The sequence below is a fragment of the Aeromonas sp. 601039 genome (assembly GCF_049174415.1).
Classification (GTDB): domain Bacteria; phylum Pseudomonadota; class Gammaproteobacteria; order Enterobacterales; family Aeromonadaceae; genus Aeromonas; species Aeromonas veronii_A.
The window spans coordinates 1-57,671 of sequence record NZ_JAAKTL010000007.1 but is presented as its reverse complement, the minus strand read 5'-3'; the positions used below and the strand labels follow the sequence as shown (position 1 = coordinate 57,671).

The following is a 57,671-nucleotide window of genomic DNA, read 5'->3' as shown; positions in this document are numbered from 1 at the left end:
TCTCAACCTGATGCCCTGTGTGTTGCCGGTGCTGGCCCTCAAGCTGGGATCAGTACTGCAGTTGGAGACCCGTGAGCGTCGCCCGGTTCGCTTGCAGTTCCTGGCGGCAAGCGCTGGTATCCTGGTCTCCTTTTGGGCGCTGGCACTGATGAGCACCCTGCTGCGCGCCACCCAGGGGGCCGTCGGCTGGGGTATCCAGTTCCAGAACGTCTGGTTTATCGGCTTCATGGTCGTGGTGACCTTGCTGTTCTGTGCCAACCTGCTGGGGCTGTTCGAGATCAGGTTATCCAGCAATGTCAACACCCGCCTGGCAACCGCGGGTGGCAACGGCATGTCCGGTCACTTTCTGCAGGGCTGCTTTGCCACTCTGCTGGCAACCCCCTGCTCCGCCCCTTTCCTTGGTACCGCAGTCGCCTTTGCGCTCGGGGCACCATCCGGTCAACTCTGGCTTGTCTTTACCGCACTGGGGATTGGCATGAGCCTGCCATGGCTGCTCATCGCCGCCCTGCCCCGTCTCGCGCTCTGGCTGCCAAAACCGGGACGCTGGATGGGGCGCCTGCGCATCCTGCTCGGCCTGATGATGCTGGGCTCCAGCTTCTGGCTGCTCAGCCTGCTTGGCAACCATATCGGCCATAACGGGGTGGTGATCCTGATGACTCTGATACTGGCAGCCCTGCTGCTGGCGGTCGTATGGCGCCACGGTATTCGCGGTGTAACCCTGGGGCTGGCGCTGGGCTGCTTGCTGGCCGCAGCCCTGCTGCTCGGCGGCGCCTTCACCATGGAGGGCAAACCACCACAGGATAGCGTCAACTGGCAGCCTCTCTCGGAGCTGGCCATCCAGGACGCACTGGCACAACACAAGCGGGTCTTCGTCGATGTGACCGCCGACTGGTGCATCACCTGCAAAGCCAACAAATTCAACGTGCTGCTGCGCGATGATGTGCAACGAGCCCTGAGTGCCCCCGATGTGGTGGCCTTGCGCGGGGATTGGAGCCGCCCCTCCGACAGCATCGCCGGCTTCTTGCGCCAACGCGGCAGTGTGGCCATTCCTTTCAACCAAATCTATGGCCCCGGGCTACCGGGTGGCGAGATCCTCTCTCCCCTGCTGGACCGTGCAACTCTGCTGGCCACTCTGGAGCACGCTGCGAACGCCCCTGTTCAAGGAGAAACAAGATGAGATATATCCTGCTCATACAGACCCTGCCGGGAGAGCGGGGCATACCCGCAGCGCAAGGGGGAAATTATCGGCAATCGGCTGATCTCCCTCATATAGCGCTCGGGGGCAACGTCAAAAACGCACTGGTCATCAAGGGGCAATCATGACAGCAACATCATCCCGGATCCTCAGTCTGCGCCGCTGGAGCAAGGAGGCCCTCTGGCTGCTGCTGTTGGCGGTGATTATCTCGACAGCGCTGGACGTCTGGCGCAGTCCGGCGCTGCCAGAGGAAAGCCCGCTGCCTCAACTGCTGCTGCAAGATGGCACTCTGGCCGACCTGCAGACAATGAGTCGGGACAGACCACTGCTGATCTATTACTGGGCCAGCTGGTGCGCAGTCTGCCGTGTTACCACACCGACAGTGGAGCAGCTATGGCGAGACGGCGAAAACGTGCTGACAGTGGCGCTGCGCTCCGGCGACCAAGCCAGGTTGCAGCAGGGGATGGCCAGGAAGGGGCTGACCTTCCCGACCCACAATGATGAGCATGGCGACCTTGCCGCCCGCTGGCAGGTGAGCGTCACCCCCAGCTTCCTCATCATCAAGCAGGGTAAAGTGGTGAGCTCCACCACTGGCTGGAGCTCGGGCCCGGGACTGAAACTGCGGTTGGCCTGGGCCAGCCTCGGCTAACTCGGCCCGCCTGGGAACACGATTGCGGCCCCTCTTCCCGCTGAAGAGGGGCTGCGATCGTATCGTTCTGACCTCGATTCAGAAAAAGGCCGGAGCCCGCAGCTACGCTGTTTAGCTTTTCCTCGCCGGTGATGGCATCTTGCCAAACCAGTGCTCTGAAAGTTTCTGCGCCTGTTTGACTTCCGGCCTGGTCATCGCTGCTTCCAGCTCGTCACGAGCCTGCACCGCCTCCGGCATCCCTTCTGTTGCCGCCAATGACAGCCAGGCATAGGCATGTACCCGGTTACGCGGAGCCCCCAGTCCCTCTTCACGCATGGTTCCCATCCGGTATTGTGCCATACGATCACCCTGTTGGGCCGCCAGCCGATACTGCTTGAGTGCCAACGCGTAATCTTCTTTGCCCCCTTGCCCCAAACGCAGCATTTCACCGTAGGCATAGAGTGCAGCCCTATTCCCTTGCCGGGCGGCCTTGGCATAGCTGGCTCTGGCCTGCTCCAGTTCACCTTGCTCCTGCTGCAGTGCTGCCAGATCTAACCATGCCCTGGTCACACCACCGTCAGCAGCACGCATTAACCAGTGGATCTGCTGCTCCCGGTCTACCTGCTGCAAACTCAATTGATATTCGGCCTCATGGGAACCGTGTGCAGCGGCCAGCTCCAGCCAGTAACGGCCCAAAGCAGGGTCTGCTGATACCAGCTCCCCGGCCAGATAAGCCTGGCCAAGCCAGAGCTCGGCTTCAGCAGAACCGGCATTGGCCGCCCGTTGATAGGCAGCGAACCCATGGATGGGGGCGGCCTGTCTGGCTTGCTTTAGCAAAGCGTCCGGTTGCTGCTGGGCTGCTGCCTTGTCGTGCCAGCGCTGCGCAAGATCCGGCCGTTTGGCGACCCCTTTACCTTGCGCATAGCGCTCGCCCAGCAGGTACTGGGCATCACGGTTGCCAAGCTCTGCAGAACGCTCAAGCCACTTGACGGCGTCCCTATCTGCCCCCGGTTGTGTGCTGTACCACCGTGCCAACACCAACTGAGCGTCGGCATGATCCCGTCTGGCGGCTTTCTCGAACCAGTCGAAGCATTCACTGACCAACTTGCCCTGATGCTGCTCCTGACACATCAGGCCCAGCTGATAGCTGGCATTGCTGTTGCCAAGGCGAGCAGAGCGCTGCCACCACTGGGTAGTGAGCGTCGGGTTTTTGGGCTCCCCGAGCCCGGCCTGATACCAGTCACCCACTTGCCAAGCAGCATTGGCGCGGATCTGTTTATCGGCGGCCAAGAGGCCAGACTGCTCGGCCGCTTGCTGCATCCAGTGCATGGCATTGGGGTAATCGGGTTGGGTTGCAAGCCGTCTGGCCAGTTCATACTGGGCGCGGCCATCCCCCTGCTTTGCGGCTTGGGATAGCTCGGCATCAGTGCGTGGCGCAGTGGCAGAGCAGGCGGTTAAGATGCTGGCAGTCAGTGCCAGCCATAGGACTCGATGGGTCATGAGAAATTCTTCGCAGAGTGAAAAAGGGGCGAATAAAACAGGGCCGGTTACAGGTAGTGCCATTATTGGTCAATCAAGGGGCAGAAAAGCTGAATTACAGCCTCTCTGCCCCATGGCTTAATGTTTATTGACCAGCAGATCGAAGCGAGCCAGCTCGTCCTCCGCCATTCAATATCTAAATAACAAGCCTAGATTAATTTACATATCGACTCTGTGCTTGTTATCAGTGAATAACTTTACGTGACAGGATGGCCCTTTATATATTTTATTTCGACGCATCTAATCTGCGATTTAATAAGTTCAACGACCCATCCAAAATCCTCAGATTTACAATATATGTTATCGCTATGTGCTGATTTAAAGGGCGTGGATTCAAATCTCAGGGCTTTTTTCCTATTGGAAATAAAAAGCGTGTAGGGCCACTCTTTTTTAAACATGGTTTCATGCTCTGTCACTTCACTTTTAAAGTCAGTAAAAAATACTGCCAAAAGCGCCATACCACCGGCACCCACCAGGGCCAATGGCCCCAGCAGGGCAACCGCGAGCACACATACCACCACACCAAACCACGCCAAGCCACGGACTATGGTATAGGCCACTTCGGGTATCGCATCCTGATAAGTGACGATGACACCCTCAGTGGTTACCCGGTAGTGGTAATCCTTATCTGCCATAACCAAATAGCGAAAATAAGGTGTCATTGCCATAGCGACACAGAATGCTAGATAAGCAAACCCCCAATCACCATCACCAGCAAGCAATACGCAACCCACAGCGAACAACGTCATAATTGTTGTAACTGTTAGAATCATTAGCCAAGCGAATGGTGTAGGAACCCTGATATCCCATTCATGGAGAGTCGGGGCTTCGCGCACCCTTTTTTGGTTGGCATCGATAATGCGCTGTTGCTCCTCCTGCGGTAGCAGATGAAAAGGGGTCTCCTGCTCATTAGCCCCAATGACTTCGTTTGCATTGTCCATTATCTGTTCCCTTGCTTGCCGACCATCAACGCGGGCATGGTACCCAAGCCGCCGGAGCTTGTCGCCAATGTGATTGGGCCGCTACTGCTACTGCTGCCCTTGAAGATAAATTCTTGCTGCACCATGCCCCCGAGATAACCCAGCTCCAGCTTGATGGCGGTATTGATATCGCCCCCCAGCGGCAGGGTATAGACCAGATCATCCCAACGTCCGCGCTGTGTCTCCAGGGTTTTGGGCTGCTTATTTGATGAACCATCTCTGTTTTTTTGGCTCGACATTAGCCTGAAAAACGTTCGATATCTCGCCCTGCCAATACAGCTCATTATTTATCAAAATTTCTTTTAAGGCCGACATCAAGGACGCCTAAAGGGGATCTGCGAAGGGAAAATTCGGTATTGAACTCCCTATACTCTTTACAATCAAGTTCTGACATAAGCAGCTTAAGGATGAAGATGAAATCCTTATGTTCACAGTGTAAATCTGAAAATGCACCATCTTCGAAAGGAACCGTTTCAAATCTAATCAAAGATTTTTTTTTCACAACCTTACACACATAAGTACAGTTTTTATTGAAACCAAGATATAGAGTCGTTACCTCTTTCTGGAAACCAGTGAAAAATATAGCGAAAAGCGCCATGCCACCGGCACCCACCAGGGCCAATGGCCCCAGTAGGGCGACCGCGAGCACACATACCACCACGCCAAACCACGCCAAGCCACGGACTATGGTATAGGCTGCTTCGGGTATCGCATCCTGATAAGTAACGATGACACCTTCAGTGGTTAACCGGTAGTGGTAATCCTTATCTGCCATAACCAAATAGCGAAAATAAGGTGTCATTACAGCAGAGACGCTCAACATAATATATACCCCGCTCCAATCCTCACCCGCGGTCAATAACAGCCCTCCCCCCCCGAGAAATAGTGTCGAGAAGAGGCACATTATTATGATGATAATCCAGGCTAATGGCGTGGGAACCCTGATATCCCATTCATGGAGGGTTGGCGCTTCACGCACCCTTTTTTGATTGGCATCGAGAATGCGCTGTTGCTCCTCCTGCGGTAGCAGATGAAAAGGGGTCTCCTGCTCGCTCACCTCAATGACTTCGTTTGCGTTGTCCATTATCTGTTCCCTTGCTTGCCAACCAACAGCGCGGGCATGGTACCCAAGCCGCCGGAGCTTGTCGCCAATGTGATTGGGCCGCTACTGCTACTGCTGCCCTTGAAGATAAATTCTTGCTGCACCATGCCCCCGAGATAACCCAGCTCCAGCTTGATGGCGCTATTGATATCGACCCCCAGCGGCAAGGTATAGACCAGCTCATCCCAACGTCCGCGCTGTGTCTCCAGGGTTTTGGGCTGCATGGCGACCTGATAGCGTGCCACATCCTCTTTAGTGCGGGCAGGTATCATCTGGCCAGCCTTGGCGAGCGGTTGGCTAATGACCTTCAGCCCGATGGTCTGCCCGCGCAAATGCGCAGGCAGCGAGAGCTGCAATTGCCATTGGGCGCGGCCGCTGTCCATCCACCCCTGGGGGGGCGTGCGTACCACACTCAGGCTGGCCCCCGGTTTATTGACTAGCAGCTCGAAGCGGGCCAGCTCCTCTTCGGCAGACCAGCCAGCAGGGTTATTGCCCCAAGTGGATTGCAATAACCACTTTTCCAGATCCGAAGTTTTAAAGATATTGAGCAGTACAGTCACGACCAGATAGGCGGCTCCCAGCACAAAGAAGCCAATGCCCATCCAGCTTGCACAGATGGCTGCGATGGATGAATAGCCCAGCAAGCCATTGATGCCTAATTGCGCAAACTGTGCCAAAAAAATTAAGAATTGTCCGCCCAATACGCCCACTTTCATCTGCAAGAGCGTCTTCTCCATGCCGCTTATCAAGGGGTCCTTACTAGCCTGCAAAGTATCCCAAAACTCAGCCCCGGCCGCCGCCATGCCCAGGCCAGAGAAGGCCAGCATACGCAGCGAGAAGGTTTTCACCAGCGCGGCATGCTCACCGACACCAGCTTCTTTCAAGGACATCCTAAGTAATGGCTCGCCATTTCTTGACAATGGCTTCAACTGCTCCCAAACCACCCCCTGATAGAGCGCGGCGATGGCATTGCCGGTCCAAGCGAAGGCCGAGCCCAGCTGTATATTGGCTCGCAACCGGCCAACCGACTGGGCATTTTGCGCCGTTCCGGCCATGACCACCGTCAGGTTCCAGAGGTTAAGCAGGGCCACCAAGCCGCCAAAGGTAGTCAGATTGGGGACTCTCTCGTTCATGGCGGTGATGCGCTGATTTACGCCGCTGCGCACACTTGCCAGATAGTCGCCGATATATTGCCTGGCCTGCTGCTGGTAGAGATCGCCTTTGAGTTTCACCAGCATGGGCATCTCACGGGCGATCAAGGTATCCAGCTTTTGCTGCATACTGCGCAGTTCGCCGTTGATAGCCTGCACTGTGGTGTTGTGGCCTGGCGGTGGTGAGCTGATGGATGCCATCTGTTTGGTAATGGACCAGATCTTCTGCTGGAAGCTGTTGGAGAGCAGGCGATAGCCGCTGTTGACCTGCAGCGGCTGATCACCGAGCAGTGATTCCAGCAGCACCAGCCTCAGATTACCTGCCAGGCTGTTCTTCCAAGCGTGGGGCAAGATGGCCGCCATGATCTGGGCATGTGCCCCCTTGGCCAATGACGTTGCTGCCGCCTTCATGGCGTCAATCACGGCTTCGGCAGCCTGGAACCAGGGTTTCTGCTTGAGCCCGTCATCACCCAGTAGCGCCTCCAGGTCGGCCGTTCTACCGAAGAGTGCCGTCATATCGCCAGAGGAGGTGCTGAGCCAGACATTGTCGACCGTCTGTTCACTCAGTCCTTTGTGCAGCGCCGCATCAAAACCATAGGGGGCCAGCGCCAGCAAGTTGTCATTGACCTTCTCGCCGAGCAGTTTTTCCAGCGTCTTTTTGTTGCCCTCTGTGCTGCAACTGAGGGAGAGAGCCTGCCCCGCCTCGGCGAACAGGGTTTGCAGGTAGGCTTGCCCTTCGGCCGTGCAGTTGTCGAGCCCCAAGGGCAGCGGATCGGCTTTGAGGCGGGTCAGGCCATTGCGCAAGTCCTCATGGGCACGGCCCACAGCCAGATCCAGTTCATTGAGTGGCCCCTGATACTGCTTGATAAAGGCATTGAGGCCACTCCAATTGACCTCGTCCTGGAACGCTGCGCGCTCTTTCCACTGACTTACCTGCTTGTGGGATGGATTGAAACCATATTGTTCCCGCAGGACCTTCAACTTGGCCTCGGCCTGTTTTTCCAGAGGAGAATCCAGCCTTATTACACCCGGCTCTGCCGTCATGTTCTCCATATCGGCTAGATAGCGATTCCCAAGATAATCATCCAGCGCCTCTTCAAAGGCATGAACCTTGGCCACATTCCCCCTGACGGAGGCGGGCAACTCTTTCTCATCGAGGCGCACTCGGGCCAGATTGCGCGTCACCTCGGCCATCATCAACTTGTGCGTGTTTGCCTTGCGCAGTTTCTCATCCTTGCCCATCAAAGCTTCGCGCTTGGCCAGCAGTTGATTGACCTTCATGGAAAGGTCTGCCAGATCGGCCAACGGATCCTCCAGAGCCACTACCATAGCGCTTTGGGGATCCGGCATTCCCGCCTTGTAGGCGGCTGGTGAAGCCGCGGGCTTGTGTACCAACAGTTTGATACCTTGCTTATCCTCTTCGGCTGGCTTGGCCAGTGGAGTGCAAGAGAGCACAAAGCCGTTATTTGGCATACCGAGATCCGCAACCTTATCTAGAGCATCAGGCAAACCACAATGTGCGGCCTTCATGGTGCTTGCAAAACTGCCCAGCTTGACCTGCCGCATCCAGGCACTGCGCAAGCCGTTGTTCTTCTCCATCTCTTTCTTGATACGCCCGGTCCAACGCTGGGGAGAGTAAATGAGGGACAACGAATGAGTCGCCGGGTAGAGCAGATGGCCCTTGCTCCCCTTGCTCTGACTGATGAACATGGCATCTTTCACTTCATATTCATCCAACACCTTGGCTTTTTCGTCATAGACATAGAGCCAGCCATCGCGCAGCTGGCGCAGGGCATAACAACTCTCCTTGAACTTGAGCGGTGAAACAAAACCCGCTCCGGCGGGCAATGGATGCTGCTGCTTCTGAGGAGGTGCGAAAGGCTCATCAAGGGCATAGCGCACCGGTACCAGGGCAATCTCTTTATTTTTAAAGGGGCAGGTGCCAACCGGGCTCTTGCAATCCTTGTTGCCGGCAGCTCCAGCTGCTTGGTTCGGGGTGCTCATGACGTTATTTCCTGTGCAATGGCGTGTTGCTCTGCCCAGTTGGCTGCCTGTTCAACACGCTGTGACGGGGTCTGTGCCGAGGGGGTAGTCAACAACCTGCTCACGATCGGGTAGGCATCACCCTGCCACCATGACTCGCCCAGGAAGCCCAGCACATTGAAAAACAGCAGCAAGTCGCGTTCGGTCTGAAATCCCAGTTGATAAGCCTGTTGGGCCCAGCGGGCAATCCAACACTTTGGATCGGTCTGCTGCGCCAACCGGGCGGGAAACCACGCCTGCATGTGGCGATAAACCGCATCCAGCTGGTTTTGCCAACTCACTTCGCCCAAGCGGGCCCATTGCACATCGGTGAGTCTGCATGTGTCGCCCATCGGCTCGGCAAGCGTCTCTTTGACCTGCCAATGGCGCCAACCGGTGCGGGTTGGCAGCCAGACTTGTGCAATTTTCCGCCACAGCCAGGGGTCTGCATCCACCATCAGACATGCCATGGTTTCCGGGGCGGCCAGTTTGAGCAAGATGCGGCTGCCGTAAGGGCTTTCGACCTCGATAAGCTGGCGCAACTGATCCGCCAGCGGCAAGAGAGGCAAAGCGGAGGCGAGCAACCATCCGGTATTGGCTGACAGGCTCTTGAACCAGCCGAGCAAGGGCTCGCTGGCCTCCACCAGACAGGGAGAGACCTCCCGCAGGCTATCCCAGGGGGCGTAGAGATAGAGCGGCTGGTAAGCCGGGCAGTCGCTGACCTCAAATAGTTGGCGTTCGAGCTCAGGGATCTGCCCGCCATCGAGCAACAGATAAAGACGTTCACCTTCTGCCAAGGTGAGCGCTGGCAATACCATTAGTTGCCCTCCTTGGCCAGCTGTTCACATATCTCGCAGACCGGCTCGGCCGATTTCAGAGTCGCAATCTGGCGAACCGTGTCGACCGGGGGCGGCGGGGGCACCGCCTCGACATCATCAGGCAGGATAGGCATCTGCCCAGCCCAACCGGAGCCAGAACCGGGACTACCGCCAGAGTTCATCTTGATGGAGCCACCACTTATCGTCACGCCATCAGCATCGACCTTGACGAAGCTGCCACCCACTTTAAGTGTCAGCTCGACACCGGCCTCCAACACGATCTTCATGCCTGCCTTGTAGTGTACCTCCTGGCCGGCATCAATCAGCAGCGATTGCCCCAGCTTCTGATGCATGGAGGCATCCACCGTCAGCGAGTAGTCCGCCTTGATCTGGTCGCGCTTTTCGCCTTCGACTGTCAGGTAGTCGTTGGCCTTGATGCGAGTGACCCGCTCGTTGTCGATATCCCGATGCTCGTCGTGTTTGATATGCCAGACGACATCGTTCTGGATGAGCACGTTCAGATCTTTCTGACCGTGGAGATAGATCTCTTCCTGACCAGCCTGGTCTTCAAAGCGCAGCTCGTTGAAGCCTTCGCCCTGATGGGTTTCGGTGCGCAGCACGGTGCGGGTCTTGTTGAGTGGCAACTCGTAAGGTGGCCGGTTGGTAGCGTGATAGGTGCGGCCAGTCACTATGGGCTGATCGGGGTCCCCTTCCAGAAATGAGACGATAACCTCGTGGCCAATGCGCGGCATGGCCATCATGCCGTACTGACCACCGGCCCAGCCCTGGCTCACCCGCACCCAGCAGGAGCTCTGGTCGTTGGAATTGCCGTAGCGGTCCCACGGAAATTGCAGTTTGACCCGGCCGTGCTCGTCGCAGTAAATCTCTTCCCCTTCGGGACCAACCACCATGGCAATTTGCGGGCCATCCACCATGGGCTTGTTTGGCGCCTCTGGGCTGCCGATACGCGCCCGCCAGGTAGTGCTCGCCTTCACCACGCCAAATTCGTTGTGATAAACGGTCGGGCCACTGCCGCCCTCCTCCTCCAGCGCTTGCGGCTGTTCGCCGGTGTGGCGGATATGGACGACTTGCCAGTCGGTATTGAGGCTATCGTTGGGGTGCTCGGTCAGTGAGAAGAACAGCCCCGGCATAAGGGCTGCGCTATTCGATTTGCCGCTGCCCGCCACTGCATCGTTGCGTAGGGCATCGAGCCGGTGCTGGGCAAAGGCCTTGCCGCTGCCGTCCTGCTTGTAGCGACCCGGGTAGTCAAAATGCTGATAGGTATCGCGCTGATGCTCGAGCTCTGCGCCCTGCTTTTTGTGGGAGAGGCCATAAGCCGGCGTCTTGAAGCTGTAGTCCTTGAGCTCTACATCGCTTGGCCGTACCGCCTCACGGTAGTGGAACTGGCGCACGTAAGGACCTTGTTTCAGCGAGCGGTTGCCAAGGTTGAAAAAGAGCTCGGGGCCAGCAGTCAGGGCTGCGGCATCGTCAGCAAAGACGATGCGATGTTTGCCTGCTTCAAACTCGTGGAAGTAGAAGAGCCCCTCTTCTGCGGCAAGGCGATTGAGGAAGTCGAGGTCAGTTTCGCGATACTGAACGCAGTATTCCCGCTGGGCATGTTCATTTTTCAGGGCAAAGGCGTAGTCGGTGATACCGTGTTCTTGCAGCAGAATGGAAAGAATTTCCTCGGGCTTCTGTGTCTGAAAGATGCGGGAGTTTTGGCGCAATCCCAACCGCCACATGGCCGGTTTGACTTGCAACTGATAGCGGGTGCGACGAAAACCGCTGTCCCCTTGGGCAAACTCGCTCACTACCCCGCAGACCCGGCGTTGCAGCTCGCCGTTGTACCACACCAGCAGCTCGCACGGCTGGTCCAGCACGGCACCAAAGTCGATATCGGGTTGGCTGCTTGCCAGCTCCAGCGTCAGAACAAACGGTCCGCTGAGCCTCTCATGCAAATCAAAGGCAGCGACAACGAAGGTGGTTTCTGGCAACGCCCCCACCTTGGCGGTGAATTGTAATCCTGTGCTATTGGCCATCTTGTGCCTTCTCCATAGCTACCGCACGCCCGCGGCGCGCTACTTGGTGGTTCGATGATGAGATAAAGCCATCATTGACGGCCTTACCTCATAACCGAGCCAAACTGTGGCCATTCTCTCTAACCGGCCTGTCCGCTGCCCGAACCAATCACCACGCCACCACAATCCACTGCCGTGCCGGTGACGGCGATGGGTTTGCCATTCACCAGCACAGAGCCAACACCACCGGCAATGGCCCGTGGGTGCGGCGGGTTGTTGGGCTTGTCATGGGGCGCCAGTGGATCACCTTGACGAGCCACAGGCTTGCCATCTAGGAACACGTCGGGACTGGCAGCTATCACCGGGGTCGGTGGGAAGCCATCGTGGTCGGTGCCGATGTCACCGAGCAGTGCGATAGCGGGGCACATAGTCATTCTCCATATGAGCGGGTAGACGCACAGACATCATCCCTCTGCCCCTGTGCCCGATGGAACGCACCAGGCACAGGCGATTTTGATAAACAGCGGATAAACAGAACAGGCCACAGCACAGGCTATGCCATTTAGCACTGGCGAAATTAGCCAAATAAAATCAAATGGTTAACCTCTTTCGATAGATGACAGGGTTATCCATTCGCAAGGGATTGCGCAAACTGGGCAATCCCCCTGCAAAATATTGCATCTGCAGTGCAACCATCTGTAGTATGCGCAACTGGTTGCGCATAACAGAGCAATCAGCTACCGGATAGCCCTTGTTGCAGTTGGTAAAGCCGGATGTTGAGTGCTTTCAAGTCACTCTCTATCCCTTTCAGCTCGGCAGCCGTAATAGGCTCCTGCGACGCTTTTCGCCCCTCCAGTTCGCTCAGACGTAAACTGAACGGGACCTCCTGCATCAGGTTCTTCTGTACCTCGTAGAGCTGAGACTTGAGGTAGGAAATCGTGACCGTCTTGCGCTGACGCTCCAGCTCCAGCAGCTGATCGATCAGGGCATCGACCCCGGCGCGCGCCTCCAGATAGGTCGGCACCCGGTTGAGATCCCCTTGCTGGCCGGCCAGCGCGGTCTGCCACTGCTTGTCCAGCGCCTTGACCGCCAGCGAGTCGGGATAGAGCATCTGCAGCGAATTGCGCAGCCCCTCGCCATAACGGTACCAGTAGAGGGGAGAGGTCTGCTCCAGCCGATCCAGTTGGGCCTGATAACGCGATACAAGCTCGCTCTCCATCCCCTGCAAGGTCTGCTCCCCCAACACGATGCGCGCTTGGCGAATGTCGTCATAACTCAGGGCCTGCGGTAACGCTGCAGCGGGTTGTTGCAACCGTTGCGCCGCGATGACCTTCTCCTGCTGCTGATGTTGCCAACCAAGCCATCCCATCATAGGCAAGGCGCAGGTGAGCAGGCCACAGCCAAACCAGAACCAGGCCGGCCGCTGTTTGCGGTGCTGCTCAATCTTGAGCACGGTCGGCTTCATCTGCCCCTTCTCGCGCCCCACCAGAATGCTGCCCTGCGGCAGAGCGGGGGCAACCGATGCCATCGGCGTTCCGTGATCGTGGTCCATGTCCGATTTGAAGAAGACCATCGGCGGGATCTGCAGCTCATCCTTGAGGCCCGGCTCATCGGAGACGATGACAATCTCGGTCTCGTCAAACAGATGGGTGTACCCCTCGATAAAGTGCACCAGATTCTCGACCCGGGGGATGCGGCTCAAACCGGTGTTGTGCAACTTCTCGCTGATGAGTTGCAGTGCCCGCTCGCAGCGGTAGATCAACCGCTTGTCCTCGTGGCTGATCTGGTACTGGCGGATCACGTCGCTGATGCGGGCAATAAACCAGTCGAGCATCTCGATGCGGGCCCGCTCCTGATGCACCGGTGGCCAGAAACTCTCCCACTGGGTGACGATCAGGTTGGCGAGAAACTCGCACCCTTCGGTAAAGCCGCTCAGCCCCTGAATGCGGGAGCGCGCCAGAGTGAAGTAGATGGCGGTCTGCAGATCCACCCCGTGCTTTTCAAAGATTTGATTGGCAAGCTGATGAATCCTGACCCAATCCACCTCGGGGCGGGAGGCGTGGCTAAGCTTGTTGATCTCGGCGCGCAGCGCCTCGTACTCCGGCAACATTCTGGGGTCACGCCCCACTTTCAATGCCTGCTGGCCTTGTTGATTCTGTGACATATCGGATTCCAAAATGCGGGGGGGCATGACGCCCCCCAACATGATCAATAGAGGGATTCAGGCAAGCTGAACTGGCTGAACAGGCCGCCGGTGAAGGGGTTCTGGGCGCTGTCGGTATAGACCCGATAGGTCATGGCACCCTGATCCACCGGGAAGCGCACATCAAAGGTGGCCTCGTTGACCTGAGTCAGCTCCCCCTTGTCCATCAGGCGGAACATGGCCCAGGGACCGACAAAGCCCTCGCTGCGCGGTGAACGTTCGCGGGCAGCCGGTACCAGGGTGATCTTGCTCTCGGCCCCGTCGCGCATGGTGTTTGGCCACACCAGCGGGATCTTGTTGCGACGGCCGTGGGCATACTCCAGCAACTGGCCATCCAGGTTGAGCACACTACGCCGCTTGTTGGCGGTGAGTTCGATGGGCTCGAGGGCAAATTGCACCTCCAGATTGCCCTGCTGGCTGAAGAAGATCTGGCGGATCCGCGCAGCGCGATCCAGCTGTTTGATCAGCTCCGCCTGAATAGGTGAGCTCAGTTCTCCCTCCATCAAGCCCCCCTCCACCATGGGTTTCAGGTTGACCTGATAGAAGCTGTCCAGGGTGCCACCGGGGGCAAAGAAGCGCTCCATCTCGGAGAGCGGCACATCCTTGGCAGAACCCGGATTGAACGGATAGCGATCCGCCAGTTGGCTGTTGAACGGTGCCAGCACCTTCGCCTGCCACTCCTGATTGAGGGATGACATGGCCAGATCGACCACCAGTTGCGAGCTTTGATCCGCCAGCTGCCCCACCCAGCGATTGAGTGGTTCTGGCAGGCCACGGGCATACTGCTGCAGAGCAAAGACCGGGTCGGCATACTTGTTGGTCAGACGCAACTGCACCGCCTTGAGGGCAGACTGTCCCGGCTCGGTGGCATTGACGATCAGCTCCATATAATGCTGCAGCTCAATCAGCTTCTGATTCACTTCCGAAATGAGCGGCCCCTGTTCCCCACGGCCAGTCAAGACGCCATTGGTGGCCATAAAGGGGCGACCGATCCGGGCAGTGATCGCCTGCGCCGGATCTCCTTCCGCATCGGAGATCTTGCGAATACGGGTATTGTCATCCAGCGCAGCGAGCACCCGCAGGAATGGCTGGTCGTTGCCGGTGATGGCAGAGAGCACATCGAGCGCCTGCTCGGGGCTGGCAAGGGTCTGCACATCCAGATTGGTCAGCAATTTTTGCCACTGGTTGACGTAATCGGTGACATAGCGATCGTTGACCTGACGAGTGATCTCCTTGCGATCCGCCTCGCTCAACTGGCTCAGCTTGCGCTGGCCCAGCACCCAGGCATCCATGGCGGTGAGATCGATCAGCGCCTTGTCCTGCTTGAGGAAGAAATCGCTGAAACCGGGCCAGGTCAGCAGACGCGGCACCTGACCGGCACTCTCGTTGCGCAGGGCAAAGACGGTATCAAAGGCGGGGCCCACCTCGTCACGCACGTTGAGAGCAGGCGGCAGCACATCGCCCGCCTTCACCACCAGATTCTGATAGACCCGCTGATACATGGGCAGCTTGCCGAGCTCCCGCTGGGCGCCATACACCGGCTCCTTGAACGGCAAAAATGCCGTGATGGCGGCCTGATCACGAGCGGCACGAGCGCCATGCCAGTCGGTATGATCGAGGGCATAGTCAAGATGCCCCATCAGCTGCTCCTGCACTGCCCCCTGCCCCGGGAACGCTTTTTGCCAGCGGTTGGCCATGTACTGCTCCACCAGCTCCTTGTTGCGACCAGAGGCATCATCCAGCATCCGCATCACCCGCAGAATGGCGAGCTTCTCCTCGCTACCAGCCGGCGCCTGGTCGAGATCGTCCAGCAGCCCCTGCATCTGGGCCGGCAGAAAGCTCAGACTCAGCAGTTGCAGATAGGATCCCTCCACATAGGGGCCAATTTCGTCCCCCTGATAGAGGCCGAGATCCGCCACCAGCGGCATGCGTTCCCGGTAGTTGCCAAAAGAGAGGGTCGCCTCGCGAATAAGGTTGAGACGCGGCAACTGGCTCACCCCGAAGGCGTGGGCATCGGCCACCTCATTCGTCTCCATAAAGGCCTGCGCCTTGGTCAGTACATTGCGACCCGCCTCCTCGTTGACCCGGTAAAAGTAGTGCCAGCCACCGATCAGGGCGGCAGAGAAGAGCGACAAACAGCCGAGACCAATGGTCATCCGGCGGCGGCGATAGAGGGTATGCAGCCGGTTTTCTCCGGCCAGATGGGCCTCCGGGAAGATGATCGAGGAGAAGAGCTTGCGCACGAAATAGGTGTTGGACTCCCCGCGCAGGGCGGAGTGGATCGGCTCGGGCAAGCTGTAACGCCGGGAAGCGGCCTGGGCAAAGGCATCGAACGGGACACCTTGCTGATAAACGGAGCTGATATAGACGCCGCGCACCAGCAGTGGCTTGCTCTCTTCAATGGTCAGGGTTTCATCGAGCAGGCTGGTCACATAATCCTTGAGACCCGCCAATTGACGGACAAACGAGAAGAGGGCGTTGCGCTGGGCGGCATCGAGCCGGGCCAGCATCATCTCGGGCAGATTGCGGTTGAGGTTGTCGACCCACTGATCCCAGAACAGCGCCAGATCCTGCTGCCAGGATTTGCCCTGACTGCTGCCGAGGTTGAAGGTCACCCCCAGCACGGCGTCACGGGCCTCTTTATCCAGCTGTTCATAGACCACATCAAAGCCGCGCAGCATGTCGAGCTTGGTGAAGGTGACATAGAGCGGCAGCCGGGGATTCATGGTGGCCGACACCTCTTGCAACCGGGCACGCATCAGCTGGGCATAGGCCTTGCGCTCGGCCACACTGGCCGCGGACAACCACGCCAAATCAACAGTCAATACCAGACCATTGAGGGGCTGGCGACGACGATGCTCGTTGAGCCAGTTCAGCAGATGCAGCCAGAGCCGCTCATATTTGCGAGACTCCGGCTCCTGCTCGGTCTGGGACAACAGCACACCGGCCGGATCCAGCATCACCGCTTGCTCCCCCAGCCAGCAATCGACCAGCTGGCCTTGCGCCACGTCCCGCAGTTCGGTATCGAGCCTGGGATTGAGTTTGTTGGCCGGGTTGGCACGGTGGATCAGGCTGCTCTTGCCGCTGCCGGGCAGCCCCAACACCAGATACCATGGCATGGCGTAGAGCGCCCCCTTGCCAAGGTGTTCATTCAGAGCTTGCAACCAGCGATCGAGGAACAGCGCCTGTTTGTCGATGAGCCCTTTGACCGGATCCTGCTCCAGCAGCACCTCATGCCGGCGCTCGGCCTTGAGCTGTTTCATCTTGCGCCATACCCGCCAGGAGAGTACCCCCAACAGCAACCAGAGCCAGAGCAGGGTGAATACCACCCGCCCCCACAAGGCCTCGAATGGCCTGGCATCACGGATCTCGATGCGAGGCCCCAGCCACCACACCAGGATCAGGGCGACAACCCACAGCACAGCACCGAGCAGGGGCCAGGAGGGTTTCAGTTTCGGCAGCTGTTGCCTCGACAAGGTAAAAATGGTTTTGAACATAAAATGTGATCCAACTCCGACTCAATGACTCATTTCGGCACTTAGTTCGGCAAATGAGCGGCATAGGGGGCCAGGCGGCTGACCAACCCGGGCTCCCACTGCGACAACCCGAGGCGATTCGCCTCTTGCCACAAGTGTTGATATTGCTGGCGCGCAAGCGCCTCCATGCCTTCCTGCTCCAACAACTCCGCCTGCACCAGCAAGGCATGGAAGCGGGCTCTTGGCTCTTTCATCTGTGCCATCCGCTCATCAAGCAGGGCGAGCGCGGCGGCAATCCCCTGCTCCCCATGACGCAAGGCCACCTCCTCGGCCAACTCGACCTGTCCGCTGCCGCCTCCACCACTCTTGGCAGGCTGCAACCAGCGACTGCACTCGGAGGAGAGAAACGGGGAACCATCGCTGAAGGTGAGATCCCGCAGCGCGGGAAGACGCAGCAAAAACGCATCCAGCTCCGCCATGATGGCCTGCGCCACCGCGCCATATCCCAGCTTCTGGGCCACCTCGGCCGAGAGCCTGTGCCCCTCGAACCAGTAAGGGGCCAGCGTCAGGCTCTGCTCGATGCGCTGCCAGAGCGCCAGATCTGGCGTGCCCATGGCGGCGCGATACTCATCCACCATGTCCACCGACATGGAGGCCAGCTGGGTTTTGTTCCCCTGAGCCGTCATCGGCGGGGTGGTGATGCCGGCCCAGATGGCGTGACGACGCAGCCGATAACCGATCGCAGCCTCCGGCTGGCGCTCAATCAGCAGCTCCGCCACCTTGAGCTGGGTCTGTCGCCATGCCCGATCGTTGGAGCTGTCAATCTCGATGCCGGAGCCCTTGCTGCTGCCACTGAGCACCATAGCGCTCGCCATGCTGCTCGCGCTGGCGGTGGCTGCAACAGCGCTGCTTGCAGGTTGAGTTCCGGCATCAGCATCAGCCTGGACAACCTGTTGTCGCTGCGCCCGCTTCAACCCCATCATCAGGGGATCCAGCAGTTCTCCCTTGTCAGGGCACTGAGCCAGCCAGACGGCCTCCAGCTGTTCTGCCTGCGCCAGCAACTGAACCAGCTCGGCTGCCGAGGCGCTCTCGCTCACCCTCGGCAGGGCACCCTCGAAGCGCTTGATGATCTGCACCATCAATCGCTGCTTCTGGGTCGCATTCCCGGGCCAGGCCAACAGCCAGTAAGCCTTGATCCAGGCTTCCAGCAAGCTCAGCGCAGCGCCCATCGGGGTCGCCTTGGCGGGATGCTGCAGGCAGCGCAGCAGTTGGGCCAGCACCCGCATATCCTTGGTGCGGCTCTCCAGCAACCCCAGACAGGCTTCGGCGACCGCATTGAGATCGACCTGGCTGTGGGCAAGGGAGCCCAACTTGACCAGCTCGGTCTCCACATAGTCCCAGCGAGGCTCATCGGCCAGCACGGCCCCTTTGATCTGTTCATCCGGCAAGCTGGTGAGCAGACGGCTACACCAGGGGTGTTGATAGCTCATCTTCCCCCCTACCAGCGACACTGTTGGCGCACCGGTATCAGCGCCTCTTTCAGGCCGCTGAGATCGACCCGCAGCAAGGCGCCGTTGGCCGCCTGAACCTGCAATTCACGATGACCGATCCAGCGTTTTAGCTCCTCGATGGCGGGCAGACCGCGGCCATATTCGAGTAGCCATCCCTGATCCCGGATAAACCAGCTCTGACTGCTGCGAGTTGCTTGTCCATCCAGCGCGACTTCGACACTCTCCCCGCGCCACGGCGCATCCAGCCGCAAGCGAATATGGGTGATGCTGTTGACACAACCGATCGCCAGGGTGGCACCGCGCAGGGCCGGACGGGTCAATACCGCCGTGCCGCTCTCCTCATCCTGTCGCAACAGGAAGGGTGAGCTATCCGGCACTCGGGCCAACTCCTGCTCCGCTATCGCCAGCCAGGCCGGAGACTTGGTGCTCTCCTTGTTGCCTGATTGCGTCGCCTCATTGCCAAGGGCGTCATAGCAGGCGAGCCGTATCAGAGGGGATGGCTCGCGACGACACGCTTGCCACGCCGCCATATCGAGGGGAGGCACCGCATTGCCGGTCGCCAGCAGCAGGGGCAACAAACCCATGATGCTCATCAGTTCACCTCCAGTTTCTGGCACTTGTGATCCAGGGTGCGCTTGGGAATATTGAGGCTCTCGGCCACCAGCATGCGATTCCCCTGAAAGTAGCGCAGGCGCGCTTCAATCACCGATGCCTCGTACTGCTGCATGGCCCGGCGCAGATCGCGGATATGGTTGTAATCGTCCAGCGCATCGGGCAGCTCGGCACAGACCCGATCCCGCAGCTCCGGCGGCAAGGCGCCAAGCCCCACCTCTTCACCATGACGGGTGTGGGCACAGGCCACCTCCAGCAGATTGCGCAGCTCGCGCACATTGCCGGGGAAATCGTAACTTTGCAGTTGCTTGAGGAACTTGCGCTGCAAACCAGCCAGTCCCTTGTCATCCTGCGCGGCAAACTGGGCCATGAAGTGCTGGCAGAGCAGCGGCACATCCTCGATATGCTCGCGCAAGGGGGCGATCAGCAGCAGACACTGGCAGAGACGGTGGTAGAGGTCGGCACGGAACCGCCCCTCCTCCACATGGCGGGTCAGCGGCTGATGAGTGGCCGCGATGAGGCGAAAATCGGAGTGATACTCCTGCTCTGCCCCAAGCGGCCGGTAGCTGCGGGTTTCCAGCACCCGTAGCAGCTTGGCCTGCATGGCGGCGGGCATATCGCCCACTTCGTCTAGAAACAGGGTGCCACCATTGGCCTGCGCCACCAGCCCGGTCTTGTTGGAGAGGGCGCCGGAGAAGGCCCCCTTCTGATAACCGAACAGCTCGCTCTCAATGAGATTCTCGGGGATGGCGGCGCAGTTGATGGCGACGAACGGCTTGGCGGCACGCTCGGAGCACTGATGCACCAAGCGGGCGACCACCTCCTTGCCACTGCCGGTCTCTCCCTGAATAAGCACGGTCAGCTTGTGCTGGCCCGCCTGGGCGATCTGCTCGCGCAAGCCTCGGATCACCGCCGACTGGCCAACCAGCTGATCCCCCAGCAACTTCTCGTGCTGGCGCTGGCGCTCCCCCTCCCCCTTGATCTGACGCAGGGAGTCGCGCAGCACGTTCTGATCCCGGCGGCTACGCCCCAGATCGCGGATCAGGGTGAGCTGGTTGCAAAAGACCTGCGCCAGACTGGCCAGCTCGGGGCGAGCCGCCCACTCCTGCAACACATCGCCACTGTCCATCATCGCCAGCACGGCAAACGGCTTGCCGTTGCCATCATTGAGCGGAAAGGCGTGCAGGCCGCACTGCTGGCCAAGGTTGGCCAGCAGTGAGCGAAAACCGGCGTGCTCAATGCGGGCACCGCCATGGAGGGAATCCCAGGTGCGGGATTGCGCCTTGTGCAGCACATAGGCGAGTGGATGAGAGAAATCATCCACCGCCAGCGCCAGCGCAACCTCCTGCCCCTTGACCCACCCTTTGCACTCCAGCTGGCGGCCGCTCACGTCCAGCATGCCAAGCAGCAGTCCTTTGGGCTGGAAGCTGGCATTGAGGGTCGAGCTCCACCAGTGGCAGAGATGTTGTTCATCCCGTTGCGAGGTGAGCGCTAGGGCGAATGCGAGGGCTTGCTCCATGGTCAGCCCTCCACCTCGGCCACGAACTGGTGATCGGCCACCGAGAAGCGCACCCGGTTGATGGGCTCACCGGCCGAGAGGCGCTGCAACAGTTGCAGGGAGACCGGCGGCAACAGGGCTCCATCGATGACGGATTCGAGCATCCGCGCGCCGTTCTCGCTGCGGTTGGCCCGCAGCAGGATCTCCTCGGCCACCTCGCTCTCCAGCACCACCTCCGCACCGAAACGCTCCTTGAGCAGCTTGACCAGCCGGTTGAGTTTGCCACCGACGATCTGCACTAGCGTGTCGTGACCGAGCGGCAGGTAGGGGATCACCTCCATCCGCGCCAGCAGGGCCGGTTTGAAGAAGGCGGCGAGCTCCGGATAGAGGGCATCCAGCAGCACATCGGGCTGCTCGGCATGCTCGACGATGGTCTGGAAACCGAGGTTGGAGGTGAGGAAGAAGACCACGTTCTTGCAGTCGATGATCCGCCCTTCCCCATCCGCCAGCTCGCCCTTGTCGAACGCCTGATAGAAGAGGTTGAGCACGTCCGGATGGGCCTTCTCCACCTCGTCCAGCAGCACCACGGAATAAGGCTTCTGACGGATCGCTTCGGTCAACACGCCCCCCTCGCCAAAACCGACATAGCCGGGCGGCGAGCCGATCAGGCGCGAGACAGTGTGCTTCTCCTGATATTCGGACATGTTGATGGTGGTGAGATACTGGCGACCGCCAAACATCAGCTCGGCAATCTGCAGCACGGTTTCGGTCTTGCCGACCCCACTTGGCCCCACCAGCAGGAAGGCCCCCAGCGGACGGCCTGGACGACGAAGATCGGCGCGGGCGGTCAGCAGGTGTTTATGCAGGTGGGCCACCGCCACATCCTGCCCCTTGATGAGCTCGCCAAGGTACTCCGGCAGACGGGTCACCACATCGAGCTCCCCTTGGGAGATGCGATTAAGCGGCACCCCGGTCCACTCGGCGATCACCGCTGCGATCTGGGTCTTGTCGACATGGGCAGAGACCAGCACCTCACCCTGTTGCAGCTCGGCCAGCTCGCGCTCGAGCCCGGCAAGCTGCCCGGCGGCCGCTTGCGGATCGAGCGGCGCATCGGCGAGATCCAGCGCCTCTCTGGCCAGCATCTCATCCTGCTGATCCGCCAGCAGGGCGGCACGCAGTTCGACAATCCGATGCACCAGCCCCTGCTGTTGCTGCCATCGGGCTTCCTGCTCACGCAGGTTGTCACGACAGGTCTGCTGGGCCGCTTGCAGCTCGGCGAGGCGCTCATCGTTGTCACCCAGACCAATCAGGCTCTGGCGCTCCAGCTGACGGATCTCCAGCTCGCGCTGGCGCAGTTCGTTTTGCAGGTGACTGACCGCGCGTGGCGGCGTGGTCAGGTTGATGGCCACCCGGGCACAGGCGGTATCGAGTACGTCGATCGCCTTGTCCGGCAGCTGACGGCCGGAGATGTAGCGGGCGGAGAGCTGAGCGGCAGCTTGCAGCGCCTCCTCGTCAATCAGCACCCCATGGGCCTTCTCGTAGATGCTGCGCAGGCCGCGCAGGATCACGGTGGCTTCACCTGCATTGGGTTCACCCACTTTCACCAGCTGGAAGCGGCGCGACAGGGCGGCATCTTTTTCAACGTACTTCTTGTATTCGCTCCAGGTGGTGGCAGCGATGGTGCGCAGCTCGCCCCGGGCCAGCGCGGGCTTGATGAGGTTGGAGACATCCATGCCGCCCGCCTGGTTGCCGGCACCAATCAGGGTGTGAGCCTCATCGATAAAGAGGATGACAGGTCGCACGGCATCCTTGACCTCCTGCATCACCCCCTTGAAACGCTTCTCGAACTCCCCCTTGACCGAGGCGCCCGCCTGCATGGCGCCGAGATCCAGGGTCATCAGTTCGACCCCGCGCAGCTTTTCGGGTACCTGACCCGCCACGATGCGCAGCGCCAGCCCCTCGATCAGGGCGCTTTTACCGACGCCGGCCTCCCCCACCACGATGGGGTTGTTTTTGCGGCGACGGGAGAGAATGTCGATCATCAGATCGATCTCGTGATCCCGGCAGAGCACCGGATCCAGGGTTCCCTGACGGGCCTGTTCGGTGACGTTGACAGTAAAGCGGGCCAGCAGGCTGGCATCGGCGGGCAGCGCGGCCTGAGTCGAAGTGCCGTTGGCAGAAACAGTCACTTGGGTCTCGGCAGACTCTTTCACCCACTCGTCGAACTGCTGGCGCAGCAGCTCGCGATTGACGTTGGCCAGCAAACGGGTCACCGAGCCCGGCAGATAGCGCTGCGGGGTCATCAACAGCACCAGCAGCATGACGCCGCTGCGCAGCTGGCCGTGTTGCATCTCGGCGGAGGCGAGCAGCCAGCTGTCTTGCAGCCACTCCACCAATAGCGGCGAGAAGGAGGGATAACCCTGGCCATAGCCGTTGTCGGCAGCTGCCGGTTGCAGCAGGGTTTTGAGCTCCTCCACTTCCACGTCGGCGCGTTTGAAGATGAGACGCACATCGCTGAGGGGGGTCTCCAGCATCTTCAGCAGCAGGTGCTCGATGCGGATCTCGGCGCCCTGATGATTGACACAGAGGGCCGCTGCCTCCTCCAGCATGTGACGGCAGATGGGGTTGAGTCTTTCCACCAGTACCGGTAGCTCTATACGAATCAAGGCGTGCTCTCCTTAAGTATTTATTTTAATAATTCGCCCAGTTGACGCAGTACGTCCTGGGTCTGGTTATTGAGTTGGTGGTGATAGAGGCCAAAGATGATGGCCAGGATCAGCGCCCCTCCCATAAACAGGGTGCGCAGGGAGACTTGCTTGCGCAGCTGGTAGCGAGATGCCTGCTGACCGAGGTCGAGATGAAACACGCTGGGTGCCTCACCGCCACGTTCGAGTGACAGCTGCTTGTGCAGTTGCTTGACGATCCGTTCAAACTCGTCACGGCCCTGGCTCATCACCTTGTAGCGCCCCTCAAAACCGAGGCACAGGCAGAGATAGATGAACTCCAGGATGTCGCGATAGCGCACCGGATCTTCCTGCAGACGGGTCAGCAGGACGAACACCTTCTCGCCCCCCCAGGTCTCGTTGTGGAAACGGGTCAACAGCGAATGTTCCGACCACTCGCTCTGGCTGCCCCAGTCGCGCCCCATCACGGCCTCATCGATGAAGGTGCAGAGGATGTAGCGAAACGAGAGGACGACGCCATTCTCGTAACCCTGAGCCATCAGCTCCTGCTCGATGGCCTGGATCTCGGTCACCACCCGCTGATAGAGCTCGGGCACCCGATCGTAACGGGACAGCAGGCGCACCCGCTGCACCAGCCCCAGCAGGGGGGTCACCGCATCGATCATCGGGTTGATGCTCTGGCCACGCAGGCGGAACCAGTAGTCCGAATCCATGTCCAGCTGCTCGGCATGATCGAACAGCAGGTCGCTCAGTTGCTCGTTCTTGATAATGTCCGTGGTCATCTCTGCATGTTTCCTTGGTGCGATCACTGGCTACGAATGGCCCAGAGCTGCATGTCGAGCTCGGGGAAATCGCCGGCAATGTGGAAGGCGAGGGTGTTGCTGACCGCCAGCATCTGCCAGGCCGGGCTCTGCCGGTCGAGCTGGAAGTAGCTGTAACCGGCGTGGTAGGGCAGCTGGCGCGGCGCCACCGGCAGCGGCAGCAGCGGAATACCCGGCAGCTGCAGGCTGATGAGCTCGCGGATCTTGTCGCTGGAGGCCACCTTGGTCTGCTGCAGCAGCTGTTTGCGCAGCTGCTCCTGCGGCATGCGGGCACGCACTGCCAGCACGAAATCGGCGCTCTGCATCAGCTCGCTCTCGCTCACCATGGCCACCATGATGCCGTACTGGTGCTTGCGCAGCTGGATGGAGACGGCGCGGGGCGACAGCACGGTACTGAGTGCCTGACGCAGGGCCAGCATCACCGGTTCGAAGCTCACCTGCTGATCGTCGTGACGATAGGCGGGGAACTCGGGGGGCAGGCGGGACTCGTCGGTAAAGGTCATCAGCTCGCCGCACAGCTGCACCAGCGCCTCATGCAGCCGCTCGGGGTGCAGGGTGCCAAGGCGCGCCAGATGGGAGAGCTGGGGCTGGGCGCGGTTGAGTAGCTGCAGCATCATGAACTCGGCCACATCGGCAACCCCCTGCTGACCCGGCGACGCGATGCGCTGGGAGAGGCTGCGAGCCCGCTCGGCCACAAGGCCAGCCGACTCGCCGAGGAAGCGCTTGAGAGTCGGGATGGCGGATACGCTGATGCTGCAGGGCATGAAGTTGGGATCAAGCACCAGACCGCCGTCCGGACGTTTGTCCAGAATGCGAGCAATGGCGAGGGACGCATAGGCACTGCGATCTTCCCGCTCCAGCATCAGGCGCAGGCTGACCCGCCCCACTTCGAGGGAGACCACGTCGCCCCCTTCGCTGTGGAGATCCCGCACATCGTGGCGATGAGCCTGCAGCCGGGTTGCTACCTGACCGCCCTGATTGACCTCGTTGACCCCGCTCACCGAGAGCGGCAGCGCCAGATAGACCTTCTGGTTGGCCACCGAGGCATCGGTGATCTCCAGCGGGGTCGGCAGCACATCATCGTTCGGAATGTTGAAGACGGTGCCGTCCGGCATGATACCGGTGGCCCCCACCAGCGCGATGCGGCCAAAGCCGAGGTAATCCTCGTTGATGGCAAGCGACTGCAACCCGTAGAAATAGTCGGACAGCGCGCTCAAACGCGCGTGCAGCGCGTAATCTGAATGTCTCTGTTGTTGCTGGAAGTGCTGGGGCTTGATAAAGAGCCCTTCACGCCAGATAACCCGATTTCGACTCGACATGATTATTCTTCTTCTTTTTGTAGTTCCACTTCATCCAGGCGCAGGTGCACCAGAATTTGATAGGCCGTTCCCTTGCCCTTGACCTTGATGACCTTGCGCCACTCGGCGCTGTCCGGATCGGCGTACCGAGCAATCACGCCGATGTAACGGGTCTTCTCGTCAAGCTTGACGGGGGGCAGGTATTTGAACTGGCCGGGTAGCAGGGTGTAGTCCTGATGATCCAGGTAGTTCTTGCCAAGGGCCTTCTCTACATCTGCCGTCACCTGGTCGTAGTCGGTGGCGAGCAGCCTGGAATCTTCCGCCAGCAGCACCACCTGAAACTCGATGGGTGCCGCCTCCCCGCTCTCGTTGGGGTTGACGTCAGGCTCCGCCAGCAGGCTGAGCCCCAGGGTGGAGGGCTGGTCATCGTTGCTCCCCACCTGGACATCCGGGTTCATGACCACATCGGCCATCTTGCCCATGGTGGTACAACCGGCCAGGGCCAGCAGACAGGCCCCAAACCACAGTGCACGTATCATCAAATCAGTCCCTGTTGCTGACGCACGGCCTGGTCATAGGCCTGGGCGTAGACCTGATGGAACAGCTTGTCGAACCCCTGCTGACGGGCAGAGGTGAGCTCACGGTAGTAGTGCTGATACATGTTCCAGGCCCACCCCTCATCAGCCATACCCGGCGCGCCGCTGCGGCGGTATTGCTCGAAACGGCCGAGCAAGGCTTCCGGTGAGAAGGCCTGCAGGATGCTGTCGAGCGCCGCACTGATGGCCTGCTGGTTTGCCACGTGGTGGATGCGCACGTTGTGCAGGCTCTCGGCCACCGCGGCCGGTGCGCTCAGGTGCACCGGGCTCTTCTGCTCGGCAAACATCACCGCCAGGGTCTCGTCATAATCGAGGCCAAGGCGCAGAGGGTTGTCCTCGATGGGGCGCAGGTGCTTGTCTGCCAGCGCCGCCTGATCGCTTTGCAGTTGCAGCAACCCCTCCACCATGGCCCGCACTGTCTTGCCCATCTCTTCGAGCATGTCGTGGGCCTGTCGGGTGTCCTGCAACTGCAACGGCTGACCCAGCCCGCGCATCAGCGGGGTCAGGGCGACGTGATCAACGTCCTCCAGCGGCTGGAAGTCGGGGTGGTTCTCGATGGCGGGCATATCCAGAAATTCTTGGTTCATGGTGTTCTCGACGGCAGAAAATGGAGCGAGGGATACGGTGTCCATATCCGGTTGAAAATGCGGTTGAGCCTGCGGCTGGGTATCCATCAGCGGGCCAGGAGCCGCACGCTCCTGCTGCAATGCCAGCAGGGGATCGACTGCCAGGGCCCGAGGATCATCCAGGGTCTGGGTGTGGTGGGGATCGCTGGCCAGCCACTCGTCAAGCTGTTCGGTTGGACGGTTGCCCAGCACCTGCTGCAGGCTCTGCTCGGGGGAAATGGCACCGAGATAGGCGCGCAGCCGGAACGGGCCGACCACCAGCTCGTCTCCCTGCTCCAGATGCACCTTGCGAGCCCGCCCGATGGGCGAGGTAGCACCATTGATGTAGGTCTGGCCGCTGAGATCGCACAGGCAGAAACGACCGTCATTGAGCTCGACCCGGGCATGGGCCGGCATCACCGCCCCCAACCTGTCTCGCAGTTGCCAGTCATCCTGTTCGGAGGAGCCCAGGGTGCCTCCCATCTCGTCGAAGCGATATTGCACCTGCTGGCTGCCGTCGAGCTGCTCGCTGTTAAGCACCACCAGAGATAGTTGCTGGTTAAAGTCGTCCACATTCACTCCTGCACGTATTCCTACACTGAATTTCTGTGCTTATTCCTGTACACAGATCGTCACGAACGGGTCACTCGGCGGTTGGCCGAGAAAGGTACTCCACCCCAGACGGGCACTCTGCTCCTCCCCCAATCTCAGCCCCTTGGCCTGCTCCTGACCGAAGCCAAGCCGCAGATCCCAGGCCAGCTGATCGCGCAAGATGAAGGAGACAAAGGTCACCAAGGCGTGGAAATGCTCCCCGTTCGGGAGAAATCCGAGAAACTGGCTAAAACTCAGATCATTGATTTTCAATAAAAACTTGCCGGCACAATCATTGACCTTGTCACCGATGACGAAGTCATGCCCCAGAGTGGCGCAAGCACCGCCCAGGCGGTTTTGCTGCTCCGGATGGATCGGCACATTGCGCCACTGCCAGGCGCTCACCTCTACATCCGCCAGATCGAAGCAGTGGGCCACCAGACCGGCGACCACCTCGGGCGAGCGGCTGGGGCTGGCCAGCATGCCCGCATAGGAGAGCATCTTGGCGCGGTTGACCGGCAGGCTCTGGCAGACGGCGTCGTTGCCAAGCCCCACCAGCGCAAACATCAGGCGGGAGAACCCATCCTCACCGTCGTCCTGAAAACGGACGTGGTAGCGATACTTGCGCCAGATCCGGTGCAGCAGGGTCAGCAGACGGTGGTGGAAGAAATCCAGAAACAGGCCGAGCTTCTGCTCACCCTGGGCGTACTCCCACGCCAATGAGTCGAGGTAATACCCCGGCATCGGCGACTGGCTGCCGTGCAGACCCAGAAAGGCCACTTCCAGCTCGTGGCGCCCCTTCTCGTCACGGCCAATCTGCAGCACGTCACTGGTGGGAAACCCCAGCGATGCGGTCGCCTTGAAACGAATATTCTCGTCACTTGGCAGGTGGTCGAGACCACGCTCCTGATCGGCGCCATCGAGCCGGTTGAGCAGCTCAACCAGCTGGAAGAAATTGAAACGGGGCGCCTCGTTGGCGGCGCTCACATCAGGGAGTGCTGACCGATCTGGACTGGCCACTGATAGCGCTCCTTGTTATCGAGATTGACCACCTCAAGCAGGTGGAAAGCGTTGACGCTGGCATAGAGCGAGAAGAAGTGGGCCAGCACGGTGCTGAAGAGATAGAGCTCCCCTTCGCTGCCAAAGGCGGACTGGCGGATGGAGAGCACCGACTTGAGCCCCCGCACCGGCATGCCGCGCACCAGCCTGTCCACCGGCTTGGTCTCGATCTCCTCGATCCCCGCCAGCCGCTTGCGCGACGCCTGCTCTGCTTGCTTGTCGTGCAAAGCGGGAAAGTCGTAGGTACGCAGCACCTGCACCAGGGCATCGCGGCGCAGCAGAGAGACATAGTTGAGCGACAGGTTGGAAATCAGGGTCCAGTGCAGGCTGCCATCCAGTGCCGGGCGCAGTGGCCGGGTCGGCCGGATCAGGTTGCGGAAGGTGGCAAACGACGGCGAGCTGCCGGTCGGCACGCAGATGCTGCCGACCTTGAGGCGGGCGGCGCGGGAGCGGTTGGTACAGGTAAGCGTCACCGAGATGGATTCATCGAGGTCGACCGTGGTGGTTTCATCGCCCCGCACAAACGAGAGGCTGTGCTCGAAACCATCACCACTCACCGACTCCCTGACCCGCACCCGGTAGTAGAGTGCCAGCCGCTGCTTGGCCCGCTCTATCTGGTGCTGAAAACTTTCGAATGGCTGATAGATGCGCGGCGTGCCCCGAGAGCGCCCCAGATTGCCCTCGACCCAACCTTCAACCTGATCCACCGAGAAAATTTCGAAACTGTCGGCATAGCGATAGCTCGCCTTGAGCGGGTATTCCGCCTGACGGCCGTTGAGATTGACCGGCTCGCTGTCGTGCTGGAACAGGTTGATGGCCGGCACGCAGTTGAGCATGAAGGAGTCGGGACGGATCTTGAGTTCCGCCGGCAAGGGCCGGTCGAAACAGAAATGAATTTTGAATTCACTCACCGGCAGCGGCTGTTTGGGCCACTCGCCACCGGAGAGTTCGAAGAAGAGGAAGCTCTCCGGAAAGCAGAAATACTCCTGCAGGATCCGGTAGCCGGAATAGACGTTGTTCGGATAGGGCAAGAGCGCATCGTCGCGCTCGAAGCCGACCGATTCGAGGGCCCTGGCCTCCTGACGAAAGCGCTTGCCGTCTATCTCCAGCTCGATATGGGAGAGCTGGTTGGCGAGCCAGAAGTAGAGTTCATAAGCGGTGTAGCTGTCGCCCCCCAGGAAAAAGCGCAGCTTGTCCAGCTGCAACTCACTGAGCAGCAAGGGGGCATGCAGCACAATATCGAGCGAGATGGTTGAGAGATCGTTGCCACTTTGCGCCGTCACCTCGCGCATCTCGGCCGGATAGACCCAGGCATCGTGGCAGGTTTGAAAATGACAGGTCACATCGTCAATAGGCAGACTGTCGAGTTGGCAGCCCTGCTTCACCAGCGCGGGCTGGGCGATGGCCCCCGGAATAACCGAAAACTGCATGATAGTCATGCTGGGGACGGGACGCAGGTAGTTTGGCCAGAGCATATTGAGCAGACCGTGGGTCAGCTCGGGAAACTCGTCTTCAATTTTTGCGCGCAGGTTGCCCGTGAGAAACGCAAAGCCTTCCAGCAGGCGTTCCACATCCGGGTCGGTATTCTGCTCCGACAAAAAACGGGTGAGTTCGGGATAGCTATCGGCAAATTCGCGCCCTTGCAGGCGCAAAAATGCCAACTCATCCCTGAAGTAATGTTCCAGCGACATTGATCAGACCATGCGGTAGTGGCGGTGACTGTCCATATGGACGTTGAACGAGGTAACTTGCTCGATATGCTCCAGCCTCACGTGGGCCGTCACCTGAAACGACATCTCGAGCGGACTCGCCTGATAGTCGGGTGAACGGACATCCACATGCACAATCCGCGGTTCATAACGACGGATGCATTGCCGGATCGCTTCGCGGATCCGCCCCTTGATATCCGCACTGCCCTGAGTGGCGTCATTGAGATCGATGACACCAAGCTCGGGAGCACTGCGGCAATTGCCGGGACGGGTGTTGAGGATCTGTTCGAGCTGCCGCTTGACAGAATCAACCAACTCCTCAACCTCCGAACGGGGAGAAGGGCTCAGCCCCTCCCCCCGTATGCGATCGAACAGGCTGGCCGCATTTCCTCTATCCCAGGAAGAGAGATACGGCATCGGGCCTTATTCCTTGTCCAGTCGACCTACCAGAGAGAGCTCGAAGCTCGCCCCCATGTACTTGAAGTGCGGGCGCACTGACATGGCGACCTGATACCAGCCCGGCTCCCCTTCCACATCTAGCACCTTGATCTGGGCGGCGCGCAGCGGACGACGGCTGCGGACCTCTGCCGGCGGATTCTCCTGATCGGCCACAAACTGCCGGATCCAGCTGTTCAACTCCCGTTCCAGATCCTGACGCTCCTTCCAGGAGCCGATCTGCTCGCGCTGCAGCACTTTGATGTAGTGCGCCAGTCGGTTGATGATGAACATGTAGGGCAGCTGGGTGCCCAGCTTGTAGTTGGTTTCGGCCTCGCGTCCTTCCTTGGTGTTCGGGAACACCTTGGGCTTTTGCACCGAGTTGGCGGAGAAGAAGGCGGCGTTGTCGCTGTCTTTACGCATGGTCAGGGTGATGAAACCCTCTTCCGACAGCTCGTATTCACGACGATCAGTGATCAGCACCTCGGTCGGGATCTTCGCCTGCAGCTGACCCATGGCTTCATAGACATGCACCGGCAGATCATGGATCGCACCACCGCTCTGCGGACCTATGATGTTCGGGCACCAGCGGTACTTGGCGAAACTGTCAGTCAGGGAGGTGCCCATCAGATAGGCGGTGTTGCCCCACAGATAGTGATTGTGATCCGAGCTGATATCTTCCTGATAGTTGAAGCCCTTGATGGGGTTTTCGGTCGGGTCATACGGCAGACGGGCCAGGAAGCGCGGTGCGGTCAGTCCCAGATAACGGGCATCTTCCGATTCACGCAAGGCGCGCCACTTGGTGTAGGCCGGCCCTTCGAATACCGATTTCAGATCCTTGATGGAGGGCAGCTCGGTAAAGCTGTCTACACCAAAAAAGGTCGGTGCAACGGAAGAGATGAAGGGGGCATGAGCCATGGCGCCGACGGCGCTGACATACTGCATCAGCTTGATATCGGGTCCGCTGTGGGTGAAGGCGTAATCACCGATCACGGCCCCCACCGGCTGACCACCAAACTGACCATAACCGCTGGAGTAGACATGCTTGTAGAGACCGGACTGGGTGATTTCGGGTGAGAATTCGAAATCTTCCAGCAGCTCTTCCTTGGTGGCGTGCAGCACCTGGATCTTGATGTTCTCGCGAAAATCGGTGCGATCCACCAACAACTTCAGGGAGCGCCAGGAGGACTCCATCTCCTGCAACGGCTTGGCATGGAGGATGACGTCCATCTGCTTGCCGAGCTTCTTGTCGAGCTCGACAATCATGCTGTCCACCAGTGCCTTGTTGACCGGACTGCTGGCAGTACCGCTATCCAGAATGTTGGCGATCAGGGCTGCGACCCCCTGCTTGGCGACGCTGTAACCCTCATCAACCGGCGTGATGCGCGCTTGTGCCATGATTTCGTCCAGCAAAGAGGACGAGGAGACGGCATTCGCCCCCGCTTGAACCTGTTCTTCGACCAAAGACATGTTTGTTCCTTCTCGTTCAGTCAATACAACCCGCCGATCACTCGACTGGCTTGATCAAATCCAGCTCTTTGAGCAGTTGCTCACGAGCCTCATCACTGGACAGCAGATCCTGCAAACGATTGCGGAAAGCAGGGATATTGCCGAGCGGCCCCTTCAGGGCAACCAGCGCCTCACGCAGCTCCAGCAGCTTGCGCAGTTCGGGCACTTGCTGGGCCACGTTGTCAGGGGTGAAATCTTCCAGAGACTGGATTTTGATTGACACCGGCAGCTCGTCCTGGCTGTTCTCTTCCAGACGATTTGGAACGGTGAAGTTCAGTTCCAATGCCGATTCTTTCATGACAGATGAGAAATTATTCTTGTCGATGGAGACAGTCTGACGCTCCTCGATGGGGGTATCTTCGGTGCGTCCTTTCATGTTGCCGACCACCATCATGGTCAGGGGAAGTTCTACTTCTCCCTGTTGACCACCAGTCGACGGTACATACTTGATATTTATACGCTCTTTGGGCGCGACAGTAGCGCCATCAATTCCTTTTCCCATGCTCTAGTACCCGATTTTGAGGTTTTATCAAGAAGGGCAGAGCTTATAGCCAATAGTACTAGCAACAACTGTAATAAATTACAGTTGAAGCAAATCCGATATTAAAAAGGGATAATCCAGAGTAATAACTTTAATGTTTGACGACATATCAATAAGCCGCCACAGCACGACCCGCACGGCCCCCCCCCTCTCAAGGCTATATTTATTTCTTTTGAGACCGGTAAAGCACACGCGTTACTCCGCATCATCAAAAACAAAACAAAAAAAAACAAATAAAATCAATGACATGGCGATTTTCAATAAAGATTTTCAGCGCCAGAAGCTTTAGTGGTGCCTTGTCAGGTACATTATCGTTCTCGGCACATTCATATACGACAAATTCTGACATATATGAATCAAGAGTATGTGACCCTGGTAGATGGCATGGTCTTGAACAAAATTGTAACCGGAAATTACAGCCTCATAATCAGAATAATCTAACATGAAACAAGAGGCCAAAAATGGCAGAGACAGATAAGTAAAAATTACGCTATTAACAAACAGTAATTAGCGTTACATCCCTTATTTAATATATCTGAGAGCAAGCCACAACACCGTCACCACAGATGACATCAGTCAATGTGAGCACTCCCTGCTAACGCTGGAGTCAAGCTGGATTGGCTGTGAAAATCAGCCCAAGCACCCTCGTCTGTTTTGACGCTGCCCCCGGTGAGCAGAGGCAGAGGAATGTCACCATCATTCACCAAGCGCATGGTATGGCACCGGGAATAAATATGAGCCTTGACCAGAGAACCGATCCGTTCGCTCAAGCCACCAGAGCAGGGCTCCCTCACCGGGGAGATGGGACGTAATGAGAGGCACAACCAGATCCCGCTCTTTGCTACATAGAGAAGTGCACATAACTCCACAAGAGGTGTCGTTCAGTGCGCCAAAAAGCACGGGGGCCTGATGGCCCCCGCAAACACACCGGATGAGAAAATGCCTTACTTGGCGGCGCTATCCTTCACGCACTTCTGGATAAAGCTGTTCTTGGCCGCGCCAGCCAGCTTCTTGTCGGCCGCCGCCTTCTCGCACTTGGCCGCCGGATCCATCGCCGCGCCCGTTTTCACGCACTTCTGGATAAAGCTGTTCTTGGCCGCACCGGCCAGCTTCTTGTCGGCGGCCGCCTTCTCGCACTCGCCGGTCGCGGCGCCAGCGGCATCTTTCACGCACTTGCCGACAAAGCTGGTCTTGGCGGCGCCGTTAAGCTTTTTGGCCGCGGCTTGCGCCTCGCACTGCAACTGGGCTGTGTCGTTGGCAAAGACAGGATTGGCCAGCAGCACGCTGCCGCAGAGCAGGCCGAACAGGATGGTACGCTTCATGGGAGATATCCTCTCTATCTGGTGATGTGTTTGCATGGTCATATTTGCATGACGATGTGTTGCAAATGGCTGTGATTGCAACAGCTGATTGTTGCCGCAGCTCCCCCGCCTCGCCAGCTTGGGAGCGGAGCAGAGGGCAACCATCGCCCGCACTATAGCGCTAATTGGCAGAGCGGGATTTCCCCCGCCAGCCCTTCCTCAGCGGCAAGCCTGCCACTCTCTTCCCCACCACACCCATTAACCCCAATAAAATCAAGGGCCATGGGAACCCAGCCTCCGGTCACTGTCTTTTATTGAGCCAGCGCAAAAAATCAGTCATTACTGACACTTACGTCACTTTTTGACTGGTGAGCACAGATTCGATTGGCTTAACATAGCCATCCGGTGCCTATTGCTGCGATGGGTTGCCGCCCTCGCTGGTTATGGAGCATTTTGGAAGCTGTAATCCACGGGCGGTAGCGTTGGCTTTGGTGGGCTAACTCCTTGCTGAAAAATTTGGGCGTCCCAGATTAACTACCAATGAGCGATAACTTTCGATTTGAACATTAGTGATCACTTTGTTCAGCCACGATATATTAATTATCTTTTATTCAAAGTGAACATATTAAAGTGGAATTATATAAATTAATTTAAGGATAAAAAATGAAAACTAGCGGTAATTGGAAGACCCTATCAGAACTCAAAGAGCCATTCAATGATGCGGTAAATTATAAGAGCAAAGATGAAAAACAATTTTTCTCTGGCATTTTTTTAAAAACCAACGAACTACAGAGATGCCTATCTCCTTCAACATATTACTTGATGGGAGAAAAAGGTACGGGCAAAACCGCTTACGCAGTATTTTTGGAAAATAACAATATCGGTGACAACTTATGTCAACTGACCACAATGACAGAAACACAATACAAACGTTTCATAGCCTTAAAAAGGGAGGGGAAAATTGCCTTTAGTGACTATGCTAACATTTGGCGTTCAATTTTACTTCTTATCACTAGCCAAATGATAATTCATAGGTCGAAAAATATTTTTACAACAGTCACGAGAAAATTCAGCCATATTGAAAAGGCCATTGAGAAATGGAATAAGGATGCTTTGAATCCTGAAATAGAGTCAGCATTTGAGTTGCTTAATAGTACTGACATCTCAGCAAATATCACGGCAAAAGATTTTGGTGATGCAGGAGTAAAATCTCAGACTCAAACTGCCGAAAAAACTGTTAAAATTAAGCATCATCTATTAGAAACAGAAAGATTATTAAAAGATGCGATAAAAAGTCTAAAACTATCCAAAAACCACATACTGTTTATTGATGGTATTGATTACAGACCTGAAGGCGTATCTTATACTGAGTATATAGAATGTATAAAAGGATTATCTGAGGCAGCATGGCAATTAAACTCTGAATTTTTCAATTCAATAAAGGACTCTAAAGGCCGCTTGAAAATAATGTTATTAATCAGGCCTGATGTATTTCACAAGTTAAATCTATATAACTCTAACTCGAGGCTACAAGACAATTGTGTCTTTTTAAATTGGTCCACAACAGAAAAAGATTTTGAAAAATCTAAACTTTTCGAAGCAAGCGGAAAATTTTTCTCCAATCAACAGAGGTTCCCAGTACATCCACATGAAGCATGGATACACTACCACAATGGGAGTGTTGAAGGGAGCTCGGCATTTCGAAAACTATTGAAGAGCTCATTTCAAAAGCCACGTGACATTCTTACCTATATCAAAATCATCAGGCGACATTACTTAGAAACAGGTAAAGGTGAAAGCGCTTTTATCGGTAAAAATGCGCTTTCAGACCCTAGTGTAAATAGAGAGTATGCAGACTATTTACTTGGTGAGGTAAGGAACTATGCTTCATTTTACATGAAACTATCAGACTTTGGCATATATATAAAATTCTTCCAATATCTAGATGGGAAAGCGAATTTCACAGCTAAAGAATTCTCTTTGGCTTTTGATAAATTTAAAGCATGGGCATCTGGCGAAACAGTCTACGCAAAAGAATTTTTACATGACCCAGAAACGCTTTTACAATTTTTTTATGATGTTAATATTATTGGATACAAAGAAAAACTAATTTCAAACGGGGATAGTTTTTACCATTGGGCTTATAAAGAAAGAACCCTAAACAACATATCACCCAAAATAAAGGATGCTGCACAACTAATTTTAAATCCTAGCATTGCAAAAGCTTTAGATATAGGAAAGGAAACCAAGACATATACAGAGGAAGTAAAACCCAAAAGTAGGAAGAAGAAACCCAATAATAGATGGCGGCGAACTAGAGGTAACTCACAACCGACCATGGCTGAGTGAGATAAATCATACACATTTCAATCCCAAGGTGCCCAGATGGGCTGGCCTGCGCCAGCAGGAAACCAAATGTTGGTCGCCATATTTTGCCCAATGCAAAAATAAAAATCCCCCATTACAGGGGGATTTTAATTTCTATCGATAATCTCACCGAGGCAGTTCAAGCCAACAGAAAGGCCCTTAACCGGGCAAACTCCGCAGGCAAATTAACAGAGAGCAGCGGCAGCTCGGCATGCTTGGCGAGCGGGCCGGGCAGCGGTACATCGAGATGCAGGATCTCGTCCACCGACTCCTTGAACTTGGCGGGATGGGCGGTGCACAGGAACACCCCCACTTCGTCCTCGGCCAGCTGTTCCCCCAGCAGATCCCAGGCAATGGCGCCGTGGGGTTCACAGAGGTAATCCAGCTGGTGCAGCCGTTTCAGCGCATCGCGGGTTTGGGCATCGTCACGCATACCTGACCCCAGGGTCTCCAGCGCCCAGCCCTTGCGACGGCACAGCTCTTCTACCCGCGGCCAGTTGTTGGGGCGGCTCACATCCATGGCGTTCGACAGAGTGGCCACTGTCTGGTGCGGCTCCCACTGACCGGTTTTCAGGTAGCGCGGCACGGTATCGTTGGCGTTGGTGGCGGCGATAAAGCGCTTCACCGGCAGCCCCAGCGCCTTGGCGATCAGCCCCGCGGTGAGGTTGCCAAAGTTGCCGGACGGCACGCTGATCACCGCCTTGGCGCGATCGGCCTTGGGCAACTGGGCCACCGCCTCGAAGTAGTAACAAACCTGCGCCAGCAGACGGCTGATATTGATGGAGTTGGCGGAGTTGAGGCCAATGGCCTTTTTCAGTGCCTCGTCGTCAAAGGCCTGTTTTACCAGCGCCTGACAGGCATCGAAGTCGCCGTCGATGGCGATGGTGCGGATATTGCCGCCGAGGGTGCAGAAGAGCTTCTCCTGCAAGGGGCTGATCTTGCCCTTGGGATAGAGGATCACCACCTCGATCCCCTCCAGCCCGTAGAAGGCGTGGGCCACGGCGGCGCCGGTGTCGCCGGAGGTGGCGGTGAGGATAGTAATCTTGTCGTTGGTTCTGAACGCCGCGAGGCAGTGGGCCATAAAGCGGCCGCCGAAGTCCTTGAACGCCAGGGTCGGGCCGTGGAACAGCTCGAGGGCATAGGTGCCATCTTTGAGTTTCACCAGCGGCGCCGGGAAGGTGAAGGCGGCATTGATCAGCTCGCTCACCTTGGCGGCGGGCACTTCGTCCCCCAGCAGGTGGCTCAGGATGCGGGCGGAGCGTTCGGCCAGCGGCAGATCGAGCAGGGCATCCACATCGGCGAGCGGTTCGAGTTGTTCGGGGAAGAAGAGCCCCTGTTCGCGACCCAAGCCCTGACGCACCGCCTGCGCGAAGCTCACCTGTTCGCTGTTGTCCTTGATGTTGTAGAGATTCATAGCTCGCTTCCTGTTACCCGTGCCCCGGCCATGTCCAGTTTGCAGACCCGGGCAAATCCATCTTCGTTCTGCACGAAATGTGCTTCCATCCAATCCTTCATCCGCTCGGCCTGCGCCAGCTCCTTCATCACCACAAACACGGTGGGGCCGGAGCCGGAGATGCCGGTGGCCAGCGCCCCGTTCTGGGCCGCCTGCGCCCGCACCTCGGCAAAGCCTTCGATCAGCGCCGCGCGGTAGGGCTCGGCAATCACGTCTTTCAAGACGCTCGCGGCCAGCGGCTCCTGCCCGGTGTAGCTGGCGTGAACAAAGGCAGCCAGGCGGCGGCCATAGGTGAGGCAATCCTGACGGCGATATTGGGCCGGCAGAATGGCGCGGGCGGCGGCGGTGGAGACCACAGTGCCCGGGTAGCAGACCACCCAGTACCACTCGTCAAACACCGGAATGCCCTGGCTGATAACCCCCGCCTCCTCCACCACCAGCTGCATGCCGCCGAGATAACAGGGGGCCACGTTGTCGTAGTGGACGGAGCCGGAGATGCGCCCCTCCATCTCCCCCATCAGCAGCAGCAGGGCGTGCTCGTCGAGAGGCTCGCCGTGAAAGGCGTTGAGCCCCTCCAGCGCCGCCACCACGCTGCAGGCGCTGGACCCCAGACCCGAGCCCACCGGCAGGTTCTTCTCCAGCACCATCTCGAGCGGCTTGAGACCGAGGCCGCGCTTCTCCAGCGCCTCGCCATAGGCCACCCAACAGTCGAACAGGATATTCTTTTTCGGATCGTCCGGCAGCTTGTGGGCGTAGCGGCCCACTGCGGAGAGGGCGAACGGCACGTCAGCCCCTTTCACCTGCACCCGATCGCCGAGCAGAGAGCCATCCACGGGGGCGAGCGCCGCCCCCAGTACATCGAATCCCACGCTCAGGTTGGCGCTGGAGGCGGGCGCGTAGGCGACTACGCTGCCACCTTCAGTCATATAAGAGGGGTACATGTCTGAACTCATGCTTATAGCTCCTGCTTCCAGTTCTGGGTGCGCAGCACGTCGGCAAAGACGCCCGCCGCAGTCACTTCGGTACCGGCGCCATAGCCGCGCAGCACCAGCGGGATCGGCTGGTAGTAGGTGGAGAAGAAGGCGAGCGCGTTCTCCCCGTCTTTGACCTTGAACAGCGGCTCGTCGCCACCGACCGCCTTGATGGCGACCTTGCACTTGCCACCCTCGATGGAACCTACATAGCGCAGCACCTTGCCTTCACGCTGGGCCGCGGCGAACTGGTCGCGGAACCAGCCGTCAGCTTCGGGCAGACGGGCCATAAAGGCTTCCACGTCGCCGCTCACATCAAAGCCGGGTGGCAGCGCCTGCTCGACTTCCACATCGGAGAGCTCCAGCGCCATGCCGGCTTCGCGAGCCAGAATGAGCAGCTTGCGCGCCACATCCATGCCGTTGAGATCGTCGCGGGGATCCGGCTCGGTAAAGCCGTTGCCGCGGGCGATCTTGGTCGCCTCGGAGAAGGCCATCCCCTCGTCCAGCTTGCCGAAGATAAAGGAGAGGGAGCCGGAGAGAATGCCGTCGAAGGCGCGCAGCTTGTCACCGGCCTTGATAAGGTTCTGCAGGTTCTCGATAACCGGCAGACCGGCGCCGACGTTGGTCTCGTACAGGAACTTGCGGCGAGTCTGGCGGGCAGTGCGGCGCAGCGCCTTGTAGTAATCGAGCGAACCGGTGTTGGCCTTCTTGTTCGGGGTAACCACATGGAAACCGGCGGCGAGGAAGTCGGCATACTGGACGGCCACCGCCTCGGAGGAGGTGCAGTCGACGATCACCGGGTTGATGATGTGGCTATCTTCCACCAGCTTTTTCACCCCTTCCAGCGAGAAGCTGTCACGGGCTTCCGCCAACTGTTCACGCCAGTTGGCAAGATTCAGGCCATCCTTGTTGACCGCCATCTGGCGGCTGTTGGCGATGCCGACCACGCGAAGGCCAGTGCCCTGCTCGGCCAGTACCGGTTGCTGGCGGGCAATCTGATCCACCAGCGCGGCACCGACGCCACCGACCCCGACCACAAAGAGATCGATAAACTGCTGGCTGCCAAAGAAGTTCTGGTGGCACGCCTTGATCGCTTCCGCCACCTTGCGATCCCGCACCACCGCCGAGATGGAGCGCTCGCTGGAGCCCTGCGCGATAGCGACGATATTGATGGAGGCTTGTGCCAGCGAGGTGAAGAAGCGGGCCGCCATCCCCTTGCTGGTGCGCATGCCGTCACCGATCAGGGAGATGATCGCCAGATCGCTGATGATATCCAGCGGTTCCAGCAGCTGGTTTTTGAACTCCAGCTCGAACTCGCGCTCCAGCACCTTGCGAGTCTTCTCGCTGTCGTAGCTGTGGATACAGAAGCTGACGCTGTACTCGGAAGATGACTGGGTGATCAGCACGATACTGACCCCGGCGCGGGAGACGGCTGAGAAGATGCGACCGGCCATGCCGACCATCCCCTTCATGCCGGGACCAGAGACGTTGAACATGCACATGCCGGAGAGATCCGAGATGGCCTTCACTTTCAGGTCATCGTCGCCGCTCTCGGGGCCGATCAGGGTGCCCGGCCCCTGCGGGTTGAAGCTGTTCTTGATGAGGCAGGGAATATGGAACTGGGCCACCGGCGCGATGGTTTTCGGGTGCAACACCTTGGCACCGAAGTAGGAGAGCTCCATCGCCTCCTTGTAGGAGAGGGTTTTCAGCAGATAGGCATCCGGCACCAGACGGGGGTCGCAGCTGTAGCAGCCCTCGACGTCAGTCCAGATCTCGCAGCACTCGGCATCGACGCAGGCGGCCAATACGGCTGCGGAGTAGTCGGAACCGTTGCGACCCAGCAGCACTGTCTCGCCCTTGTCGCTGCCGCCGGTAAAGCCCGGCATCAGGTAGAGGCAATCGCTACGCAGCCCCTTGGAGGCAAAGCGCAGGCGGGAGGCTTCGATATCGACATGGGCTTCCAGATAACCGCCGTCGGTAACCAGCAGCTCTTCCGGTACGATCAGCTCCAGATCCAGACCGCGCACCCGCAGCAGCTCGTGCATAAAGGCGATGGAGAGGTTCTCGCCACGGCTCAGAATGCGCGCCTGCACGTTGTCCGGGCAGAGGCCCAGCAGACGGATGCCCTGCATCAGGCGCTCCACCTGATCCAGCTCGGCGGTGAGGCGGGCCAGCAGCGCCTTGTCATCGAGCGCCGGATAGGCCGCCTTCAACCCGGCCAGCAGGCGGGAGAATATGCCGTTCACTTCAAACAGGGTGGAACTGGCATCCATGCCGCGACTGGTCTGTTCCACCAGCGCCACCAGATGATTGGTCACCTTGGCAGGTGCAGAGAGCACCAGGGCTACCTGAGATTGGCCGTGGGTGTTGACCGCAATATCGGCCACCCGTAAAAAACGTTCTGCATCGGCCAGTGAAGACCCGCCAAATTTCAACACTCTCATCGCTTTCTCTCCCTGTAAATCTATGAAATTCAATCTAAAAACCAATCCAACAAAAAGGCCCGTACTGGGTGGGTACGGGCCTTTTTTGATTTCTGTGCTTGTTCGTCAGCGCATCAACCGGCCCCAGTGCCACCTGTGGTGGTACCGGTAATAATGGTGGTGGTGATGACGTTGGTGAATAACTGCATGACGAACACTCGTTGACGAAGCTGGCTTTTAGCAATACCGCGGCGGGCGATGGGCTGTCAACTTAAACCTCTTTGCCAAGTTTGCGGGCAAGGTCCTTGCAGAGCAGGTGGAGCATGTTCAAATCCCGTTGCGGCAGCATGGGCACCCGGTCCATCACCCATTGATGCAGTTTTTCATCCTGCGAAACTCCGAGTTCACCCAGCAATTCTGCTGTTTTGCTTTTCAGCACCCGAACCTGCCCGGCGTTATCAAAATTTTCTGCTACCGCAGCGGCGCCGTCGGCGTTCAGCTCATCCATCAACTGACTCATCTCGTAGGCGTAGAGCATGATCGCCTGCCCCAGATTGAGGGAGGGGTAGCTCACCTTGAGGGGCAGATAGCTGATGAGATCGACCTCGGCCAGCTGCTCGTTGGAGAGCCCCGACTCCTCGCAGCCAAAGACGATGGCGACCTTGCCGAGGGAAGGCTTGCTGCGGATCTGCTCGCGGATCTCCCCCGGGGTGAGGTAGTGCTGGTAGCGACCGCGCTCACGGGCGGTGGTGGCGATCACCAGATCCATGTCGGCCAGCGCCTCGGGCAGGGTATCGAACGCTTCGGCCTGAGTCAGGATCTCCTGGGCGCCGTGGGCCACCCAGCTCGCTTCATCCTCTTCGTGTACCCGGCTCGCCACCAGTCGCATGGCATCAAAGCCCATGGTTTTCATGGCGCGGGCGGCGGCGCCGACGTTGGCGGGGCGGGCTGGTGCCACCAGGACAAAATAGAGCTTCATCGGGTTTCCTCACAGGCCGGACGGCCTCTCAAACAGACAGCAAACAGTCGCTAAACCATCACCAAAACAGGGGCGCAATCTACCGTTTATCCCCGAAAATTGCCACTTGAACAGACGTTTGAATGTTGCGATAGTGGCCTGACGTGTGAACAAATTACACCCAATCCTTCGCGCTATCGGCCCGACAGATCACAAGGAAGAGAGAGATGCAGCAGCCATTGGAACAGGCCGTCGCCGAGACTATCTTGCAACGCTTCGAGTCGTTTTACAGCCGGTTTCTCGAGATAACCCAGGGCAGCAAGAGCCGCTTCGAGAACAGTGACTGGCTGGGGGTGCAGCTCGCCGGGCGCGAGCGAATTCGCCTCTATGACCACCATGTGGGGGCCACCGCCAGCTCCATCCGCCAGATGATGGGGGAGCACCACGCCACCCAGGAGCTGCTCAAGCGGGTCAAAAGCGCCTTCAGCGATCTACTGCCCCGTTGTGACAACTTCGAGGTGGCGGAGTCCTTCTTCAACTCCGTCTATCGCCGGATCTTTCGCCATCGCAATATCCGCGACGAGAACCTCTATATCCACCCCTTTGTCAGCCGTGGCGAAAAACCGGACCTGAGCGCCCTGCTGCGGATCTATCGCACCGATCTGGCCCATCTGCCGCAGACCTTGAGCCAGCTTTTGGGGGATTACAGCTTCACCCTCCCCTACGAGGACAAGCAGCGGGATATTGTCGACATCCACCGCCATCTTGCGGAGAACGGCCCGCAAATCCTCCATGACGAGCCGTTTGCCATCGAGCTCCTCAAAGAGGTGTTCTACCGCAACAAAGGGGCCTATCTGGTGGGGCTGATCCGGGCCCGGGATCAGGTGTTCCCCTTTATCCTGCCCCTGCTCAGCACCGGCCACAGCATCTATGTGGATACAGTTATCTTCGAGCCGGACCTCGCCTCCATCGTGTTTGGTTTCGCCCGCGCCTATTTCATGGTCTATGCCCGCGAACCGGCGCTGTTTGTCGCCTTCCTGCGCCAGATCATGCCCCACAAGCCCGATTACGAGATCTACAACGCCATTGGCTGCCAAAAACATGGCAAGACCGAGCTCTATCGCCACTACCGTCACCATCTGGCCCAGAGTCGGGATCAGTTCATCATCGCTCCCGGCATCAAGGGGATGGTGATGAGCGTGTTCACCCTCCCCTCCTACGATGTGGTGTTCAAGGTGATAAAAGACGAGTTCACCCCGCCCAAGGATGTGAGCCACGAGCAGGTGAAGGCAAAATACCGGCTGGTTAAACAGCACGACCGGGTTGGCCGGATGGCCGATACCCAGGAGTTCACCAACTTCGAGTTTCCGCTGGATCGCATCTCGCCCGAACTCCTTGCCGAGCTCAAGGCGGTGGCACCGTCAGCCCTCACCATCAGCGACGACAAGCTGGTGATCAAGCACCTCTACACCGAGCGCAAGATGATCCCGCTCAACCTCTATCTGGACAAGGCGGACGAGCAGCAGACCCGGCTCGCGCTGGAGGAGTACGGCAACGCCATCAAGCAGCTGGCGGCGGCCAACATCTTCCCGGGGGACATGCTGTTCAAGAACTTTGGCGTCACCCGTCACGGCCGGGTGGTCTTCTACGACTACGACGAGATCTGCTACATGACGGAGTGCAACTTCCGCCAGATCCCGCCGCCGCGCTACCCCGAGGATGAGTGGAGCGCCGAGCCCTGGTACTCAGTGGCCCCCAACGACATCTTCCCCGAGGAGTTCGCCACCTTCCTGCTGCAAAAGCCGCAGGTGCGTGAGATCATGTTGCAGCTGCACAAGGAGATGTTCGACGCCAACTACTGGAAGATGCTGCAGAGCAATATCAAGGTGGGGGTGTTCGAGGATGTCTATCCCTACCGGCGCAAGAAGCGCTTCAAGTACCAGCGCGGCGGCTGATCCCGCAGCGCCCGCGCACATCGCAGCAACGAAAACGGGGTGGCCCAAGCCACCCCGTTTTGCTATCCGCTTTGCCCCTTAACTGCCGCGACGACGGATCACCCCCTCCTGCATGGTGCTCGCCACCAGCATGCCGTCACGGGTGAAGAACTGGCCGCGCACCAGACCGCGACCGCTGCTGGCGCTCGGGCTGTCTACCACGTAGAGCAGCCAGTCGTCGAAGCGGAAATCCCGGTGGAACCACATGGAGTGATCAATGGTGGCCACCTGCATATCCGGCTCCCAGTAGGACACCCCGTGCGGCTGCAGCGAGGTGAGCAGGAAGTTGAAGTCGGAGGCGTAGGCCAGCAGGTATTTGTGCACCCGCAGATCGTCCGGCATCTGGCCGTTGGCCTTGAACCAGACGTGGCGCACCGGGTCCTGCACCGTCGGCCGAATAGGGTCGACCAGCGTCACCGGACGCATCTCGATGGGCTGCTCGCAGAGGATCTTGTCGCGCAGGGAGGCCGGGATCAGGTTCTCGTAGGGGCGCACCAGCTCCAGCTCGCTCTTGAGCTCCTCCGGCGGGGTGATGCCGGTGGGCATCTGCGCCTGATGCTCGAAGCCATCGGCCGGCACCTGAAACGAGGCGTTGAGATAGAAGATGGGCTTGCCGCCCTGAATCGCCTTGACTCGGCGGGTGGAGACGGTCTGGCCGTCACGGATATTCTCCACGTCATAGACGATGGGACGGGTCACATCCCCCGGACGCAGGAAGTAGGAGTGAAAACTGTGAACCTGACGGCCGGTCTCGACCGTCTGCTTGGCGGCTGACAAGGCCTGCCCCATTACCTGTCCGCCAAACACGGCCCGCAGACCGAGATCCTGGCTCTGGCCCCGAAACAGGCCCTCCTCGATTTTTTCCAGCGCCAGCAACGCCAGCAGCTCATCAAGTACCTTGCTCATCGTTCACTCCTCTATCAGAGCCGCACAGGCTAACAAGCTCACCGGAGCAGAGCAACCGCCACAACCCCTTCCGCCCGCCAAAGGGAACTTCAAGGGCCATACGCCGCAACCAACAGCATTTATCGAGTCTGTTTTTTCCCTGCCAGAACCGCTACGCTGTCAGCAATCGATAGAGGTGAGGTCACCCGCCATGCACATCCGTTATCCGGTCACGCCCTCTGCCACTTATCGCCTCCGCTCGTCCCTTCGCTTTCTTGCCACCCTGTTTGCTCTCTCGCTGCTCCCGGCCGCCACGGTGCAGAGCGCGGTGATTATCACCGGCGAATTGCCCCCCTACTCTTCAGCGATGCTGGCCAATGGCGGCGAGCTGGCAAGCAAGGTGCTCACCACTCTCAAAGCGGCAGGCCACCCGGATCTGAGGGTCTCCTACCAGCCCTGGCCGAGAGGACTTAAAAACATCGAGCTGGGCAACGCTATCGCCGCCTTCCCCTTTACCTGGACCAACGAGCGCAGCAACACCCTGTTGTTCAGTACCCCCATCGCCTTTGATATCCAGTCCTGGTACACCACGCCCGACAAGAAGGGACTGGAATCCCCGCCCTGGCAGCAGAAAACCGCCTGCGTGCCCAAGGGGTGGTTCTCCGATGCTATCGAGCGGGTGACCATCGAGCAGAAGCTGATCGTCAGAACCACCAACCGCCTCAACCAGTGTGTCGAACTGCTGAAAAAGGGCAAAGTCGATCTGGTGCCCATCAACGACACCTCGAAAAAGAACCTCTCGGAGGAGGACAACGCCGCCCTCTACCGCCTCTCGCTGTTTCGCCAGAACGTCACCTTCTATCTGGTCACCGCCCGCAATGAAGAGGGAGAGATGTTTATCCGCGACTTCAACAAAGAGTGGATGACACCGGCCAACTGAGGAGTGTGAGAGCAATCATTGCCATATGACCGGAGCCAGCCGGCAGCTGGAGGTCACCCGCTAGAGATAAAAAAGCCCGCACCTGTTGGTGCGGGCCTTTGCTTGGCCGACTGCGCGCTCTTTGACGGCACACAGTTCGCAACGGGTTGTCAGCTTACTTGCTGCCGGTACCGGAGTTGCGGGTAGAGGCTTGCGGCTTGCGACGGGCGGTGGTGGCGCGAGCGCGCGGCTCTTTGCCCTGCATCTCTTTGTGACGCTGCACGGCGCGACGGATCTGGGCTGCCTGCTTGTGACGGCTGGTTTTGCCATCCTGCTGCAGGTCGACCTTGGATTCGGTCTCCGGCGGCAGGTTGACCAGACCGCGCAGGTAGTTCACTTCCGGCAGTTTCAGCTCTTGCCAGCCGCCGCGCGGGATGCCACGGTCCAGCTTGACGTCACCGTAGCGGATACGCATCAGGCGGCTCACCTGCACTTCCTGGGATTCCCACAGGCGGCGCACTTCACGGTTGCGTCCTTCGGTCAGGGTGACGTTGAACCACTGGTTCAGACCCTCACCGCCAGCCGGTTTGATCTTGTTGAACTTGGCGGTGCCATCTTCCAGCTGCACGCCCTTGCGCAGACGCTGCAGCATGGCTTCGGTGATTTCGCCAAAGACACGTACCGCGTATTCCCGCTCCACTTCGTGGCTCGGGTGCATCAGACGGTTGGCCAGCTCACCATCGGTGGTGAACAGCAGCAGACCTGAGGTGTTGACGTCGAGGCGGCCGACCGCGATCCAGCGGGCACCTTCCATCTTGGGCAGACGATCAAACACGGTGGGACGACCTTCCGGATCGTGACGGGTACACATCTCCCCTTCCGGCTTGTGGTAAGCCAGTACGCGGCAGATCACTTCCTCTGCGGCACGGGTCTTGACCTGGTGACCATCCACCCGGATCACGGCGTTCACTTCGACGCGATCCCCCAGTGTGGCGACCTTGCCATCCACACTGACCCGACCTGCGGTGATCAGGGCCTCCATCTCACGACGGGAGCCGTGACCCGCGCGGGCCAACACTTTTTGCAGTTTTTCACTCATCGGGGTTACCTGATTGTTGATCGCTGCCCACTGGTAAAAGGGGCAACGGGGTTAACTGTAACAAACGCCGGTTGGAGCTCTCGCCACAGTTGAAAAATGTATATCTCGGTGAAATCGGCACACTTGGGCACCATTCACCGGGCATCGCTCTCCCCGTCCACCGCAGAGGGCAACAGGGGTTGCAGTTCCGGATCCAGCTCGGGGAGCTGCTCCAGACTCTGCAGATTAAAGTAATCCAGAAACTCTCTGGTGGTGGCGAGCAGCTCGGGGCGACCCGCCACCTCTTTGTGGCCTATGCTGCGCACCCAGCCACGCTCTTTCAGGGTATTCACTATCTGGCTCGACACCGCCACCCCGCGGATCGCTTCGATCTCGGCCCGGGTGATGGGTTGGCGATAGGCGATCAGGGTCAGCGTCTCCATCACGGCGCGCGAATAGCGCGGCGCCCGCTCGCTCCAGAGCCGCGAGAGCTCTTCGGCATACTCCTGACGCGCCTGAAAGCGCCAGCCGGAGGCGACCTCTTTGAGCTCGACGCCTCGCGAGCTGTAATCTTGCCTGATCTCGGCCAACAGCAGCTGAACATAACGACTGGTCACCGGATAATCGGCCAGCACGCTGCTTTTCAGCTCGCTGACATTGAGCGGACGACCGGCCACAAACAGCGCCGCTTCGATCAGAGTCTTGAGTCGTTCAGTGGGCAGCGCCACGGTTGCCCTCCTCGCTCTGCTCGGCCAATGCGAAATGGATTGGGCCCAGCGGTTCTGCCTGCAGGATCCAGATCAGTTGCTCCTTGCACAGCTCCAGCAGGGCCAGAAACGTCACCAGTACCCCCATGCGCCCCTCTTCGGCGCGCAGCACCTGCTCCAAGCGCAGGGTCTGCCCCAGCGTGAGCATGGAGAGGATCTCCGCCATGCGCACCCTGGTCGGGATCTGTTCGCGGCGGATCTGGTGATGTTCGAAATGAGTCGCGCGTTTTACCACACTTTGCATGTAAAGGGCGAGCTCAACCAGCGAAACATCGGGCGCCAGTGGCTTGAGGGCGCCAAAATCGGGGGGCAAGGCGGCTGCGATATAAATCTCCCGCTCCACCCGAGGCAGCTCATTGACCTTCTCCGCCCCTACCTTGTAGCGCTCGTACTCCTGCAGGCGGCGGATCAGGGTCACCCGCGGGTCTTCTCCCTCCTCTTCATCCTCCAGCTCCGGCGCCTTGGGCAGCAGCAGGCGGGATTTGATCTCCGCCAGCCAGGCCGCCATCAGCAGATATTCGGCTGCCAGCTCAAGGTTGAGCCCCTGCATCAGCTCCACGTACTCCATGTACTGGGCGGTGATCTGCAGGATCGGCAGGTTGAGGATATCGAGCTGCTGGCGCCGGATAAGGTAGAGCAGCAGATCGAGCGGCCCCTCGAAGGTATCGAGGAACACCTCCAGCGCATCGGGCGGGATGAACAGGTCCTGGGGCAGCTCGTGATAGGGCTGCCCCAGGACTTTCGCGATGGGTAGTGCGGCGCCAGTCCCCGTTTCGGCGGAAGGGACTGTCACCGGTTCAGCGACATCACTCAAACGGGGTCGGGTCTCCGGCGCCGCGACGACGCAATACCGGCTCGTCGTCAGAGAAATCGACCACTGTGGTGGGCTGCTCGCCCAGATAGCCGCCGTTGACCACCAGATCGATCTGCTTGCCCAGCTTGTCGAAGATCTCTTCCGGGTCGAACTCGGCCATCTCGGAGTCCGGCAGGATCAATGTGGTGGAGAGCAGCGGCTCGCCGAGGGCTTCCAAGAGCGCTTGGGCAATCTTGTTGTCCGGCACCCGGATACCGATGCTCTTCTTCTTCTCGTTCATCAGGCGGCGAGGCACCTCTTTGGTCGCCTTGAAGATGAAGGTGTAGGCGCCCGGGGTGTTGTTCTTGATCAGGCGAAACGCGCTGTTGTCGACCTTGGCGTAGGTGGAGATCTCGGAGAGATCGCGGCACACCAGGGTGAAGTCGTGGTTGGCATCGAGGCGACGGATGCGGCAGATGCGCTCCAGCGCGCCCTTGTCACCCATTTGGCAACCCAGCGCATAACCGGAGTCGGTCGGATAGACGATGACGCCGCCGTTCTGGATGATCTGTACCGCCTGACCGATCAGACGGGCCTGGGGGTTTTCAGGATGTACGTAAAAATGCTGACTCATAGCTTGTTCTCGCAATGGGGGCAGCAATACCTGCCCGCTCGTATGGTCACGGGTCAAAGACCCATGACACTACCTTAACCTGTTTGTGGCCGCTTCGCTGGCGCCGTTACCGGCTCGCCAGCAGCTCGGCATGCTGTTCGGTGGTGAGCCCAAAGTGACCGGGATAGGCCAACCAGACGGGCATTCCCTCTTTGGGCAGCCAGAGGTGGCGGCCCAGCTCGGTCCAGTTGGAGGGGAAGTGAAAATCCGATCCCACCGAGATATAGAGGTCGTGCTCCTTGGCCCACTGGCCCAGATTGGCCCGCTCCTGCGGGCTCTGCTGGGGCAATGAGACCTCCATGGCATCGCCACCGGCCGCCTTGAAGGCCACCAGCAGCCGCTTGATCCACTTGGCGGTGAGATCGTAACGGCTGGGGTGGGCCAGCACAGCCAGCCCACCAGCGGCGTGAATGGCGGTGATGGCTTCACTCATCTCGGGCCACTCGGCCGGGGCATACCCTTTATTGCCACGGCTCAGGTACTTTTTGAATACCTTCTGCATGTTGTCGGCCACCCCGCGTGCCACCAGCACCCGGGCAAAGTGGGCACGGGTCACGGCGGCGTCACCGGCGAGCGCCTTGGCCTCTTCATAGGTGCTGGGGATGAGGCACTTCTCCAGACGACGCCCGATTTCCAGCGCACGCGCCTCACGACGTGCCAGCTGACCGGCCAGAAAGTCGGTCAGCTGCGGATTTTTTTCATCCACCCCCAGCGCCACTATATGGATCTCGTGATGCTCCCAGCCGGTGGAGATCTCGACCCCGCTCACCAGTCGCAGCGGCAGTTGCTCGGCTTCGATGGTGCGGCGTACCTCATCAAGCCCGGCAAGGGTATCGTGGTCAGTAACTGCTAACACCTCGACCTGTTTCTCGGCGGCGCGGCGCACCAGTTCGGCTGGGCTCAGCACCCCGTCGGAGGCAGTGGTATGGCAGTGAAGATCGAATCTCATCAGGTTATTCCGCTCTCGTGGTCAGGTCACCATTCATGGCAAATCGGTGAAAGAAGGCTAAAAAGCGACTTGACTTGGCCGCGGCTTTATCGTTTTCTGTAGGCACTTCATTGCAAACATCTTTTTACAGGACTTTATCATGCAAACGACTTCCATCCTGACCATCTGGTGGTGGCACACTCCCTGACATGCGGGCGTGTGGTCGTTGCTGTACCTGTAATCTGACAGCAAATTAAGAACCCAAAGAAAAAGCCCGCTGACCCCAGCGGGCTTTTTTATTATCCGGCAAATGGACCTGTGATGAAACCGAGAATTCAGACAAGCAAGCTGACCTGGCGATGGCGCCCCTGAACCAGCCACCCCGGACCAATTAAATTTTCAAGGAATTCAACGTCATGAACATCGGTAACACGCATCACACGCAAGGGAACGCACTATGACAGCCACACATCGCCTTCCTCTGGGTGAATTCGATACCCTCAAACTCAACGCCCCCTATGTGGCCGACCCGCTGGCGCTCTATACCCGCCTCTGTCAGGGTCGCCCCAACAACCTGCTGCTGGAATCGGTGGAGATCGACTCCAAGGCGGGTAAACAGAGCCTGTTGCTGGTGGATGCCTGCCTGCGCATCGAGTGCCGTAGTCGCACCGTGCGGGTTCGCAGCCTGAACGACAACGGCGCCCAGTTGCAAAGCCTGCTGACCGAGCGGCTGCCTGCGGTGGTGGCTCGCTCGCTGGTAGATGGCGAATTGCAACTCGACTTCCCGGCCTCCGATCGGGAGCTGGACGAAGATTCCCGCCTCAAGGGGAGCAGCGTGCTGGACGTGCTGCGCACCCTGCAGCGGGAGCTTGATTGCCAGCTCGGCAAAGAAGCGCTCTTTATGGCAGGCAGCTTTGCCTACGACCTCATCGCCTCATTTGAAGATCTGCCTGAAGTGCCGGAGGGGAGCAACAGCTGCCCCGACTACTGCTTCTACGTGGCCGAAACCCTGATCACCATCGACCATATCGAACGCACCACTCAACTGCTGGCCTGTATCTTTGGCGGCGATAGCGACGAGAGCCAGGTGGAAGACAGATACACCCGCCTGACCGAACGGCTCACCGACTTCAAACAGATTTGCCAGCAACCCCTCTGCGCCGAGCTGACCACCCAGCCCCTGACAGGTGGCATGAGCGTGGACAAGAGCGACAAGCAGTTCTGCGCCGAGGTGGAGAAGCTCAAGGGCTTTATCCGCCGTGGCGACATCTTCCAGGTGGTGCCATCCCGCTGCTTCTCCCTGCCCTGCCCGAGCCCCCTGGCCGCCTATCGCCGCCTCAAGCAGACCAACCCCAGCCCCTACATGTTTTACGTGCAGGATGAGGGCTTCACCCTGTTTGGCGCCTCCCCCGAGAGCGCGGTGAAATTCTGCGCCGCCAGCCGCGATGTGGAGATGTACCCCATCGCCGGTACCCGCCGCCGCGGTTTCAACCCCGATGGCAGCATCAACCGGGATCTCGACGGCCGTATCGAGCTGGAGCTGCGTCAGGATGAGAAAGAGGTGGCCGAACACCTGATGCTGGTGGATCTGGGCCGCAACGACATCGCTCGCATTTCGGAGCCGGGTACCCGCTACGTCAAGGAGCTGCTGAAAGTGGATCGCTACAGCCACGTGATGCATCTGGTCTCCAAGGTGGTCGGCACCCTGCGCGCCGACCTTGACGCCCTGCACGCCTATCAGGCCTGCATGAACATGGGCACCCTCACCGGCGCCCCCAAGATCCGCGCCAGCGAGCTTATTCGCATGGTGGAAGGCAAGCGCCGCGGCAGCTACGGCGGCGCGGTCGGCTACATCAACGGTGCCGGCGAGATGGATACCTGCATCGTCATCCGCTCCGCCTTTGTGAAAGATGGCGTGGCCCACGTACAGGCCGGTGCCGGGGTGGTCTATGACTCCAAGCCCCAGGCCGAAGCGGACGAGACCCGCGCCAAGGCGGCCGCCGTGCTGGCCGCCATCGCTGCCAGCCATGGCACCTCTCTGCAAGCCCTGAGCGCCCAGCAGGAGCAACATAAGGACGTGAGCCAATGAGTACCGGATCAACAGCCACTAACATCTTCCTGCTCGACAACTTCGACTCCTTTACCTACAACCTCGTCGACCAGTTCCGCTCCCTCGGTTATCCGGTGCGGATCTACCGCAACAGCCTGCCGGCCAGCCGCATCATGAGCGAGATCGCCGCCTGCGAAGGGGACGCCGTGCTGGTGCTCTCGCCGGGGCCGGGCGCCCCCCACGAGGCGGGCTGCCTGATTGATCTGATCAAGCTGGCCCGTGGCCAGGTGCCCATCCTCGGTATCTGCCTCGGTCATCAGGCCCTGTGCGAAGCCTACGGCGGCACCGTCGGCGCGGCGGGTGAAATCGTCCACGGCAAGCGTTCGCTGATTGAGCACAACGGCCACGGCGCCTTCGCCGGCCTGCCGAGCCCGCTGCCGGTGGCCCGCTACCACTCGCTGGTCGCCACCTATGTACCGGAAGAGCTGACGGTGATTGCCCACTATCAGGGGATGCCCATGGCCATCGAGCAGCAGGATGAGCGGGTACTGGGCTTCCAGTTCCACCCGGAATCCATCATGACCTCGGAAGGGGCCCGTCTGCTGACTCAGGCGCTCGCCCATATCACCCGTCCAGAAAGCAGCGTGCGTTAAGGTAAGGAGACCAACATGCATCAACATCTCAACACCCTCTATCAGGGTCAGTCTCTGAGCCGTGAAAGTACCCGTGACGCCTTCGGCCAAGTGGTACGTGGCGAAGTGGACCCCATCGTGCTCGCAAGCCTGCTGACTGCCCTCAAAATCAAGGGGGAGACCCCGGAGGAGATCGCTGGCGCCGCCGAGGCGCTCTTGGCCGAAGCGCGCGACTTCCCGCGTCCGGATTACGAGTTTTGCGACATCGTCGGCACCGGTGGCGATGGCCTCAACACCATCAACGTCTCCACCACCTCGGCGCTGGTCGCCGCCGCCTGCGGCCTGAAAGTGGCCAAGCACGGCAACCGCTCGGTTTCGAGCAAGTCGGGTTCGAGCGATCTGCTGGACAAAATGGGCATCAAGCTCGACATGAGCCCGGCGCAGGCGCGCCGCTGCCTCGATGAGCTCGGCATCTGCTTCCTGTTCGCCCCCCAGTACCACGCCGGGGTGCGCCACGCCATGCCGGTGCGTCAGGCCCTCAAGACCCGCACTCTGTTCAACGTGCTGGGGCCGCTTATCAACCCCGCTCGTCCCACCTATCAGCTGATGGGGGTCTATGCCCCCGAGCTGGTGCGTCCCATCGCAGAAACCCTGCTGGCACTGGGGCTGAAAACCGGTATGGTGGTTCACGGCGCCGGGCTCGACGAGATTGCCATCCACGGCCCGACCCAGGTGGCCCAGATCCGTGACGGCGAGATCCGCGAATTTCTGCTCACCCCGGCTGACTTTGGCCTCGAGACCTACCCGGTCAGTGCCATTCAGGGTGGTGAGCCTGAAGAGAACCGCGCCATCACCGCCGCCATTCTGGAAGGGCGTGGCACCCCGGCCCACAACGCCGCCATTGCCGCCAATGTGGCGCCGCTGCTGCTGATGGCGGGCAAGGCGACCGATCTCAAGAGCGCGGCGGCCGAGGTGCTGGCGGTGCTGGCGAGCGGCAAGGCTGCTGAGCTCGCCGCCCGGCTCGCCACTTTAAGCCATCAGGAAGCGGGTCATCAGGAGGCATGATGTCAGCCACCACATTGCACAGCAGTCATTCAGAACGCCCGCAGGGCAAGAGCCAGTTTCGCAAGGATAACGAGATGTCAGACCTTATTGCCCCCCATGCTTTTCTGAACATGGCCTCCATCAGCCAGACCATTCTCGGCAAAATCGTGGCGGCCAAGCAGGAGTGGGTCGCCGCCCGCAAGCTGGCCCAGCCGCTGGAGAGCTTCCAGAGCGCGCTGACCCCCAGCGATCGGGATTTCGTAGGCGCCCTCAAGGCGGGCTCCACCCGCTTTATTCTGGAGTGCAAGAAGGCTTCCCCCTCCAAGGGCTTGATCCGCGATGACTTCAGCCCGGAGGCCATCGCCGACATCTATGGCAAATACGCCACCGCCATCTCTGTGCTGACCGACGAGAAGTTCTTTCAGGGGGATTTTGCCTTTTTGCCGCGGGTGCGCAGCCGCGTCAGCCAGCCGGTGCTCTGCAAGGATTTCATGATTGACCCCTATCAGGTCTATCTGGCCCGCCACTATCAGGCGGACGCCATCCTCTTGATGCTCTCGGTACTCACCGACGAGGGCTATCGCGCCCTGTTCGCGGTGGCCAAGGAGCTGGGTCTTGGCGTACTCACCGAGGTGAGCAACGAGGAGGAGCTGACCCGCGCCATCGCGTTGGGGGCGCCGGTCATTGGCATCAACAACCGGGATCTGCGCGATTTGAGCGTCGATCTCAACCGCACCAAACAGCTGGCCAAAGATATTCCGAGCGATCGGGTGGTGATCAGCGAGTCCGGCATCAATCACCGCGCTCAGGTAGCGGATCTGCGCCACCACGCCAAGGGCTTTCTGGTGGGCTCGTCATTGATGGCCGAGCCGGATCTGGAAGCCGCAGTGCGCAAGCTGGTACTGGGCCAGAACAAGGTGTGCGGCCTGACCCGCGCCGAGGATGCCGCCGCAGCCCATCAGGCGGGTGCGGTATTTGGGGGTCTTATCTTTGTGGCGAAAAGCCCGCGCTATGTAGACATCCCCGCCGCCCGCGCCGTGATGGCGGGCGCACCGCTCTCCTACGTCGGGGTATTTCGCAACGCCCAGCCCGCCACCATCGCCAAGACGGTGGATGCGCTGGGACTCGCCGCCGTGCAACTGCACGGGGATGAAGATGCCGCCTATATCGAGGAACTGCGTCCGCTGCTGCCCGCTGGCTGCCAGATCTGGAAGGCCGTAGGCGTCTCTCTTGGCAAGGAAAGCGGCGAGCCGCTGCCCGACCTCGACTCCCCGGCGGATCGCCTGCTGCTGGATACGAAAGTCGGCAGCCAGAGCGGTGGCACCGGTCAGGCGTTCGACTGGGCCCTGCTGGCCACGCTCGACAAGAGCAAACTGATGCTGGCGGGCGGCCTCAATCCCGACAACGCCCTGCAGGCGGCACAAGTGGGCTGCCTCGGCCTTGATTTCAACTCAGGGGTGGAGAGTGCCCCGGGCCAGAAGGATGCGCACAAGATAGCAGCCGCCTTCGACGCACTGCGCAACCTGTAACGCAACCCTTTTTGATGTTTCGATTTAGCTAATACAAGGAAGAAGCCATGACCCTGCTCAACCCGTTTTTTGGTGAATTTGGCGGTATGTATGTACCCCAGATCCTTATCCCGGCCCTGCTCCAGCTGGAGAAAGCCTTCGTCGATGCCAAGGATGACCCGGCCTTTATCGCCGAGTTTCAGTCCCTGCTGACCGAGTATGCCGGTCGCCCGACCCCGCTCACCCTCACCCGCAATCTGACCAAGGGCACCAAGACCCGACTCTATCTGAAGCGTGAAGATCTGCTGCACGGCGGCGCCCACAAGACCAACCAGGTGCTGGGTCAGGCACTGCTGGCCAAGCGGATGGGCAAGAGCGAGATCATCGCCGAGACCGGTGCCGGTCAGCACGGTGTGGCCACTGCGCTGGCCTGCGCCCTGCTCGGCCTCAAGTGCCGGGTCTATATGGGCGCCAAGGATTGCGAGCGCCAGAAACCGAACGTATTTCGCATGAAGCTGATGGGCGCCACCGTTATTCCGGTGCACTCAGGCTCGTCCACCCTGAAAGATGCCTGCAACGAGGCGCTGCGCGACTGGGCTGCCAACTACGAGTCGGCCCACTACCTGCTCGGCACCGCCGCCGGCCCGCACCCCTTCCCCACTATCGTGCGGGAGTTCCAGAAGATGATCGGCGAAGAGGCCAAGGCCCAGTGTTTCGAGAAGGAGGAGCGACTGCCCGACGCGGTGATCGCCTGCGTCGGCGGTGGGTCGAACGCCATCGGCATGTTTGCCGACTTTATCGATGAGCCGTCGGTGCGCCTCATCGGCGTCGAGCCCGGTGGTCACGGTATCGAAAGCGGCGAGCACGGTGCGCCGCTCGGTCACGGCAGCAAGGGGGTCTTCTTTGGCATGCACTCCTATCTGATGCAGGACACTCAGGGCCAGATCCAGGAGTCCTACTCCGTTTCGGCGGGGCTCGATTTCCCCTCCGTCGGCCCGCAGCACGCCCATCTGGCCGCCATCGGCCGCGCCGAGTACCCCTCGGTGACCGACAAGGAGGCGCTGGACGCCTTCCAAGAGCTGGCCAAATCCGAAGGCATCATACCGGCGCTGGAGTCCTCCCACGCGCTGGCCCACGCCCTCAAGATGGCCCGCAGTGAACCGGAAAAAGAGCAGGTGCTCATCGTCAACCTCTCCGGCCGTGGCGACAAAGATATCTTCACCGTTGCCGACATTTTCGAGAAAGAAGGAACCTTGTCATGAACCGTTACGCACAACTCTTCTCCCGTCTGGACGAGGCCAATCAGGGCGCCTTTGTGCCGTTCGTGATGCTGGGTGACCCCACTCCTGAACTCTCGCTGGCCATCGTCGATGCGCTGGTCGCAGGGGGCGCCGATGCCCTTGAGCTCGGCATTCCCTTCTCCGATCCGGTGGCGGATGGCCCCACCATTCAGGGCGCCGCCCTGCGCGCCTTTGCCAGCCACACCACCCCGGACGACTGCTTCGAGCTGCTTGGCCGCATCCGCGCCAAGTACCCGCAGCTGCCCATTGGCCTGCTGGTCTACGCCAATCTGGTCTATGTGCGCAAAATTGACGGCTTCTACGAGAAGTGCCAGCAGGCTGGCGTGGACTCCGTGCTGGTGGCCGACGTACCGGTGCAGATGTGCGCCCCCTACAAGGCGGCCGCCGACAAGTTCGGCATCGACAGCATCTTTATCGCCCCGCCCAATGGCGATGCCGAGACCCTGAAACAGGTGGCGGAGCTTGGCAATGGCTACACCTATCTGGTGAGCCGCGCCGGCGTCACCGGAGCCGAGACCAAGGCCGGCATGCCGGTGGAAGGTCTCATCAATACCCTGCGCGAGTTCAACGCCCCCCCCGCCCTGCTCGGCTTTGGCATCAGCGAACCGGCTCAGGTGCGTGAAGCGATCGCCGCTGGCGCCGCCGGTGCCATCTCCGGCTCCGCCGTGGTGAAGATCATCGAGACCCACCACCAGAATCCGGAGCATATGCTGACCCGTCTGAAAGAGTTTGTGGAAGGGATGAAGGCGGCGACCAATCGATAAGGGGCGGCATGGGTCAAATGCCATTAGCCGTGAGTGATCCGGCTGCGTATCTACATTACGCATAGCAGCCATCGTTGCATCACAGCATCAAAGGGAGCCTGACCGGCTCCCTTTCTTTTTATCTCGCTTGTACCCGCTAACAGCTCCCGACATGTTGCTCCCATCTCCCTCGTTGATCCCCTCGCCCTGTAGTGGTCTAATCATCCCGGACACCATTTTAGGTGGTACAGTCGCCACCATGACCTGAGGTGTTCAATGACA

General features: G+C 59.2%; 45 protein-coding genes (1 of these 45 running past the window's edge). 11 read left to right on the top strand and 34 right to left on the bottom strand.

All coding sequences use genetic code 11. The features are described 5' to 3' along the window. Together G5195_RS08175 and G5195_RS08170 are read left to right on the top strand one after the other, a co-directional pair. On the top strand, nucleotides 1–1,177 hold the 3' portion of the coding sequence (locus G5195_RS08175; RefSeq protein WP_421236018.1) for a protein-disulfide reductase DsbD family protein. Its footprint begins 866 nt before the window's first position; 1,177 of the gene's 2,043 nt are visible here — the last part of the coding sequence; its start codon lies beyond the left edge, outside the window; it ends in the stop codon at nucleotides 1,175–1,177. Between the two features lie 142 nt (nucleotides 1,178–1,319). Continuing rightward, nucleotides 1,320–1,844, top strand: coding sequence for a protein disulfide oxidoreductase (locus G5195_RS08170; RefSeq protein ID WP_421221393.1), 525 nt, complete (start codon nucleotides 1,320–1,322; stop codon nucleotides 1,842–1,844). Nucleotides 1,845–1,955: 111 nt separating this feature from the next. Here G5195_RS08170 and G5195_RS08165 read toward each other — a convergent pair whose 3' ends face one another. The 24 genes from G5195_RS08165 to G5195_RS08050 form a co-directional block, all read right to left on the bottom strand. Next, complete coding sequence (locus G5195_RS08165; RefSeq protein WP_421236017.1) at nucleotides 1,956–3,323, bottom strand: tetratricopeptide repeat protein; 1,368 nt, start codon at nucleotides 3,321–3,323, stop codon at nucleotides 1,956–1,958. Nucleotides 3,324–3,559: 236 nt separating this feature from the next. Beyond that, a complete protein-coding gene (locus tag G5195_RS08160) occupies nucleotides 3,560–4,303 on the bottom strand; it encodes a hypothetical protein (protein WP_421221391.1) in 744 nt (247 codons plus the stop codon). Continuing rightward, nucleotides 4,303–4,581, bottom strand: a complete 279-nt coding sequence (locus G5195_RS08155; protein WP_421205333.1) for a hypothetical protein — start codon at nucleotides 4,579–4,581, stop codon at nucleotides 4,303–4,305. The genes G5195_RS08160 and G5195_RS08155 overlap by 1 nt, the downstream gene beginning before the upstream one ends. A gap of 44 nt (nucleotides 4,582–4,625) precedes the next feature. Next, on the bottom strand, nucleotides 4,626–5,426 hold the full coding sequence (locus G5195_RS08150; RefSeq protein WP_052451217.1) for a hypothetical protein: 801 nt from the start codon (nucleotides 5,424–5,426) through the stop codon (nucleotides 4,626–4,628). Then, a complete protein-coding gene (locus tag G5195_RS08145; protein ID WP_421221390.1) occupies nucleotides 5,426–8,599 on the bottom strand; it encodes a T6SS effector BTH_I2691 family protein in 3,174 nt (1,057 codons plus the stop codon). Before G5195_RS08145 ends, G5195_RS08150 begins: the two co-directional genes overlap by 1 nt. Then, on the bottom strand, nucleotides 8,596–9,435 hold the full coding sequence (locus G5195_RS08140; RefSeq protein WP_421208655.1) for a DUF4123 domain-containing protein: 840 nt from the start codon (nucleotides 9,433–9,435) through the stop codon (nucleotides 8,596–8,598). Before G5195_RS08140 ends, G5195_RS08145 begins: the two co-directional genes overlap by 4 nt. Continuing rightward, nucleotides 9,435–11,474 carry a type VI secretion system tip protein VgrG gene (locus G5195_RS08135; protein ID WP_421221389.1) on the bottom strand — a complete coding sequence of 680 codons (2,040 nt, stop codon included), beginning with the start codon at nucleotides 11,472–11,474 and terminating at the stop codon, nucleotides 9,435–9,437. Before G5195_RS08135 ends, G5195_RS08140 begins: the two co-directional genes overlap by 1 nt. A 119-nt stretch (nucleotides 11,475–11,593) precedes the next feature. Further along, the gene (locus G5195_RS08130) at nucleotides 11,594–11,881 is read right to left on the bottom strand and encodes a type VI secretion system PAAR protein (protein ID WP_019444936.1); all 288 of its coding nucleotides are present in this window, start codon (nucleotides 11,879–11,881) and stop codon (nucleotides 11,594–11,596) included. 305 nt (nucleotides 11,882–12,186) lie between these two features. Beyond that, on the bottom strand, nucleotides 12,187–13,617 hold the full coding sequence (locus tag G5195_RS08125; RefSeq protein ID WP_421221388.1) for a VasL domain-containing protein: 1,431 nt from the start codon (nucleotides 13,615–13,617) through the stop codon (nucleotides 12,187–12,189). 44 nt (nucleotides 13,618–13,661) lie between these two features. Continuing rightward, entirely contained in the window at nucleotides 13,662–17,153 is a 3,492-nt protein-coding gene (tssM, locus tag G5195_RS08120) for a type VI secretion system membrane subunit TssM (protein ID WP_421221387.1), read from the bottom strand. A 41-nt stretch (nucleotides 17,154–17,194) separates the two neighbouring features. Continuing rightward, entirely contained in the window at nucleotides 17,195–18,622 is a 1,428-nt protein-coding gene (gene tssA / locus G5195_RS08115) for a type VI secretion system protein TssA (RefSeq protein WP_421236016.1), read from the bottom strand. Between the two features lie 8 nt (nucleotides 18,623–18,630). After that, nucleotides 18,631–19,236 (bottom strand): type VI secretion system-associated protein VasI, encoded by a 606-nt coding sequence (gene vasI, locus G5195_RS08110; RefSeq protein WP_219263750.1) that lies wholly within the window; start codon nucleotides 19,234–19,236, stop codon nucleotides 18,631–18,633. Next, nucleotides 19,236–20,774, bottom strand: coding sequence for a sigma-54 interaction domain-containing protein (locus G5195_RS08105; RefSeq protein WP_421221385.1), 1,539 nt, complete (start codon nucleotides 20,772–20,774; stop codon nucleotides 19,236–19,238). Before G5195_RS08105 ends, vasI begins: the two co-directional genes overlap by 1 nt. Nucleotides 20,775–20,776: 2 nt before the next feature. Continuing rightward, on the bottom strand, nucleotides 20,777–23,419 hold the full coding sequence (gene tssH / locus G5195_RS08100) for a type VI secretion system ATPase TssH (RefSeq protein WP_421221384.1): 2,643 nt from the start codon (nucleotides 23,417–23,419) through the stop codon (nucleotides 20,777–20,779). A gap of 20 nt (nucleotides 23,420–23,439) precedes the next feature. Continuing rightward, the gene (gene icmH / locus G5195_RS08095) at nucleotides 23,440–24,219 is read right to left on the bottom strand and encodes a type IVB secretion system protein IcmH/DotU (protein WP_421221383.1); all 780 of its coding nucleotides are present in this window, start codon (nucleotides 24,217–24,219) and stop codon (nucleotides 23,440–23,442) included. Nucleotides 24,220–24,242: 23 nt separating this feature from the next. Then, entirely contained in the window at nucleotides 24,243–25,577 is a 1,335-nt protein-coding gene (gene tssK / locus G5195_RS08090) for a type VI secretion system baseplate subunit TssK (protein WP_421221382.1), read from the bottom strand. Nucleotides 25,578–25,579: 2 nt separating this feature from the next. After that, on the bottom strand, nucleotides 25,580–26,095 hold the full coding sequence (tssJ, locus tag G5195_RS08085) for a type VI secretion system lipoprotein TssJ (RefSeq protein WP_421236015.1): 516 nt from the start codon (nucleotides 26,093–26,095) through the stop codon (nucleotides 25,580–25,582). Next, complete coding sequence (gene tagH / locus G5195_RS08080; RefSeq protein ID WP_421236014.1) at nucleotides 26,095–27,330, bottom strand: type VI secretion system-associated FHA domain protein TagH; 1,236 nt, start codon at nucleotides 27,328–27,330, stop codon at nucleotides 26,095–26,097. The genes tssJ and tagH overlap by 1 nt, the downstream gene beginning before the upstream one ends. A gap of 39 nt (nucleotides 27,331–27,369) precedes the next feature. Beyond that, nucleotides 27,370–28,368, bottom strand: coding sequence for a type VI secretion system baseplate subunit TssG (tssG, locus tag G5195_RS08075; RefSeq protein WP_421205357.1), 999 nt, complete (start codon nucleotides 28,366–28,368; stop codon nucleotides 27,370–27,372). Further along, nucleotides 28,332–30,098, bottom strand: coding sequence for a type VI secretion system baseplate subunit TssF (gene tssF, locus G5195_RS08070; protein ID WP_421236013.1), 1,767 nt, complete (start codon nucleotides 30,096–30,098; stop codon nucleotides 28,332–28,334). The genes tssG and tssF overlap by 37 nt, the downstream gene beginning before the upstream one ends. Before the next feature lie 3 nt (nucleotides 30,099–30,101). After that, nucleotides 30,102–30,533 carry a type VI secretion system baseplate subunit TssE gene (gene tssE, locus G5195_RS08065; RefSeq protein WP_005347308.1) on the bottom strand — a complete coding sequence of 144 codons (432 nt, stop codon included), beginning with the start codon at nucleotides 30,531–30,533 and terminating at the stop codon, nucleotides 30,102–30,104. Between the two features lie 6 nt (nucleotides 30,534–30,539). Continuing rightward, nucleotides 30,540–32,021 (bottom strand): type VI secretion system contractile sheath large subunit, encoded by a 1,482-nt coding sequence (gene tssC / locus G5195_RS08060; RefSeq protein ID WP_421205361.1) that lies wholly within the window; start codon nucleotides 32,019–32,021, stop codon nucleotides 30,540–30,542. 37 nt (nucleotides 32,022–32,058) lie between these two features. Next, complete coding sequence (tssB, locus tag G5195_RS08055) at nucleotides 32,059–32,562, bottom strand: type VI secretion system contractile sheath small subunit (protein ID WP_421205362.1); 504 nt, start codon at nucleotides 32,560–32,562, stop codon at nucleotides 32,059–32,061. Nucleotides 32,563–33,545: 983 nt separating this feature from the next. Then, nucleotides 33,546–33,923 (bottom strand): hypothetical protein, encoded by a 378-nt coding sequence (locus tag G5195_RS08050; protein ID WP_201906799.1) that lies wholly within the window; start codon nucleotides 33,921–33,923, stop codon nucleotides 33,546–33,548. Between the two features lie 642 nt (nucleotides 33,924–34,565). Between G5195_RS08050 and G5195_RS08045 the strand changes: the two genes are divergently transcribed. Further along, nucleotides 34,566–36,251: a P-loop ATPase, Sll1717 family gene (locus G5195_RS08045; protein ID WP_421236012.1), complete on the top strand. Its 1,686-nt coding sequence runs from the start codon at nucleotides 34,566–34,568 to the stop codon at nucleotides 36,249–36,251. Between the two features lie 157 nt (nucleotides 36,252–36,408). Here the strand turns inward: G5195_RS08045 and thrC are convergent, their stop codons facing one another. From thrC to G5195_RS08025, 4 genes are all read right to left on the bottom strand, one after another. Further along, nucleotides 36,409–37,683 (bottom strand): threonine synthase, encoded by a 1,275-nt coding sequence (gene thrC, locus G5195_RS08040; protein ID WP_421236011.1) that lies wholly within the window; start codon nucleotides 37,681–37,683, stop codon nucleotides 36,409–36,411. Next, a complete protein-coding gene (thrB, locus tag G5195_RS08035) occupies nucleotides 37,680–38,675 on the bottom strand; it encodes a homoserine kinase (protein WP_421236010.1) in 996 nt (331 codons plus the stop codon). The genes thrC and thrB overlap by 4 nt, the downstream gene beginning before the upstream one ends. A 2-nt stretch (nucleotides 38,676–38,677) precedes the next feature. Beyond that, nucleotides 38,678–41,137: a bifunctional aspartate kinase/homoserine dehydrogenase I gene (gene thrA / locus G5195_RS08030; protein WP_421236009.1), complete on the bottom strand. Its 2,460-nt coding sequence runs from the start codon at nucleotides 41,135–41,137 to the stop codon at nucleotides 38,678–38,680. A gap of 250 nt (nucleotides 41,138–41,387) precedes the next feature. Continuing rightward, nucleotides 41,388–42,095 (bottom strand): tRNA/rRNA methyltransferase, encoded by a 708-nt coding sequence (locus tag G5195_RS08025; protein ID WP_421221375.1) that lies wholly within the window; start codon nucleotides 42,093–42,095, stop codon nucleotides 41,388–41,390. Nucleotides 42,096–42,301: 206 nt separating this feature from the next. Between G5195_RS08025 and aceK the strand changes: the two genes are divergently transcribed. Continuing rightward, nucleotides 42,302–44,029 (top strand): bifunctional isocitrate dehydrogenase kinase/phosphatase, encoded by a 1,728-nt coding sequence (aceK, locus tag G5195_RS08020; RefSeq protein ID WP_236358004.1) that lies wholly within the window; start codon nucleotides 42,302–42,304, stop codon nucleotides 44,027–44,029. A 78-nt stretch (nucleotides 44,030–44,107) separates the two neighbouring features. On the opposite strand, the gene tesB is transcribed toward aceK, so the two are convergent. Continuing rightward, a complete protein-coding gene (tesB, locus tag G5195_RS08015; protein ID WP_019445657.1) occupies nucleotides 44,108–44,974 on the bottom strand; it encodes an acyl-CoA thioesterase II in 867 nt (288 codons plus the stop codon). 190 nt (nucleotides 44,975–45,164) lie between these two features. On the opposite strand from tesB, the gene G5195_RS08010 reads away from it, so the two are divergent. Further along, nucleotides 45,165–45,893: a transporter substrate-binding domain-containing protein gene (locus G5195_RS08010; protein WP_247822358.1), complete on the top strand. Its 729-nt coding sequence runs from the start codon at nucleotides 45,165–45,167 to the stop codon at nucleotides 45,891–45,893. Nucleotides 45,894–46,047: 154 nt separating this feature from the next. Here G5195_RS08010 and rluB read toward each other — a convergent pair whose 3' ends face one another. The 5 genes from rluB to rnm all read right to left on the bottom strand — a co-directional run bounded on the left by rluB (nucleotide 46,048) and on the right by rnm (nucleotide 50,132). Then, nucleotides 46,048–46,971, bottom strand: coding sequence for a 23S rRNA pseudouridine(2605) synthase RluB (gene rluB / locus G5195_RS08005; protein ID WP_005347347.1), 924 nt, complete (start codon nucleotides 46,969–46,971; stop codon nucleotides 46,048–46,050). A 134-nt stretch (nucleotides 46,972–47,105) separates the two neighbouring features. Beyond that, nucleotides 47,106–47,678, bottom strand: a complete 573-nt coding sequence (gene scpB / locus G5195_RS08000) for an SMC-Scp complex subunit ScpB (protein WP_005350230.1) — start codon at nucleotides 47,676–47,678, stop codon at nucleotides 47,106–47,108. Further along, the gene (locus G5195_RS07995) at nucleotides 47,662–48,531 is read right to left on the bottom strand and encodes a segregation and condensation protein A (RefSeq protein WP_421236008.1); all 870 of its coding nucleotides are present in this window, start codon (nucleotides 48,529–48,531) and stop codon (nucleotides 47,662–47,664) included. The genes scpB and G5195_RS07995 overlap by 17 nt, the downstream gene beginning before the upstream one ends. Continuing rightward, the gene (locus G5195_RS07990) at nucleotides 48,524–49,144 is read right to left on the bottom strand and encodes an L-threonylcarbamoyladenylate synthase (protein WP_005338129.1); all 621 of its coding nucleotides are present in this window, start codon (nucleotides 49,142–49,144) and stop codon (nucleotides 48,524–48,526) included. Before G5195_RS07990 ends, G5195_RS07995 begins: the two co-directional genes overlap by 8 nt. Before the next feature lie 106 nt (nucleotides 49,145–49,250). Next, complete coding sequence (gene rnm / locus G5195_RS07985; protein WP_421236007.1) at nucleotides 49,251–50,132, bottom strand: RNase RNM; 882 nt, start codon at nucleotides 50,130–50,132, stop codon at nucleotides 49,251–49,253. Nucleotides 50,133–50,568: 436 nt separating this feature from the next. Between rnm and G5195_RS07980 the strand changes: the two genes are divergently transcribed. The 6 genes from G5195_RS07980 to trpA are packed head-to-tail and all read left to right on the top strand — an operon-like array spanning nucleotide 50,569 to nucleotide 57,410. Further along, the gene (locus G5195_RS07980) at nucleotides 50,569–52,200 is read left to right on the top strand and encodes an anthranilate synthase component 1 (RefSeq protein ID WP_421236006.1); all 1,632 of its coding nucleotides are present in this window, start codon (nucleotides 50,569–50,571) and stop codon (nucleotides 52,198–52,200) included. Then, on the top strand, nucleotides 52,197–52,814 hold the full coding sequence (locus tag G5195_RS07975; protein WP_013723977.1) for an aminodeoxychorismate/anthranilate synthase component II: 618 nt from the start codon (nucleotides 52,197–52,199) through the stop codon (nucleotides 52,812–52,814). The genes G5195_RS07980 and G5195_RS07975 overlap by 4 nt, the downstream gene beginning before the upstream one ends. Before the next feature lie 15 nt (nucleotides 52,815–52,829). Beyond that, nucleotides 52,830–53,858 carry an anthranilate phosphoribosyltransferase gene (gene trpD, locus G5195_RS07970; protein ID WP_159158454.1) on the top strand — a complete coding sequence of 343 codons (1,029 nt, stop codon included), beginning with the start codon at nucleotides 52,830–52,832 and terminating at the stop codon, nucleotides 53,856–53,858. Then, nucleotides 53,858–55,366, top strand: coding sequence for a bifunctional indole-3-glycerol-phosphate synthase TrpC/phosphoribosylanthranilate isomerase TrpF (trpCF, locus tag G5195_RS07965; protein WP_421236005.1), 1,509 nt, complete (start codon nucleotides 53,858–53,860; stop codon nucleotides 55,364–55,366). The genes trpD and trpCF overlap by 1 nt, the downstream gene beginning before the upstream one ends. 47 nt (nucleotides 55,367–55,413) lie before the next feature. Beyond that, entirely contained in the window at nucleotides 55,414–56,607 is a 1,194-nt protein-coding gene (trpB, locus tag G5195_RS07960) for a tryptophan synthase subunit beta (RefSeq protein WP_106552996.1), read from the top strand. After that, a complete protein-coding gene (gene trpA, locus G5195_RS07955; protein ID WP_005350211.1) occupies nucleotides 56,604–57,410 on the top strand; it encodes a tryptophan synthase subunit alpha in 807 nt (268 codons plus the stop codon). The genes trpB and trpA overlap by 4 nt, the downstream gene beginning before the upstream one ends. Nucleotides 57,411–57,671: the final 261 nt, after the last annotated feature.

Excerpts from the sequence above, each read along its gene's own strand:
- thrB (WP_421236010.1), bottom strand. The coding sequence starts at position 38,675 with ATGAGTTCAGACATGTACCCCTCTTATATGACTGAAGGTGGCAGCGTA.
- G5195_RS07975 (WP_013723977.1), top strand. The coding sequence starts at position 52,197 with ATGAGTACCGGATCAACAGCCACTAACATCTTCCTGCTCGACAACTTC.
- G5195_RS08025 (WP_421221375.1), bottom strand. The coding sequence starts at position 42,095 with ATGAAGCTCTATTTTGTCCTGGTGGCACCAGCCCGCCCCGCCAACGTC.
- G5195_RS08155 (WP_421205333.1), bottom strand. The coding sequence starts at position 4,581 with ATGTCGAGCCAAAAAAACAGAGATGGTTCATCAAATAAGCAGCCCAAA.
- G5195_RS08150 (WP_052451217.1), bottom strand. The coding sequence starts at position 5,426 with ATGGACAACGCAAACGAAGTCATTGAGGTGAGCGAGCAGGAGACCCCT.
- tssC (WP_421205361.1), bottom strand. The coding sequence starts at position 32,021 with ATGTCTTTGGTCGAAGAACAGGTTCAAGCGGGGGCGAATGCCGTCTCC.
- thrA (WP_421236009.1), bottom strand. The coding sequence starts at position 41,137 with ATGAGAGTGTTGAAATTTGGCGGGTCTTCACTGGCCGATGCAGAACGT.
- tssA (WP_421236016.1), bottom strand. The coding sequence starts at position 18,622 with ATGAGCTATCAACACCCCTGGTGTAGCCGTCTGCTCACCAGCTTGCCG.
- tssB (WP_421205362.1), bottom strand. The coding sequence starts at position 32,562 with ATGGGAAAAGGAATTGATGGCGCTACTGTCGCGCCCAAAGAGCGTATA.
- trpD (WP_159158454.1), top strand. The coding sequence starts at position 52,830 with ATGCATCAACATCTCAACACCCTCTATCAGGGTCAGTCTCTGAGCCGT.
- rluB (WP_005347347.1), bottom strand. The coding sequence starts at position 46,971 with ATGAGTGAAAAACTGCAAAAAGTGTTGGCCCGCGCGGGTCACGGCTCC.
- G5195_RS08050 (WP_201906799.1), bottom strand. The coding sequence starts at position 33,923 with ATGAAGCGTACCATCCTGTTCGGCCTGCTCTGCGGCAGCGTGCTGCTG.
- G5195_RS08135 (WP_421221389.1), bottom strand. The coding sequence starts at position 11,474 with ATGGCCAATAGCACAGGATTACAATTCACCGCCAAGGTGGGGGCGTTG.
- G5195_RS07990 (WP_005338129.1), bottom strand. The coding sequence starts at position 49,144 with ATGAGTCAGCATTTTTACGTACATCCTGAAAACCCCCAGGCCCGTCTG.
- G5195_RS07980 (WP_421236006.1), top strand. The coding sequence starts at position 50,569 with ATGACAGCCACACATCGCCTTCCTCTGGGTGAATTCGATACCCTCAAA.
- vasI (WP_219263750.1), bottom strand. The coding sequence starts at position 19,236 with ATGAGCATCATGGGTTTGTTGCCCCTGCTGCTGGCGACCGGCAATGCG.
- icmH (WP_421221383.1), bottom strand. The coding sequence starts at position 24,219 with ATGACCACGGACATTATCAAGAACGAGCAACTGAGCGACCTGCTGTTC.
- trpB (WP_106552996.1), top strand. The coding sequence starts at position 55,414 with ATGACCCTGCTCAACCCGTTTTTTGGTGAATTTGGCGGTATGTATGTA.
- G5195_RS08105 (WP_421221385.1), bottom strand. The coding sequence starts at position 20,774 with ATGGAGCAAGCCCTCGCATTCGCCCTAGCGCTCACCTCGCAACGGGAT.
- trpA (WP_005350211.1), top strand. The coding sequence starts at position 56,604 with ATGAACCGTTACGCACAACTCTTCTCCCGTCTGGACGAGGCCAATCAG.
- tssK (WP_421221382.1), bottom strand. The coding sequence starts at position 25,577 with ATGTCGAGTCGAAATCGGGTTATCTGGCGTGAAGGGCTCTTTATCAAG.
- tssF (WP_421236013.1), bottom strand. The coding sequence starts at position 30,098 with ATGTCGCTGGAACATTACTTCAGGGATGAGTTGGCATTTTTGCGCCTG.
- tesB (WP_019445657.1), bottom strand. The coding sequence starts at position 44,974 with ATGAGCAAGGTACTTGATGAGCTGCTGGCGTTGCTGGCGCTGGAAAAA.
- G5195_RS08140 (WP_421208655.1), bottom strand. The coding sequence starts at position 9,435 with ATGGTATTGCCAGCGCTCACCTTGGCAGAAGGTGAACGTCTTTATCTG.
- aceK (WP_236358004.1), top strand. The coding sequence starts at position 42,302 with ATGCAGCAGCCATTGGAACAGGCCGTCGCCGAGACTATCTTGCAACGC.
- G5195_RS08145 (WP_421221390.1), bottom strand. The coding sequence starts at position 8,599 with ATGAGCACCCCGAACCAAGCAGCTGGAGCTGCCGGCAACAAGGATTGC.
- G5195_RS08045 (WP_421236012.1), top strand. The coding sequence starts at position 34,566 with ATGAAAACTAGCGGTAATTGGAAGACCCTATCAGAACTCAAAGAGCCA.
- G5195_RS08010 (WP_247822358.1), top strand. The coding sequence starts at position 45,165 with ATGCACATCCGTTATCCGGTCACGCCCTCTGCCACTTATCGCCTCCGC.
- tssE (WP_005347308.1), bottom strand. The coding sequence starts at position 30,533 with ATGCCGTATCTCTCTTCCTGGGATAGAGGAAATGCGGCCAGCCTGTTC.
- rnm (WP_421236007.1), bottom strand. The coding sequence starts at position 50,132 with ATGAGATTCGATCTTCACTGCCATACCACTGCCTCCGACGGGGTGCTG.
- thrC (WP_421236011.1), bottom strand. The coding sequence starts at position 37,683 with ATGAATCTCTACAACATCAAGGACAACAGCGAACAGGTGAGCTTCGCG.
- tssM (WP_421221387.1), bottom strand. The coding sequence starts at position 17,153 with ATGTTCAAAACCATTTTTACCTTGTCGAGGCAACAGCTGCCGAAACTG.
- trpCF (WP_421236005.1), top strand. The coding sequence starts at position 53,858 with ATGTCAGCCACCACATTGCACAGCAGTCATTCAGAACGCCCGCAGGGC.
- G5195_RS08160 (WP_421221391.1), bottom strand. The coding sequence starts at position 4,303 with ATGGACAATGCAAACGAAGTCATTGGGGCTAATGAGCAGGAGACCCCT.
- G5195_RS08130 (WP_019444936.1), bottom strand. The coding sequence starts at position 11,881 with ATGTGCCCCGCTATCGCACTGCTCGGTGACATCGGCACCGACCACGAT.
- G5195_RS08125 (WP_421221388.1), bottom strand. The coding sequence starts at position 13,617 with ATGTCACAGAATCAACAAGGCCAGCAGGCATTGAAAGTGGGGCGTGAC.
- G5195_RS08165 (WP_421236017.1), bottom strand. The coding sequence starts at position 3,323 with ATGACCCATCGAGTCCTATGGCTGGCACTGACTGCCAGCATCTTAACC.
- tssJ (WP_421236015.1), bottom strand. The coding sequence starts at position 26,095 with ATGATACGTGCACTGTGGTTTGGGGCCTGTCTGCTGGCCCTGGCCGGT.
- G5195_RS08170 (WP_421221393.1), top strand. The coding sequence starts at position 1,320 with ATGACAGCAACATCATCCCGGATCCTCAGTCTGCGCCGCTGGAGCAAG.